The 42,468-nt window shown below is 57.4% G+C and carries 65 protein-coding genes and 2 pseudogenes; 44 read left to right on the forward strand and 23 right to left on the reverse strand.

The window, feature by feature from the left end:
* The first annotated feature begins 169 nt into the window (after positions 1-169).
* Positions 170-496 carry a hypothetical protein gene (locus M5G17_RS24650; RefSeq protein ID WP_273895472.1) on the forward strand — a complete coding sequence of 109 codons (327 nt, stop codon included), beginning with the start codon at positions 170-172 and terminating at the stop codon, positions 494-496.
* Here M5G17_RS24650 and M5G17_RS24655 read toward each other — a convergent pair.
* The gene (locus tag M5G17_RS24655; RefSeq protein WP_273895473.1) at positions 486-1,484 is read right to left on the reverse strand and encodes a DNA-methyltransferase; all 999 of its coding nucleotides are present in this window, start codon (positions 1,482-1,484) and stop codon (positions 486-488) included. The genes M5G17_RS24650 and M5G17_RS24655 overlap by 11 nt on opposite strands.
* Before the next feature lie 103 nt (positions 1,485-1,587).
* Here M5G17_RS24655 and M5G17_RS24660 point away from each other — a divergent pair, with 103 nt between their 5' ends.
* On the forward strand, positions 1,588-2,256 hold the full coding sequence (locus tag M5G17_RS24660; RefSeq protein WP_273895474.1) for a hypothetical protein: 669 nt from the start codon (positions 1,588-1,590) through the stop codon (positions 2,254-2,256).
* 30 nt (positions 2,257-2,286) lie between these two features.
* Here the strand turns inward: M5G17_RS24660 and M5G17_RS24665 are convergent, their stop codons facing one another.
* A complete protein-coding gene (locus M5G17_RS24665) occupies positions 2,287-2,880 on the reverse strand; it encodes a hypothetical protein (RefSeq protein WP_273895475.1) in 594 nt (197 codons plus the stop codon).
* 111 nt (positions 2,881-2,991) lie between these two features.
* On the opposite strand from M5G17_RS24665, the gene M5G17_RS24670 reads away from it, so the two are divergent.
* Positions 2,992-3,279 (forward strand): hypothetical protein, encoded by a 288-nt coding sequence (locus M5G17_RS24670; RefSeq protein WP_273895476.1) that lies wholly within the window; start codon positions 2,992-2,994, stop codon positions 3,277-3,279.
* Here the strand turns inward: M5G17_RS24670 and M5G17_RS24675 are convergent.
* Complete coding sequence (locus M5G17_RS24675; RefSeq protein WP_273895477.1) at positions 3,236-3,613, reverse strand: hypothetical protein; 378 nt, start codon at positions 3,611-3,613, stop codon at positions 3,236-3,238. The genes M5G17_RS24670 and M5G17_RS24675 overlap by 44 nt on opposite strands.
* A 229-nt stretch (positions 3,614-3,842) precedes the next feature.
* Here M5G17_RS24675 and M5G17_RS24680 point away from each other — a divergent pair, with 229 nt between their 5' ends.
* Entirely contained in the window at positions 3,843-4,163 is a 321-nt protein-coding gene (locus M5G17_RS24680) for a hypothetical protein (protein ID WP_273895478.1), read from the forward strand.
* On the opposite strand, the gene M5G17_RS24685 is transcribed toward M5G17_RS24680, so the two are convergent.
* The 13 genes from M5G17_RS24685 to M5G17_RS24745 form a co-directional block, all read right to left on the reverse strand.
* Positions 4,123-4,659 (reverse strand): hypothetical protein, encoded by a 537-nt coding sequence (locus M5G17_RS24685; protein ID WP_273895479.1) that lies wholly within the window; start codon positions 4,657-4,659, stop codon positions 4,123-4,125. The genes M5G17_RS24680 and M5G17_RS24685 overlap by 41 nt on opposite strands.
* 250 nt (positions 4,660-4,909) lie before the next feature.
* A complete protein-coding gene (locus M5G17_RS24690; RefSeq protein WP_273895480.1) occupies positions 4,910-5,401 on the reverse strand; it encodes a single-stranded DNA-binding protein in 492 nt (163 codons plus the stop codon).
* 13 nt (positions 5,402-5,414) lie between these two features.
* Positions 5,415-6,032, reverse strand: coding sequence for a lambda exonuclease family protein (locus M5G17_RS24695; protein ID WP_273895481.1), 618 nt, complete (start codon positions 6,030-6,032; stop codon positions 5,415-5,417).
* Entirely contained in the window at positions 6,016-6,603 is a 588-nt protein-coding gene (locus M5G17_RS24700) for an ERF family protein (RefSeq protein WP_273895532.1), read from the reverse strand. Before M5G17_RS24700 ends, M5G17_RS24695 begins: the two co-directional genes overlap by 17 nt.
* 24 nt (positions 6,604-6,627) lie before the next feature.
* Positions 6,628-6,789: a hypothetical protein gene (locus tag M5G17_RS24705; protein WP_273895482.1), complete on the reverse strand. Its 162-nt coding sequence runs from the start codon at positions 6,787-6,789 to the stop codon at positions 6,628-6,630.
* Between the two features lie 7 nt (positions 6,790-6,796).
* Positions 6,797-7,900, reverse strand: a complete 1,104-nt coding sequence (locus M5G17_RS24710; RefSeq protein ID WP_273895483.1) for a coiled-coil domain-containing protein — start codon at positions 7,898-7,900, stop codon at positions 6,797-6,799.
* 157 nt (positions 7,901-8,057) lie between these two features.
* Positions 8,058-8,261 carry a hypothetical protein gene (locus M5G17_RS24715; RefSeq protein WP_273895484.1) on the reverse strand — a complete coding sequence of 68 codons (204 nt, stop codon included), beginning with the start codon at positions 8,259-8,261 and terminating at the stop codon, positions 8,058-8,060.
* Complete coding sequence (locus M5G17_RS24720; protein WP_273895485.1) at positions 8,258-8,446, reverse strand: hypothetical protein; 189 nt, start codon at positions 8,444-8,446, stop codon at positions 8,258-8,260. The genes M5G17_RS24715 and M5G17_RS24720 overlap by 4 nt, the downstream gene beginning before the upstream one ends.
* Positions 8,443-8,862 (reverse strand): hypothetical protein, encoded by a 420-nt coding sequence (locus M5G17_RS24725; RefSeq protein ID WP_273895486.1) that lies wholly within the window; start codon positions 8,860-8,862, stop codon positions 8,443-8,445. Before M5G17_RS24725 ends, M5G17_RS24720 begins: the two co-directional genes overlap by 4 nt.
* 115 nt (positions 8,863-8,977) lie before the next feature.
* Complete coding sequence (locus M5G17_RS24730; protein WP_273895487.1) at positions 8,978-9,466, reverse strand: HNH endonuclease signature motif containing protein; 489 nt, start codon at positions 9,464-9,466, stop codon at positions 8,978-8,980.
* 305 nt (positions 9,467-9,771) lie between these two features.
* The gene (locus M5G17_RS24735) at positions 9,772-10,044 is read right to left on the reverse strand and encodes a hypothetical protein (protein WP_273895488.1); all 273 of its coding nucleotides are present in this window, start codon (positions 10,042-10,044) and stop codon (positions 9,772-9,774) included.
* A gap of 60 nt (positions 10,045-10,104) precedes the next feature.
* Positions 10,105-10,290: a hypothetical protein gene (locus tag M5G17_RS24740; protein ID WP_273895489.1), complete on the reverse strand. Its 186-nt coding sequence runs from the start codon at positions 10,288-10,290 to the stop codon at positions 10,105-10,107.
* A gap of 65 nt (positions 10,291-10,355) precedes the next feature.
* Entirely contained in the window at positions 10,356-10,607 is a 252-nt protein-coding gene (locus M5G17_RS24745) for a hypothetical protein (RefSeq protein WP_273895490.1), read from the reverse strand.
* Between the two features lie 549 nt (positions 10,608-11,156).
* Here M5G17_RS24745 and M5G17_RS24750 point away from each other — a divergent pair.
* A complete protein-coding gene (locus M5G17_RS24750) occupies positions 11,157-11,615 on the forward strand; it encodes a DUF4429 domain-containing protein (protein ID WP_273895491.1) in 459 nt (152 codons plus the stop codon).
* A 143-nt stretch (positions 11,616-11,758) separates the two neighbouring features.
* On the opposite strand, the gene M5G17_RS24755 is transcribed toward M5G17_RS24750, so the two are convergent.
* A complete protein-coding gene (locus tag M5G17_RS24755; RefSeq protein ID WP_273895492.1) occupies positions 11,759-12,196 on the reverse strand; it encodes a DUF2846 domain-containing protein in 438 nt (145 codons plus the stop codon).
* 245 nt (positions 12,197-12,441) lie between these two features.
* A complete protein-coding gene (locus M5G17_RS24760) occupies positions 12,442-13,176 on the reverse strand; it encodes an XRE family transcriptional regulator (RefSeq protein WP_273895493.1) in 735 nt (244 codons plus the stop codon).
* A gap of 87 nt (positions 13,177-13,263) precedes the next feature.
* Between M5G17_RS24760 and M5G17_RS24765 the strand changes: the two genes are divergently transcribed.
* The 21 genes and pseudogenes from M5G17_RS24765 to M5G17_RS24870 all read left to right on the forward strand — a co-directional run bounded on the left by M5G17_RS24765 (position 13,264) and on the right by M5G17_RS24870 (position 25,017).
* Positions 13,264-13,479 carry a YdaS family helix-turn-helix protein gene (locus tag M5G17_RS24765; protein ID WP_273895494.1) on the forward strand — a complete coding sequence of 72 codons (216 nt, stop codon included), beginning with the start codon at positions 13,264-13,266 and terminating at the stop codon, positions 13,477-13,479.
* Positions 13,480-13,533: 54 nt separating this feature from the next.
* Positions 13,534-14,148: a hypothetical protein gene (locus tag M5G17_RS24770; RefSeq protein WP_273895495.1), complete on the forward strand. Its 615-nt coding sequence runs from the start codon at positions 13,534-13,536 to the stop codon at positions 14,146-14,148.
* Between the two features lie 66 nt (positions 14,149-14,214).
* The gene (locus M5G17_RS24775; RefSeq protein ID WP_273895496.1) at positions 14,215-14,967 is read left to right on the forward strand and encodes a phage antirepressor KilAC domain-containing protein; all 753 of its coding nucleotides are present in this window, start codon (positions 14,215-14,217) and stop codon (positions 14,965-14,967) included.
* Position 14,968: 1 nt separating this feature from the next.
* A pseudogene (locus M5G17_RS24780) lies at positions 14,969-15,268 on the forward strand (phage replication protein); the annotation flags it as partial.
* Positions 15,242-15,565, forward strand: coding sequence for an HNH endonuclease (locus tag M5G17_RS24785; RefSeq protein WP_273895534.1), 324 nt, complete (start codon positions 15,242-15,244; stop codon positions 15,563-15,565). The pseudogene M5G17_RS24780 and the gene M5G17_RS24785, both read left to right, overlap by 27 nt.
* Positions 15,562-16,503, forward strand: a complete 942-nt coding sequence (locus M5G17_RS24790) for a phage replication protein (protein ID WP_273895497.1) — start codon at positions 15,562-15,564, stop codon at positions 16,501-16,503. Before M5G17_RS24785 ends, M5G17_RS24790 begins: the two co-directional genes overlap by 4 nt.
* Position 16,504: 1 nt before the next feature.
* Positions 16,505-17,284 (forward strand): hypothetical protein, encoded by a 780-nt coding sequence (locus tag M5G17_RS24795; protein ID WP_273895498.1) that lies wholly within the window; start codon positions 16,505-16,507, stop codon positions 17,282-17,284.
* Positions 17,284-17,502, forward strand: a complete 219-nt coding sequence (locus M5G17_RS24800; protein WP_273895499.1) for a hypothetical protein — start codon at positions 17,284-17,286, stop codon at positions 17,500-17,502. The genes M5G17_RS24795 and M5G17_RS24800 overlap by 1 nt, the downstream gene beginning before the upstream one ends.
* Entirely contained in the window at positions 17,495-17,965 is a 471-nt protein-coding gene (locus tag M5G17_RS24805) for a hypothetical protein (protein WP_273895500.1), read from the forward strand. Before M5G17_RS24800 ends, M5G17_RS24805 begins: the two co-directional genes overlap by 8 nt.
* Positions 17,962-18,192: a hypothetical protein gene (locus tag M5G17_RS24810; RefSeq protein WP_273895501.1), complete on the forward strand. Its 231-nt coding sequence runs from the start codon at positions 17,962-17,964 to the stop codon at positions 18,190-18,192. Before M5G17_RS24805 ends, M5G17_RS24810 begins: the two co-directional genes overlap by 4 nt.
* On the forward strand, positions 18,189-18,773 hold the full coding sequence (locus M5G17_RS24815) for a recombination protein NinG (protein WP_273895502.1): 585 nt from the start codon (positions 18,189-18,191) through the stop codon (positions 18,771-18,773). The genes M5G17_RS24810 and M5G17_RS24815 overlap by 4 nt, the downstream gene beginning before the upstream one ends.
* Positions 18,770-18,901: a hypothetical protein gene (locus M5G17_RS24820; RefSeq protein WP_273895503.1), complete on the forward strand. Its 132-nt coding sequence runs from the start codon at positions 18,770-18,772 to the stop codon at positions 18,899-18,901. The genes M5G17_RS24815 and M5G17_RS24820 overlap by 4 nt, the downstream gene beginning before the upstream one ends.
* Complete coding sequence (locus tag M5G17_RS24825) at positions 18,892-19,482, forward strand: hypothetical protein (protein ID WP_273895504.1); 591 nt, start codon at positions 18,892-18,894, stop codon at positions 19,480-19,482. Before M5G17_RS24820 ends, M5G17_RS24825 begins: the two co-directional genes overlap by 10 nt.
* A gap of 305 nt (positions 19,483-19,787) precedes the next feature.
* A complete protein-coding gene (locus tag M5G17_RS24830) occupies positions 19,788-19,973 on the forward strand; it encodes a Com family DNA-binding transcriptional regulator (protein ID WP_273895505.1) in 186 nt (61 codons plus the stop codon).
* A gap of 11 nt (positions 19,974-19,984) precedes the next feature.
* Complete coding sequence (locus M5G17_RS24835; protein ID WP_273895506.1) at positions 19,985-20,947, forward strand: DUF6242 domain-containing protein; 963 nt, start codon at positions 19,985-19,987, stop codon at positions 20,945-20,947.
* 614 nt (positions 20,948-21,561) lie between these two features.
* Positions 21,562-22,404 carry a putidacin L1 family lectin-like bacteriocin gene (locus M5G17_RS24840; protein ID WP_273895507.1) on the forward strand — a complete coding sequence of 281 codons (843 nt, stop codon included), beginning with the start codon at positions 21,562-21,564 and terminating at the stop codon, positions 22,402-22,404.
* A 147-nt stretch (positions 22,405-22,551) separates the two neighbouring features.
* Positions 22,552-22,881, forward strand: coding sequence for a 3-methyladenine DNA glycosylase (locus tag M5G17_RS24845; RefSeq protein ID WP_273895508.1), 330 nt, complete (start codon positions 22,552-22,554; stop codon positions 22,879-22,881).
* A gap of 422 nt (positions 22,882-23,303) precedes the next feature.
* Positions 23,304-23,945: a hypothetical protein gene (locus M5G17_RS24855; protein ID WP_273895509.1), complete on the forward strand. Its 642-nt coding sequence runs from the start codon at positions 23,304-23,306 to the stop codon at positions 23,943-23,945.
* A 179-nt stretch (positions 23,946-24,124) separates the two neighbouring features.
* Entirely contained in the window at positions 24,125-24,460 is a 336-nt protein-coding gene (locus M5G17_RS24860) for a phage holin, lambda family (protein ID WP_273895510.1), read from the forward strand.
* A gap of 61 nt (positions 24,461-24,521) precedes the next feature.
* Positions 24,522-24,752, forward strand: coding sequence for an Acb2/Tad1 domain-containing protein (locus M5G17_RS24865; RefSeq protein ID WP_273895511.1), 231 nt, complete (start codon positions 24,522-24,524; stop codon positions 24,750-24,752).
* Positions 24,753-24,762: 10 nt separating this feature from the next.
* Positions 24,763-25,017, forward strand: a complete 255-nt coding sequence (locus M5G17_RS24870; protein ID WP_273895512.1) for a hypothetical protein — start codon at positions 24,763-24,765, stop codon at positions 25,015-25,017.
* Positions 25,018-25,050: 33 nt separating this feature from the next.
* On the opposite strand, the gene M5G17_RS24875 is transcribed toward M5G17_RS24870, so the two are convergent.
* Positions 25,051-25,263: a hypothetical protein gene (locus M5G17_RS24875; RefSeq protein WP_273895513.1), complete on the reverse strand. Its 213-nt coding sequence runs from the start codon at positions 25,261-25,263 to the stop codon at positions 25,051-25,053.
* Between the two features lie 73 nt (positions 25,264-25,336).
* Between M5G17_RS24875 and M5G17_RS24880 the strand changes: the two genes are divergently transcribed.
* From M5G17_RS24880 to M5G17_RS24920, 9 genes are all read left to right on the forward strand, one after another.
* Positions 25,337-25,960 carry a putative metallopeptidase gene (locus M5G17_RS24880; RefSeq protein WP_273895514.1) on the forward strand — a complete coding sequence of 208 codons (624 nt, stop codon included), beginning with the start codon at positions 25,337-25,339 and terminating at the stop codon, positions 25,958-25,960.
* Between the two features lie 31 nt (positions 25,961-25,991).
* Positions 25,992-26,453 (forward strand): DUF2280 domain-containing protein, encoded by a 462-nt coding sequence (locus M5G17_RS24885; protein WP_273895515.1) that lies wholly within the window; start codon positions 25,992-25,994, stop codon positions 26,451-26,453.
* Positions 26,440-27,714 (forward strand): terminase large subunit domain-containing protein, encoded by a 1,275-nt coding sequence (locus M5G17_RS24890; RefSeq protein WP_273895516.1) that lies wholly within the window; start codon positions 26,440-26,442, stop codon positions 27,712-27,714. Before M5G17_RS24885 ends, M5G17_RS24890 begins: the two co-directional genes overlap by 14 nt.
* Before the next feature lie 2 nt (positions 27,715-27,716).
* Positions 27,717-29,093 carry a DUF4055 domain-containing protein gene (locus tag M5G17_RS24895; protein ID WP_273895517.1) on the forward strand — a complete coding sequence of 459 codons (1,377 nt, stop codon included), beginning with the start codon at positions 27,717-27,719 and terminating at the stop codon, positions 29,091-29,093.
* Positions 29,093-30,187, forward strand: coding sequence for a hypothetical protein (locus M5G17_RS24900; RefSeq protein WP_273895518.1), 1,095 nt, complete (start codon positions 29,093-29,095; stop codon positions 30,185-30,187). Before M5G17_RS24895 ends, M5G17_RS24900 begins: the two co-directional genes overlap by 1 nt.
* A 138-nt stretch (positions 30,188-30,325) precedes the next feature.
* Positions 30,326-30,826 (forward strand): hypothetical protein, encoded by a 501-nt coding sequence (locus tag M5G17_RS24905; protein ID WP_273895519.1) that lies wholly within the window; start codon positions 30,326-30,328, stop codon positions 30,824-30,826.
* Positions 30,827-30,953: 127 nt separating this feature from the next.
* A complete protein-coding gene (locus M5G17_RS24910) occupies positions 30,954-31,187 on the forward strand; it encodes a hypothetical protein (RefSeq protein ID WP_273895520.1) in 234 nt (77 codons plus the stop codon).
* A 365-nt stretch (positions 31,188-31,552) separates the two neighbouring features.
* Complete coding sequence (locus M5G17_RS24915) at positions 31,553-31,729, forward strand: DUF3606 domain-containing protein (RefSeq protein WP_273895521.1); 177 nt, start codon at positions 31,553-31,555, stop codon at positions 31,727-31,729.
* Positions 31,730-32,025: 296 nt separating this feature from the next.
* Complete coding sequence (locus tag M5G17_RS24920; protein WP_273895522.1) at positions 32,026-32,997, forward strand: fimbrial protein; 972 nt, start codon at positions 32,026-32,028, stop codon at positions 32,995-32,997.
* A 123-nt stretch (positions 32,998-33,120) separates the two neighbouring features.
* On the opposite strand, the gene M5G17_RS24925 is transcribed toward M5G17_RS24920, so the two are convergent.
* The 3 genes and pseudogenes from M5G17_RS24925 to M5G17_RS27755 form a co-directional block, all read right to left on the reverse strand.
* Entirely contained in the window at positions 33,121-33,309 is a 189-nt protein-coding gene (locus tag M5G17_RS24925) for a hypothetical protein (RefSeq protein WP_273895536.1), read from the reverse strand.
* 13 nt (positions 33,310-33,322) lie between these two features.
* Positions 33,323-33,457 (reverse strand): annotated as a pseudogene (locus M5G17_RS24930) (DUF2514 family protein); the annotation flags it as partial.
* Positions 33,414-33,566: a phage tail tip fiber protein gene (locus tag M5G17_RS27755; RefSeq protein ID WP_420793617.1), complete on the reverse strand. Its 153-nt coding sequence runs from the start codon at positions 33,564-33,566 to the stop codon at positions 33,414-33,416. The gene M5G17_RS27755 and the pseudogene M5G17_RS24930, both read right to left, overlap by 44 nt.
* A gap of 78 nt (positions 33,567-33,644) precedes the next feature.
* Between M5G17_RS27755 and M5G17_RS24935 the strand changes: the two genes are divergently transcribed.
* The 9 genes from M5G17_RS24935 to M5G17_RS24975 all read left to right on the forward strand — a co-directional run bounded on the left by M5G17_RS24935 (position 33,645) and on the right by M5G17_RS24975 (position 41,862).
* On the forward strand, positions 33,645-34,061 hold the full coding sequence (locus M5G17_RS24935; RefSeq protein ID WP_273895523.1) for a hypothetical protein: 417 nt from the start codon (positions 33,645-33,647) through the stop codon (positions 34,059-34,061).
* A gap of 583 nt (positions 34,062-34,644) precedes the next feature.
* Positions 34,645-35,091: an HIT family protein gene (locus M5G17_RS24940; protein WP_273895524.1), complete on the forward strand. Its 447-nt coding sequence runs from the start codon at positions 34,645-34,647 to the stop codon at positions 35,089-35,091.
* Positions 35,092-35,280: 189 nt separating this feature from the next.
* Positions 35,281-36,057 (forward strand): N-acyl amino acid synthase FeeM domain-containing protein, encoded by a 777-nt coding sequence (locus M5G17_RS24945; protein ID WP_273895525.1) that lies wholly within the window; start codon positions 35,281-35,283, stop codon positions 36,055-36,057.
* Positions 36,058-36,095: 38 nt separating this feature from the next.
* Complete coding sequence (locus M5G17_RS24950) at positions 36,096-36,494, forward strand: nuclear transport factor 2 family protein (protein ID WP_130264105.1); 399 nt, start codon at positions 36,096-36,098, stop codon at positions 36,492-36,494.
* Positions 36,495-36,530: 36 nt separating this feature from the next.
* The gene (locus M5G17_RS24955; protein ID WP_273895526.1) at positions 36,531-37,226 is read left to right on the forward strand and encodes an iron-containing redox enzyme family protein; all 696 of its coding nucleotides are present in this window, start codon (positions 36,531-36,533) and stop codon (positions 37,224-37,226) included.
* Positions 37,227-37,362: 136 nt separating this feature from the next.
* Entirely contained in the window at positions 37,363-39,195 is a 1,833-nt protein-coding gene (locus M5G17_RS24960; RefSeq protein ID WP_273895527.1) for a long-chain-acyl-CoA synthetase, read from the forward strand.
* On the forward strand, positions 39,173-39,400 hold the full coding sequence (locus M5G17_RS24965; RefSeq protein ID WP_273895528.1) for a hypothetical protein: 228 nt from the start codon (positions 39,173-39,175) through the stop codon (positions 39,398-39,400). Before M5G17_RS24960 ends, M5G17_RS24965 begins: the two co-directional genes overlap by 23 nt.
* Before the next feature lie 330 nt (positions 39,401-39,730).
* Positions 39,731-39,937 (forward strand): hypothetical protein, encoded by a 207-nt coding sequence (locus tag M5G17_RS24970; protein WP_273895529.1) that lies wholly within the window; start codon positions 39,731-39,733, stop codon positions 39,935-39,937.
* A gap of 353 nt (positions 39,938-40,290) precedes the next feature.
* Complete coding sequence (locus tag M5G17_RS24975; RefSeq protein WP_273895530.1) at positions 40,291-41,862, forward strand: SNIPE associated domain-containing protein; 1,572 nt, start codon at positions 40,291-40,293, stop codon at positions 41,860-41,862.
* A gap of 117 nt (positions 41,863-41,979) precedes the next feature.
* On the opposite strand, the gene M5G17_RS24980 is transcribed toward M5G17_RS24975, so the two are convergent.
* A partial coding sequence (locus M5G17_RS24980; RefSeq protein WP_273895531.1) for a DUF2252 family protein occupies positions 41,980-42,468 on the reverse strand: 489 nt, incomplete at its 5' end.

The following is a 42,468-nucleotide window of genomic DNA, read 5'->3' on the forward strand; positions in this document are numbered from 1 at the left end:
AGTTCGCCGGACGCTTACGCCCGAGATTTGCTTGGCGACTTTGTGCCTTACGCTCCAGAGTGAGTGACCATTACTGGATCGGTTTTCTGTGGGCATGGGGATACCTTGAAGAGGTGTCATGTGCTTCAATCTCCTGCTCAGAATTGGAACCACTAGCAAGGAGCGCGACATGAGTGAATTCGAGAGATTTGAAGCGTGGCGATCGGCGAATGAGACCGCTTTGGCGATCCACCGCAAATGGGAGGACCTAGATCCTGATGAGTTGGGTGCTATGGTCCTAAAGCTGCGGAGGGAGCTCGATCCTTTCTTCGACTGGTTTCCCGCGGGCTGGTACAGGAAAGAGCAGCTCCTCGCGCACGTTGGCGCTATGGCCAGCAATCTGTCGTCGGCGAACAAGGAAAGTTGCCATAGGGACATAAACGACCTGGTTTATGCAGACATGCCAGCGCTGTTTACGCACCTGCTCACCGAGTACAAAAAGTCGCTCAGCCGGTAAAACTAAGTGGGGCAATTGGCGACTCGTCCAACAGGAAGTCCATCTGCGCGGCCCCTTCGATCCAAGCTGTGTCCAGGCGCTGTCGGGCGAGGGCGGCGTATTCGGGGTTCAGCTCGCATATGACCGACTGCCGGCCTTCCTGCATGGCAACGAGGGCGGTGGTGCCGGCGCCGCCGAACGGGTCGAGCACCATGCCGCCGCGCGGTGAGCCTGCCAGGACGCAGGGGCGGATCAGGTCTGGCGGGAAGGTGGCAAAGTGGGCACCCTTGAAGCTGTGCGTGGCCACGGTCCAAACGCTTCGCTTGTTACGAGTGGGTCTGGCGCCGATCTTGTGCAGTGAGCCCCGGATATTGGAGTTCTCGGTTGGCCGTTCACCTGGTAGCGATTCAACCGGAGAGACATTTCCAGGTCCTCGCGGCTCAACCGCATCCTCTGCGATTGCCGCCTGGTCGAAGTAATACCGTTTCGACTTGCTCAGCAAAAACACGTACTCATGCGCCTTGGTGCAGCGATCGCGAACACTTTCCGGCATCGGGTTCGGCTTGTTCCAGACGATGTCCTGGCGCAGGTACCAGCCATCATCCTGCAGTGCGAACGCGACTCGCCACGGGATGCCGATCAGATCCTTCTCTTTCAGCCCATCCGGTACTTCCTGGATCGACTTGCAGATTTCCTCCTGCCCGCGGCGCCGGTTCGCGAAATCGCCACCACTCTGCGGACCCAGGCCGCCCTTCCGAGCGTAGCTGTCACCAAGGTTGAGCCACAGCGTGCCATCGTCGCGCAGCACGCGGCGCACTTCACGAAAGACGACGACCAGAGCCTGCACGAATTCTGCGGGTGTAGGTTCCAGGCCAATCTGTCCATCCGTGCCATAGTCGCGCAGTCCAAAGTAGGGCGGGCTGGTGACGCATGTATGCACTGATTGATTCGGAAGCGTCCGCATCATCTCGATGCAGTCGCCCACCAGGATGCGGTGCTGCTGGGTCATGTCGTTGTCCTTGCGTGCAGGCGCCGACCTCGCCGGGGTGGTGTGATTCGTTGAAGTGGGGTATTTGTGTCCGCCCTAAAAAGGACTTGAGAGAATTCTTGGAATGGCGGTCAGAGAACCAACAGATAAGGATCTACAACAGAGCTTGTGGTTATCCTGGGTGATAGTAGGGTTGGCTATTGTCATCCCAATAATGGCTTTGAGCATTCCGTTCCCGCGCTTTGACGGTCTCGACCGCGCGGGCTGGTTTAGCAGAAGCGGGTCCGTGACCACAGTTTTTGCAATCTTGGCGGAAGTCATACTGATCAGAGCGAAGCTCTCCATCACCCCGTTGGGCTTTGGGTGGGAAGGACTTCAAGAGCAGCGCGACAAGTTCATCCCAAAATTTGAGGGCCCTGAATTGCTGATTTTGATTCTGACGGTGTTTGGGACTCTGGTCTGGGGATACGGCGACCTGCTCTACAAGTGGTCAATTACTTTTGTCGCTGCCGTCGGCCCTGTTGTTGAGGGACATGAACTGGAGAAGTTGAAAATTTCCGCAACTACAGTGGTGTGGGTATGCTCAGTTGTTTCCGCTATCACTTGGGCCAAGTCAGCGGCAGCGAACGTCCCCGCCAAACTTCCCGGAAGCCAACTGATCTTTCAGAATGAGGACGGCTCCCAGACGGATTTGATCGCGACAGCGAAGCTACAGGGGAAATGGAACAAGATCGCAGCGCTTTTTGCTTCAATCGCTGCCCTCGCTCAAGCTATTTCGGTGTTTTTGAACTAAATTTCAAGCGTTTGAGGCCAGCTCCGGAGGTCAGGCGGCGTATCGCTTCTTCTCGGCGCGCTCTTCAGCCAGGCGCCGGCGCAACGCTTCTTTGTAGCTCGCCTTGGCCTCCCTCATGGTCGGAGCCCACTCGCCGGTAACTTCGCGTGTCTCGTATGGTGACCACTGGGTGAAGCTGTAGTGGCGTCGAAACTGGCGGTACACACTTCCGCGGGGGGAGCGGACCATCCGGTATTCGCGATCCTGCCACTCGCCGCGCTGCTGGTACAGCGGCATGTTGATGCCGAGGAAGTGGGCGAAGCCGTCGTAGCACTCACATTCGTCGAGATATTCATCGAACCTGGTGCGCTTGAGTGGTGGCGGAGCGGGCGGTAATTTGCCCAGAGCAAACTGCTTGCCCTCGTCTGTGGCGCGATACACAACCTCATCCTGGGAGCAGAAGGCCGGGGCCTTGCCGCAGGTCATCAGGCCGGCGGACACCAGCACGTCCAGGTTGTTCGAATCGTCGTACCCTGAGCTGGTCAGGAAGTGGTTGCGGCTTATGCTGCGGCGGTCTGAGCGCTCAGGGCAAAGGCCCAGGGTGTGCCAGAGCAGGCCGAGCTGCTTCTCGGTGGCTTCGATCATGGCTTTCTCCATGCATGCGCCGCCCTCCGTGGCCGGATGCGGCATGGTGGCAATTTGGTTTCATATCGGTTTTGATAGCGCTCCCACAATTGCTTGATAGCAGGAGTAGTAATGATCAACACGGAAATGCACGATCACTTTGGCGAGGAGCTAGAGTTCGTAGAAATTGATTTGCGTACGTCCAAGCACAAGAATCGGTTGGTTGAAATTTTGGAGAAGCGTAACCAGCTCACCGGGGAGTTCGAATACGACATTCAGGCTAAATGGACCCAGCCGAAGTTCCACCCGAACATGACGATGACTGAGGACGAGCTGCTTGAGCTCTCTGCTGTAATCAACGGCTGGGTTGAGAAAATCAAAACGGCTCGTGAGCTGCGCGATCAGTCTGAGGGCGAATGATCTCGTCACCTGGATCACGCTTGATTTCGGCCGTGCTGGCCGCTTCGAACTGGCGCGCTAGTGTTGGTGAGATATAAAAAGCTGGCGCGTCAGGTCGCTCAAGGCGACGCGATCGCTCTTCAGGGACCTGGGCAATCCACGAAAGCGCCAGGTCATGCCAGAGCTCCTGAACCTGGGCGTAACCGTGGTGCTCGATCTCTGCAGCCATGGCAGCCTTGATCCCAGCGGGCATTTTGAAGAATACCTTCTCGATGCCCAGCTTCTCGGCCACTTCCTTCTGGCGGTCTCGGTAATCCGCCGAGTGCTTGGCTGCCCCCGTCTTCTTCTCGGCCATTGCCGATACCTCTCAAGCCGCTTGGCGGCAGGTTGATCCATTGCTGGCGCCGGCCGTGCCGGACGCGGTTCATGCGCTTCAAGGTCTGTCGCTCCAGCGCGGAAAGTCGATTCCGTTCTCCTCGGCTAGGCGCGCTAGGTGCCTGCAGACGCTGAGTCATTAGATGGCCTTTTGCGCCTCAATGGGGTATTACGGGTGGCCGGCATGGGGCCGGAGAAAAGGAGAAACAATGTACGCTGGGGAAGTTTCAGTCGATGCACTGAAAGCATTCGGGATATCGATCGACACTAGGCATGGGAAGGCTGGCGAACTCGCCGAAATGCTCAATTTCTGTGTTGCGATAGAGAAGAAGAGACTTCAGAACCGGGTTATAAGCCTCTTCTACGATTCCAACAGTTACTGCTGCACATTTGAGCTTTGCCCTTCGGTAGAGGAGTTCGATGAGGTGGCTACCGAAATCCGTAATACAGCATTGGCAACTATTGGCCAATTTGAATGGTTTGGGGTCATCAACCACGGCGCGCCAATTGATGCTGACCTGGAGGAATGATCTCGTCTCCTTGGTCCTGCTGAATCATCAGCATGCTCTTGCGGCTGAACTCCAAGATCAGCCCGGGTGATAGCTTGATCTCATGCCGTGGCGGCGCCAGGAATCTCATGGCCTGCTGTCGCGGCATCGACCGAACGGCGTGAATCATGCGCTCAACCAGTAGGTCGGCGCCGTGCAGCGCCCAGTCGCATAGCGTGTCCAGCGCGCTCTTTGTTCCCGGTCGGGCCGTGAGCCGCAACACCTCGTTCCGCGCCACAAGTTCACCACCTGCCATTTCGTGGCGCAGAAGCTGGAGTAGGGCGGGCCGGCCAAGCGCGGCCAGGTGGTGAATCATTAGCGTCATCGCCTCGCCCTGTTCCTCGATCCCGGCCCACTCCATCAGTTCCAGAAGGGTCTGTTTAGTCCCTGGTCGAACCATCAAGCGCAGGTCTTCTTCCTGCAGCTTGGCGGCCCTCTCTCGGCGGCGCTCGTCGCGCTCCTGCGGCGTCATCGCCATACACCACCTCCTTCAACCCGCTAGGCGGCAAGTGAACCTGTGCCCTGCGCTGGTGACGCTGCAGGGCCATTCGTTTGGGTTTCATGGGATAGCTCCATATCGGTGTCGTGCCAGCCTGCAAGCCACCAGCCGCCATCTACGGTCATGTTGCTGTAGGACTGGGAGAGGCGGCACTTTCCGTCTTGGCGGCATGCCCGGCCCAGGTAATAAGCCGTGGGGTAGATGAGACGAAACCATCGGGCCTTCACGACTACGCCCCGGCCAGGTGATGCAGTGGCGCGAAGGGGATGTCGTCGTCAAAGCTGTCGAAGTCCGGGCCCGGGGCGCCTTGCTGGTTCTGCTGCTGCGCCTGCGGGCGGCTCTGCTGACGTTGCTGCTGAGGCCGAGCCTGTTGCTGCTGGCTTCCTTGCTGCGCCTGCTGCGGTGGGCTGCCGGCAAATTTGATGATAATCACGCGGCCAGTGAGCTTCACGCCCTGGGAGTGGTCGGCCTTGGTATAGGTTTCGACGTGGGCGTCGTCGATGGTGAAGTGCAGCTGCTGGCCCTTGAGCAGATAGGGCGCCATGGCCTCGGCCTGCTTGCCCCAGAGCGTGGCGTCGACCCACTGAATGGGGCGATTGCCACCTTGGCCTTTGCGGCCATATTCGCAGGCCAGGGCCAGGTTGCAGACGGCATTCCCTTCAGGTGTGTAGCGCAGTTCAGCATCGCGGCCCAGGCGGCCGATATCGGTAAGAGTAGGCATCGTGATTCCTTGGTTAAGCGGCCAGGCCGAGCACCTTGTTCATGCGCTCGTCGAGGATTTCGTAAAAGGTCTTCACCCGTTCGGTGAGCTTGCTGATCATGGCTTCGTCGCGGTCCACGCGCTTGACGAACAGGGGCATGCCCGGCCAGTAACTGATGAAGTCAATCCACTCGCGATCCGAGACCCACAGGCCGCCCTGGCACTGGGCGACGTGCTCCTTCGGCACTTCGCCGGCCAGGATCACGCCGACCTGAAACTTGGGCAGCTTGGTCTTGATCTCAGTGAGGCCGTCTTCGCCGACCAGGGCGTCTGGCGAGTAGCCGATTCCATGATTGAGGATGATTCCCACCGAACGAGTCTTGAGGCTTTCGCGGTCCTCGTAGAGCCCGCGCGCCACACCCTCCAACTCATGGCCACGAATGGTTGCCTTGGTCTGGAATGGAATCTCGGCAGCCTCTTCGGTGATGCGCTCGCCGATCAGCTGATCCATGTAGGTGAAGGCGGCCACACCGAAGCCAGCCTCGCCCTTGCCAGCGACGAGCAGGCAATCCAGCTCTGAGCAGGTGATGATGCCCAGGCGCAGGGCCAGCCACTCGGGCGTGCCTTGCTCAATGTCAGTGATGATCTGCATTGGAGGTCTCCTGGCCTGCGGCTGAGTTCTGGCTGGCGGACTTGGTGAGCATGCCGAGCACCTGGTCGAAGGCAGCTTTCTCAACCGCTGATGGGGTGCCATGGATGTTGGCGAACGCGGCTTTGGCTTTGTCGCTGCATCTTTCCAGTAGCGCAGCCAGCTGGGCGGCCTGTACCGAGGTCACGCGCGGCGTCACTACTGCACCGTTGCCGTCGTCGTCCTCACCGGTGGTGGTGAAGTTGAGCAGGGCGCCGGCGGTGTAACGCTTGCCGTAGCTCACACTGGAGGCCACAGCCTGAACGCTATTCTTGCTGCCGGTGGTATCGGCCGGCAGAACCAAGGCGGTGGTTTCTCGGTGCCCGGCGCGATGACTCAGCACGCCCTCGACCTCAATCCCGCGCTCGTTGCGTGGAGTTCGGAAGGAGAGGGCAAAACCGTGGCGGGCAAGTACCGGCTTGATCATCTCGTTGATGTCCTCCCAGAGCGCATAGGTGCTCTGGATGCTGCCGCTCTTGTCCTTGATGCCGCCGCGCTCGCCGATGACAGGCAGCTCTTCCTGCATCTGGGCCAGAGCCTCATCGAACTGCTGTTTGGCCTATAGCGCCTGGATGTTCTGGTGCATGACCATCAAACGCTCCATCTTGTCGATGTCGGCGCTGGGGGACATGGCGACCTGCTGGATGATCTGCAGGATGGTCACCGACTCGGCGGCGATCACTGGGGTGTTGGTCTGTTCGACCAGGGCTACTTGGCTCATGGCGACCTCAGTACTGGATGGAGATGTTGGGGATCCTGCGCAGGGCAATCAGGGTGATTGCCTGTTTTGCACATTCCTCTGTCATGCCGCCGGCGACAAAGGCCTCCAGAGCGGCGCGGTTGACTTTGGTCTTGTGCGCCTTGTCAGCCTCGCGGGTTTCCTGCTGGCGGAGAATTTCGGTTGCCGCGGCATCGGCGCGCCGGCGCTCATCTTGGCGGGCTTGCTCGGCAGCTTCTTCGGCACGGCGGGTGGCGGCCTGGCGCTCTTGCTCGGCGCGCTGCTCGGTGGCGACCCGATCGGCTTCGGCCTGGGCCCTGGCGCGTTCCGCTTGCTCGGCCTGAAGCTTCAGCTCCAATTCCCGGCGGTCGGCGGCGGCCTTGGCTTCAAGTTCGCGGCGCTGGGTGGCTTCGCGCTCGGCCTGGGCCTTCTGCTCGGCTGCGACCCGGGCGCGTTCGGCGGCTTCCCGAGCGATGCGTTCTTCGCGCTCTTTCTGCTCGCGGGCTTCAGCCTCGGCGCGCAGGCGGGCCAGTTCCGCCTGCTCGGCTTCATACTGCTGGCGCGCGGCGAGGGCGGCGCGCAGCACCTTCAACGAATCGTCCTTGGCCCGGGCAGCTTCGGTTTCGAACTCCTCCCACTGATTGCCCAGGGCTACGGCCTCAACCTTGGCGATGCGATCAGCCAGATCTTCGGCGGTTATGCCTTCCAGCGCTTCCGCGTGGAGCTTTAGGTGGGAGATGGCATTGTTGTGTCCGTCTACCCGAGCATCCTCGGCTGCCTGCCACTCGTTCAGCGGCTGGCGCACCTGGTCGCGGAGGTTGTCCATTGCCGTCACGAAATCGCGCAGCTCGGCCTCGACGACTTTCGGCATTTCCTTCAGGCGGCGCAGGTAGTCGCGGCCCGGCTTCTCGACGGCGGTCTTCGACTTGCTGACCTTGGCGGCCAGGCTGGCGATGCGCTCACGGCCCTTGCGGGAGGTCAGGTCAGGCACTTCGCCTTCGACCTCGGCCTTTGCAATCTCGATGAACTGCTTCAGGCCGCCGGCGACGTAGATGGCCGGGGTGTTCTCTTCGCTGATGTCATCGACGGCGATCAGTTGCTGTTGTGCGGACATACGAATCTCCCGCGCCATCCATGCGGTGGGCGCTGATGTAGTGGTTACTGAGTGATTGCGCCGGCCAACGAACTGGCGAGCATGAAGGCGGTGCAGGCGAGAAGGGTGAGGGCAGAGCCGCGCCAGAATGCGATGCGCTTGGCGCGCTGGTAGCAGGTCACGCCTTCACCTCGTAGGCGACCGTCCATTCACCACACAGGCAGGCTCGGCCGCTCCATGCGTGCACATTTGGGATTCCCGCGTCATGGGCCAGGGACAGGGCGCCTAGCCACTTCGGATGGGTGAAGGCCAGGATCATGCGGTCGTTCGGCAGTTCTTCGAGCTGCTCATCGATGAGCGATTTAACCGGTGCAGTGCTCATATAGCCTCCTTGCGCCGCTCGGCAACCCGGCGAACGCGCTCGCAGTAGTGTTTGAACTCGTCGGCATCGAGCGTGCCGGCAGTGAAGTGACTGACGATCAGGGCTTCCAATCGTTTGTCGGCGCGGAGCGAGTAGCGCTCATCCAAGCTGATGATGGCCTCGCCGATGAGGACGTGCGGGCTCATAGCTCGGCATCCTCGGCTTGGGCGATCAACGCATCAGCCGCTAGGGGCTGGAGCAAGTTGCGGGCAATTCCCCGGAGTGCTTCTTCGGGATCAAGACTGTCCAGGACCTCGTCAGCCACGCTGCAGGCCTCCGACGAATCCTTGCGCCTGGCAGCCAGCACCAGACGCCCAAGAGCCGAAGGACTCACAACAGAGACGCTAAGCTGGCCCATCACGAACTCATCAACAGCGACTGCGAACTGTTCGAGGGTCACGCCCTGCTGAGCGCGCAGGCGGCGCTGGAACGTCACGTCGCGGCCTTCCAACAGGTCGCCAGCAGCATTGTCGACCCATACCCGGGCGGCCTCGTTGTTTCGGTTGGCTGGCTCAGGCTCGGCGTGGTCGTAGAGCCACTGTGCATTGCGAAGTGCGTGCATGGTTGTCTCCAGGGCGTGTAACCGCATTGGCCAGATGCCAGGCGCAGTGACCAAACTGGGCGTGAAAAGCCAGCCTGGCACCTGCCTAATGCGGTCGATTGTTTTTGGATGGGGGTTATCCGTGACAGGTGAACTCGCCGTGCAGGCGTTCACGCAGGGCCCGCACTGCAATGGCTGCTGGCTCTAAATGGTCAAAATCGCCGGCGTAGTGCGAAACGCCTTCAAGTTTTACTTGGGCGCGCCATTTACCAAGAGAGGGAATCCAGACAACGCCCTTAACGCCGCTCGTATTTGTGTGGGCGCGTTTTGTGTTGTGGCTGTTCTGCGATGCGGTGGCCTCGCGCAGATTCGCCCAGACATTGTTATTTGGGTTTCTGTCGATGTGACCAACCTGATCGGTAGGCCACACCCCAGTCATGTAGAACCATGCGAGGCGATGGGCGCGATAGCCCTTCTTGTCGATGGTCACGTACATACCTTTGTCCAGGCAAATGTAACCGGCAGGCTTTCCAGCTACGCGTGTTCCTTTCGATTGGAGCCAGGTGAAGACCCCGCTTTCAGGGTCGTAAACCAATAGCTCGCTCAGGCGCTCATGCGTCAGCATTTGCGTCTCCTTGAGATAATTTTCAGGGAAGGGGATGCAGGCGCCCGGCGCTGCCCGGGGTGCGTCGAGTCTGGCTAGCTTTGCCCTCGGACTCGCCTGCGGTGGTGTTGATGGCCGGTACCAATCCCGGCATAGGCCCCGTTCATTCCTCGGAACCTCGCTGGATAGAAGCTCGCTGCTTGGCGGCAGGATTCATCCACACCGCAGAACCCTCGATGACTGTCCCCTGAACACCAATATGGGCAAGGAGGGCTCTGCGCTATGGATTCCCGCATGGGCGGGCACTGGTCGGTGGCGCTGGTTGTTCAGTCGTCCTCGCCTTGGGCCAGCATCTTTTCGATGTCGGCGGCGTCCGGCTTCTTCCAGTTTTTGATCTGGCCTGTCTCCAGGTCGATGTTCAGGATCAGGTAATCGCCGTAGTGCTCACCGGGAAAGAAGCCCGGCACGTAGCCTTCGTAGCTGCCCACCTCGTCGCCTTGCGCGTCCTGCAGGCCTGCGGCAAAGCCGTCGCGCACCTTGATGTGAAGCCGAAGCTCGGTCACGTCGACCTGAACCGTTTTCTGCTGGTTGATCTGCATGCTGCGTTCCTCGGTTGATTTCCCGTCTGGCCCTGTCGCCAAGGCCAGCCAGTGAAATCGTCATGCTGCGAATAGCTCTTGCTGCTCAGGCACCGGCATCAGGTAGGTAACCAGTTGCTCGGTTGGCCATTCCGTTACGTCGGTCCAGTCGGGATGCAGCACGTTGAACACGGTCGGGTGCAGCCATTGGCCCTGCTTCTTGTCCGGGCTGATGCAGAACTTGAAACCTTGGTCTTTCAGGTGCATGTCGTTTTCTCCCAGTAGATTCCCCTCTGATGCGCCCCGCTTGAGGCGCACCGGGGAATCGTCTGTCATGCGTGCTGGGCGTCGAGCCAGGCTGATACTTTTTCCGCAGCCTCGTGCTGCTCTGCATTTTTCAGCTCTTGCACATATGTGCGAGCTTCATGGGTGAATTGGTCTTTGTCCTTGATGACGTCCATCGAATGCTTTAGCGAGTGCAGAACACCGCCGACCAGCCAATCGACTTGGCTCATGGTTACGTAACGCTCGCGGCAGATGCGGGCCGTCCGGATGTGGTTTTCAACAACCATTTTCACGCTCATGGTCTTTCTCCAGTGGATTCCCAGTGCCGCCTCATAGAAGCGGCATCAGTGAATCTCTTGGTGCGCCGCGACCCGCTACTGGCGTCGGTCGCTGGCTTGAATCTTTTTGTTCCTCCAGCCGCGGGCCTCTCGGCTTGTTCTCCCGCTGGATAACTGAACTCGGCGCTTTACGCTGCACGCCCGGGGCAGTTGCCACCCCTCTGGACTGTTGAGGCCTGTCCATCGCTGCCTTTGAATCTGGGCCGGTGTCGATCCGGCAAGGTGTATCGCTAAAGAGCGGCGCGGCTTTCGCTACTGGATCGGTGTTGCTTGACTTGAAACAAATATAGGCAAACCCATATTTTAAGTCAATGGGAATGCCCATAATTTTCCGTTTGCATGCTGCGACCGGAAAAAGCACTCAGTGGCGGGCCTCACTGTCGAGCAGGAAGAGGGCACCAACAGGAACTGCTTACTGGCATACTGCTACGGCAAGGACGCGAGACGATGCTCGCATCCAAGTACGCAAATAGCATTTGACCGGACGGCACACAGAGGGATGACTGGGCGATGATTGACGGCGTTGAGATTTTCAAAGGGCATGGCGGAAGCATCGAGCTGAGTGGTGCCTCAATCACCATCAAGCGGAAGGGGGTGTTGGCTTTCATGACGCAGGGTTTGAAGGGTGATAAAGAGATCCCCATCTCGCTACTCACCGCTATTCAATTTAAGGCGGCTGGCATTTTTACCAACGGTTATATCCAGTTTTCCTTTCAGGGAGGAAGCGAGGCAAAAGGAGGGGCTATTCAAGCTGCCTCCGATGAGAACACTGTACTGTTTACAAAAGATCAGCAGCCGGCCTTTGATATTCTTCGCGAGAAACTTCAGTCGCGAATCGGCAAGCCAGTCCCTTCGAATGGGCAAGGATCCTATCTCGATGACCTTGAACGGCTAGCAGCGTTGCGATCCAGTGGAGCCCTCACCGAAGATGAGTTTCAAATCAAGAAGCGCCAGATTCTAGGGCTTTAATGGTGTTGAATATAAGCCCGGCGTTTGGCCGGGCTCTCTGCAGGCGGGGCCAAATTCCTTTGGCTCAGCCATAGTGTTGGATAGGTGTGACGGGATCGTGAGCGCCATGAAAAGCCTGCCAAAGCTGGCATGATCACCGCGGGCTAGAATTGCGAGGACACCATAGTGCACTCCAATACGCCTGATTGACCTTCTTGAGAGTCCACTACTCGCATACTGCTGCCTGCTGCAGCGAAACCAGCCTTAATCGCTTGGTGGACAAATATATTCTGTCCCGGCACCGCATTCACCTTGATCTGATCAGTGTTCCCACCGTCCGCCGTAATGACATGCCTGCCTGGGGGTAGCTCGGTGTAAAGGAAGCTGTTGGCCACAGTCTTTCCGAGAATCCTCCCGTCGACGGTAACCTGCATCTTGATCGCTCCACCGCGATACTCATTGCGGTAGATGTAGAGGCCAGTCATACCCGTAGAAGGGGTGAAGGCTTTCGCTTGGCTCTCTTCTTTCGGTGTTGCCATAGGCACGAAGGCACAACCGGAGAGAAACAGACTCAGCAGAGACGCCAGGACCAGGGTTCGCATGTGGTGACTCCGTTCGGGTGGGGGACAATGGTACCGCCTTGCCTTCAACCCAGACAGTAAAAATCCCGCAGAAGCGGGCTGATATATGTGGCATGCGAAAAATAGGCTGGCAAATGTCGCCTTGCTAGCACCAGCCCAAGGTGGCTATGTGCGGAGTCAATTTAATGCAATTGTTTGCTTCCGGCCGGGCTCTTGATCGGGCCGTAAATGGAGGGTGTCAATATATGACAAATAACCGCCTGTGATTACCTAGCAAACATACCCCACCAGAATACGTGGCCAAGGATCGCAATCTGCTCCTCCTGAACTTGGTTGAAGGTGTAGTCCTCATCCGGATGCTCGTCCCGATTGAAGCTGCGCAGCCTAATCCCGTTAGGGAGCCTGTAAACCTGCTTCACCCGTAGTTGACCGTTGTGATTGATCGCATAGAGGTCGCCATCAACGATGTCCCCGAATGAATTCTTGCCGGTGTTCACGCCGACCGTTGCGCCGTCGCGTAAGACAGGAATCATGCTGTTGCCGCGGACGACTACGCACTTGGCGTTGCTGAATTGAACGCTGTTGTGCCGCAGATCCTTTTTGAAGAATCGCAGGCGTGCCTGGTCGCTTTCCTGGATCACAAACCGGCCAGAGCCAGCCGCTAACTCGACCTCACGAAGAAATGGGACGTAAACCTCGTCATCGTCCAGCGGGGTGGCGTCATCCCATGGCTGAATGTCCGACATCGAAACACTCGGCTCAATGCGCTGAAGTGGTGAGGTTTCACTCCTGCCTGGGATCATGTCGCCTTTACCTTCAGCAAGCCACATGGGAGAAACCCCGCACGCTGAAGCAATCTGGGCGGCAAAGGCTGTAGCCTTGGATTTCCCACGCTCGAGGTCGGAAATCGAGGTCTGCGTAAGGCCAGCGCGCTCCGCAAGCTCGGTTTGGTTGAGCTTGGCATGTCGCCGGGCAGCTTTGAGTCTGTCTTTGAATTCCATTCGCGAAGTATTACGGGTGCTCCCATACTCTTGCAAATCGGTATTCCCGTAATCTACCATATGGGTATTCCCGTATGGAGGGGTGTCATGACCGAAATTTATAAGGGCCTCGTCGATTACTTCGGAACCCAAGAGGCCACAGCCGAAAAACTTAACGTTGACCAAAGCACTGTTTCCGGATGGGTTCGGGGGAAGCACGGCATGTCTCCAGTGGTTGCCAAACGAGCGGAGGCGTTGACCGAAGGTACTTTCAAAAAAGAATCCCTGTGCCCGTCGTTTCCTTGGGCCGAGATGGCCGCCTGAGCGACATCGCTGTCCGCCGATCCACTGAAGCCAGATTAGAAGAGAGCAGTCCTCATGGAAACGTCCAGTCCAAGACAGGCATCCCAGACCCGCGACCAGGTCCTCATTGCACACGCACAGAACCAAGTCGCCCGCACCAGCATGAGCCAGGACGATTTTGCCCAAGCGCTTAGTCGCGAACTGCACGCCTCATGCCCAGGCAAGGCTGCAGCCAAAGACGTTCCCGATTTCGAGGCGCTTACTCAGGCAAATGACGTCAGCGAGTTCGTGAAGGCTACGGGCCGGTGGCTGAAGCGTGTCCAGCGCTGGCTCTCGGGCGAGAACGATATCCCTTCTTGGCTTGAAGAGTCATGGGTCGACGCGCTCATGCCGGAGTTCCGCGACCACTGCATCAATGAACTGGCGAGCCGCCACGGCCTGATCGGCGCTCGCCATCTGGAAAGCGATCAGTGTGCAAACAAGAGCTTCGGCGCGCTGATCCGCGCCCTCGGCGACGTGATCGACACCGGGAGCGAAGTATTTGACGACCAAGTGATGTGTGCAGAGGACCTGCCACACCTGCCGGCTTTTGCGAAGCAGTGCCGTCAAGTTGAAGCAAGGGCAGGGGAGCTAGGCCGCAAGGCTGAGCAGTTCATGAAAAGCGGTTCAAACCTGAAGGCTGTTTCTTAAATCTCGGGCACAAAAAAACCGGGTTCACGGCCCGGTTCATTGCTACATCAAGTTGAGGTGATCGTAATGCATCAGGCAATCCAAGGCAATACCGGGCGCCTCGCGCCACGAAACGAAAGCTACGAAAACGTGGCGCGCACCATGTCGAGCATCGAGCTTCGCGACCTCATCAATGAGGGTCGCGCTGCCGCTGGCGAGCCAAAAGTGCGGAATGATCAGTTCCTCGCTCGCGTCGAGGATGAGTTGGGGGATGAGCTGAAGGGGGTGCAAAAATATTACACCCCTGTCTACGGCAACCAGGTAGCAACGTACGACCTGACTCTCGATCAGTGCATGCTAGTTGGGATGCGCGAGTCCAAGGCCGTCCGGCGTTCAGTGCTGCAAAAGCTCAAGTCGATGGAGGCGCCACGCGTCATCGCCACGCTCCCCGATTTCTCCAACCCTGCCGCCGCAGCGCGCGCCTGGGCCGAGCAGTTCGAATTGCAGCAGGCTGCCAACCAGGCGCTGGCCATCGCCGCCCCCAAAGTCGAGTTCGTCGACCGCTATGTCGAGGCTACAGGCCTGAAGGGTTTCCGCCAGACTTCCAAGCTCCTTCGGGCCAATGAGGCCCGCTTCCGTGAGTTCCTACTCGACAAGAAGATCATGTACCGCATGGGTGGCGAGTGGCAGGCCTACCAGCAGCACATCGACGCCGGTCGCTTTGAGGTTAAGACCGACACGGCCGAAAACGGCCACGCATTCAATCAAACCAAATTCACCCCGAAGGGCGTCACCTGGGTGGCCGGCCTCTGGGCTCAGTACAACCTGGGCGAGATCTGATATGCAATTCACCGTGACGATCAACCAGACGAAGGCGCTCGAATGGGGACTCAACTCCCAGCAAGCGCTGTTGTTCGCGTTCGTCTTTGAATGTCCGAGCCTGGCCAGGCTGATAGAGACGGAAAGTGGCGACTTCTACGCGCTGAGCAAGGCAAATATTGTCGAACAACTACCGATGCTGACTGACAAGCCAGACACCGCCTATCGTCTGCTGAAGGCCTTGGAAGGTGCCGAGTTAATCGAGTTGCTGGAAGGCCCGGAAGAGGCTTTTCGCTTGACCGAAAAGGCTAAGGCATGGAACCCGGCCTATCAACCCGATTGCTTAGTTCGGCCACTCAGAACTACCTGTAGCCGCCGACGCTCAAACAAGAAGCCTATCCCCCAAGGTGTTAGAACACTCGTTTTCGAGCGCGATGGCTGGGCTTGCCTTCGCTGCGGATGCTCCAAGCAGCACCGGCTGCGCGCTGATCATGTCGTTCCTGAAAGCAAGGGTGGCCTCGCGACTTTGGAGAACCTCCAAACGCTTTGCATGTCCTGCAACAGCTGGAAGGGAGTGAAGACTGTCGATTTCCGTTCGAGCGCGAAGGTGATGGCATGACCTTCCAGGAGCTACTGGATCGGCCCATCGCTTTTCAGCGAGCCTTTGTAACTATCGGTGTGGGCATTACCGGTGCGCTGATGCTGTCCCAGGCGATCTACTGGTCCAATCGCACGGAGAACGCCGAAGGGTGGTTCTACAAGACTATGGAGGAGTGGGAAGCCGAGACTGGCATGACACGCTCCGAGCAGGAGAGTGCCCGTAAAAAGCTGATTAAGGTTGGCGCGCTTGAAGAGATGAAAAAAGGCGTGCCTTGCCGCCTTTTCTATCGGGTGAACATCAATGCAATTCACGCAAACTTGTCTGCTGATTTCCCGCAAACCAGTTTGCAGGATTCCCGCAAACAAGGACGCAAGAAGGTCGCAAGCAAGGCTGCTGAAATCCCGCAAGCTATTACAGAGACTACAGCAGAGATTACACCAGAGACTACGGCAGATACCTTGCAGGACGCCCCGGCTTCGCCAGGCCAGCCTGCCGCCAAGGTTATCGCGCTGGTCACCGTCCACGGCGAAGAGCCACGCTGTGAAATCCCGGCCGACATGCCAGGCCCGAAAGATCACACCTGCAAAACTTTCAAGGTCTGGGCGAACTACGCCATGGCCTACCGCAAGCGCTACAGCACCTGGCCGGTGTGGAACGCCAAAGTCGGCGGTCAGCTAGGCCAGCTTGTCGACCGCCTCGGTGCTGATGTTGCACACCACGTCGCGGCTCACTTCCTGAAAACCAGCGATGCCGCCGTGCTGCGCAAGTGCCACAGCCTCAACGAACTACTGGTGAACGCCGAGAGCTACCACACCCAATGGGTGACTGGTCAGCGCATCAACGGGACCACCGCGCGTCAGATGGAGCGCACTGAGGCAAACCTGTCCGCAGCGGAGCAGGCGGCTCAACTGGTTCTGGCCAAACGCCAGGCGGGAGAGCGCAATGAGTACCTGTGAGATGAACGATGCCCAGGTGGCGGGACTGGCCGCTGCCATTTGTGCGACGGCTGAAGCCATGGGACAGGAAATGAACCCAGGCACTGCCGCGATGATGGCTGAGGACCTCTGCGCTTACCCGGTGGCTACCGTTCGCGCCGCCCTAAAGGCCTGCCGGCTGGAAGTGAAGGGGAGGCTCGCCATGGCCGAAATTCTGCAGCGAGTGCAGGCCGCTGACGGTCGCCCTGGCAAGGATGAGGCGTGGTCCATTGCCCTGACCGCCAGTGACGAAAGCGAGACCGTGGTGATGACTGCTGAGATTCAGCAGGCCATGGCCGCAGCGCAACCGGTTCTTGGGCTGGGCGACAAGGTAGGCGCCCGGATGGCGTTCATGAGCGCCTATGAACGGCTGGTTGCCGGGGCGCGGGCCGAGGCGAAACCAGCTGCCTGGAGTGTGTCCCTCGGTTTCGATCCGGTTCGCCGAGTGACGGCCATCGAATCGGCCGTGCGTATGCAGTTGATCACCCATGAGTCGGGCGCCAAGTACCTGGCCGATCTGCGCATCGGGCCCATCACCGATGACGGCCAGGCCATCGCCGGACTGCTCACCGGTACCACTGTCCAAGCATCCCCGAAGCTTCGCGCCAAGCTCGCTGAAGTTCGCTCAAGTGTTGAGGCGGCTAAGGCCAGACAGGAGCGCGAGAAGCGCAAAAAGGCCCAGGCCGATCGGGTCAACACATATCTGCGCAAGCGCAAGGCTCGCGAGGCCATCGCCGCGGCGCAACGAAAGGAAGGAATCTGATGAACATCGACAAATCGAAATTGCAGCCCCTGCTGTGGGCAGCGGTAGGTGCCTGGAGGGCCGGCGACCAGGACCTAGAGGAGCACACCGACGCGCTGGACGAGTTTCTCGGCGAGCTGACAGTGGAAGAGGTTGCCCTGGGCCTGCTCGAAGACCAGCAGTTGACTCGCCAAGCGAACGCGGCAGAGCAACCGCTTCTGGAGGTGGCCCATGGCTGACCGTATCAGCGTCAACTGCCAGGCCAAGCTCTCCGAGGCCATCACCTGCCTGACCACCATGTACCGCGACAAGAAGTTTGTGGTGGTGAGCCTGCGTCCGGGTAAGGACCGCACGCTTGATCAGAACGCATTGTGGTTCGCGTTCTACAAGCGCATTGCCGAGATGACCCAGATCGGTGACCCAGCCGATGCCAGGCGCTACTGCAAGCTGCACTTCGGCGTGCAGATCCTGCTGAACGACGACCAGGAGTTCCGGGAGTCCTGGTACCGGGTAATGCGCCATCTGCCCTACGAAGAGAAGTTGGCGATGATGGGCGGCTGCAAGCTGTTCGGGCCGGATGGTTTCCCTGTCACCAGTCTGTTCAACCGCGCCCAGGGCATCGCGTACACCGACCGCATCGTGGCTGAATTCTCGGCCAAGGGTGTGTTCTTCGGGGATCTTCTCGGGGAGGAGGCGGCATGAGCAGGCGTGATTGGTATGACCGTCGGCTCGACAAGCGCGTCGCTCTGCAGATCGCAGAAGAGCAGGGCCTCGTCGCTGACTGCACTGAGCTCAGGCAGACCCTCGTTGCCAAGCTCAAATCGGGCGAGATGACGATCGAGCAAGTCCAGGCCGAGCTGCGCAAAGTGAAGCACGATGCCAAGAAAAACGGCAAGAAGACCCGCTCGCAGATTTGGAGGTCCGCATGACGCGAACTGCCCTCAAGGAAGTGAAACAGAAGACCTGCAAGGCCTGCAGTGGGAAGTTCCGGCCGAGCCTGTCGACGCAGAAGGCCTGCAGCGTGAAATGTGCCCTGGACCTGGCCAAGCAGCCGGATAGCCAGAAGGTTGCCCGCAAGGCCATAGCCACCCGCGAGCGCCGCGAGATTCAGGTGCGCAAGGAGAAGCTCAAGAGCAGAGCGGACCACATGCGGGAATGCCAGATCGTCTTCAACGAGTGGGTGCGCCTGCGCGACGTCGCGCTGCCATGCGTGAGCTGCGGCCGGCACCACGACGGGCAATTCCATGCTGGCCACTATCGGACGGTAGGCGCCCACCCTGAGCTCCGCTTCGAGCCACTCAACGTCTGGAAGCAGTGCGCCCCCTGCAACAACCACAAGTCGGGCGACATCGTGAATTACCGGATTGAGCAGGTGCGCCGCATCGGCGCCGATCGGGTGGCTTGGCTGGAAGGGCCCCATCAGGCCCGCAAGTACACCGTCGAAGACCTGAAGGCCATAAAGGCCGAGTACCGGGCAAAGATCAAACGGCTGAAGGAGGCCGCAGCATGACTTGGACCATCATCGATACGGCCGGCATGTTGCTGCTGGTTATGGCAGTTGTATCCACCTGGTGCCTCGTTCGCGGGCAGATGATCGCAATGAAGCGCAAGCGTGAGGAGGGCGGCTCATGCAGCTGAACAGCGCACGGCAAGCCTGGCACGACTGCCTCTACACCGCCTGGGATAGCCAGGGCGCCTTTATCGAACAGCTTGGCCTCCTGGGCGCCATGGTGCAGACCACCGACAAACAGCGCAGCGCGAGTCATGCAGTACACCAGGCGTTGGCAGGGCAGGTGCAGGCCGCCATCTGTCGACTTCATGACCAGGTGCGAGTCTTTGGCAATTTCATGTACGCGCCGCGCTGCAGTGATGATGATCGTGAGCTAGCCGAGGAAACGGTTTTCAATTTGGCAGTGAGCCGATCGCCACGCATGACATCTGCGAAGCGCGAGCGATGCGAATTCGTGGCCAAGGGCGTGATGTTCCGGTACCGCCGTATGCACCAGGGTGGACAGTCTTCCTGTGAAGATCCCTTCGCAAGCCCGGAGTGGTTCAAGAAGTGGATCGATGATGTCTACGGCGTGAGCCTTCCATCGTGCGCCTGGACCAGGGACTGGGAGCCTTTTGTGGAAATCTGCTTCCAGGTGTGTGAGGACATCGACAAGAAGGCTCTTTCACCAATTGGGGCTGTTTTGTACGAAATGAAGGAGGCCGCTTGAGGGCCTATTGCTTTCCCGCACGCGTAGTGGCAAGATTTCCCCATCGTTACAGTTTTGCCTCAGGCAAACATACTCCAAAAACCGGCCAATGAGCCGGTTTTTTCATGCCTGCCAGAAGCACAAAAGCCCCGATCAGTTCGGGGCTTTTTCGTTTGCGCGGAATGGAAAAGAGAGGGCGACTCCAGAAGGTGTTAAGGCCACTTCCTGTAGCCGCCAGATCGCAGACTGTACCTGCAAGCCAGCCAAGGCCCTCACTGCTCGCGCGAGCGGGACGGAGCCTAACAGAAAATCAAACGGACTTGCAGATGCTTAAAGACTTTCGTTGTGGAAATTGCAACAGACTCCTCGCCCGCATGGGTGAGCATACAGAGCTCCAGATCAAGTGCTCCCGATGCGGGACGCTGAATCATGTGAAGGCCGCGAGCCTCGAGCAATCGCCCATGAGCGCCATACGCCCAATACAGAGGCCTGAACTTAAATCAGCTCAGTAACGGAGTTTAAAATGGAAAACGCAAACTCAGCGTCTCAAACCTTGCAAGATCTTTGGACTCAATTGGAACCGGTGGATAACACCGGCATGCTTAGGCGCGTGGTTTTTGCGGACGGCAAGTTCTATGCGGCTGGTGGCAACGGTCTTCCCACAACCACTCAGCTTGTCAGCGGCGACGCAACTGGTACAGCGTGGACCAAGCTTAAGGGCGTCGTCACCTCTGATAGCGGAAAGGTCCTCAACGACCTGTACTGGAACGGTCTTGGGACACAGCTTCAAGCCCTTTCTCAATCCGGCAGTGTGGTCTACGGCAGCACAGCACGACCTGAAAGGGCTTGGACGGACATTACGGCAACTGTTCGCGCGCCCGGAGACTTGCAAGGCATTGTGTATTATGAGCCAGTTCACGGCAGCAACACGACCTGGATACTGGTTGGGTCTAACGGTAAAGTCTATTCCCGTTATGGCGATTGGTCAGGCCAGGTGGAGCGCACTACGACCTTCACTTCTAGCGAGACTGTGTACTGCGTCAACGTCATTGGCGTTTTTGTGTTGGTTGCGGGATCGAATGGGAAGCTGCTTAGCGCTGTGAAGATGGCGACGAATGATTCGCAGTCATTCGCGACCAGAACCAGCACCTTCGGCACTAGCACCATCCTTTCCATGAAGCTATGCAACGGGAAAATGTTTATCGTTGGTGCGGATGGCAAGATGGCATATTCATCCGATGGGATTAGCTGGACTGCTGTTGGAGATACCAGTTTCGGTGGAACCATCATCCGCGACATTGCTTACGGTAATGGCAAGTATGTAGCTGTCGGCGACGGCGGCAAGACAGCCGTTTCCGAGGATGGGATCGGCTGGGTTCAGCAAGCCAACACTTTCGCAGGATCCGATATCCGGAGCGTCGCCTACGGCAACGGCAATTTTGTAGCTGTTGGTGCAGGCGGCAAGATTGCTTACTGGACTCCATGATCTTCTATCTCCTTGCGTAATAGAGCCCAGCCGTCGCGCTGGGCTTTTTCATTTCTGATTCAGGCTCGCCACAGCCAGGGTCGTCCTTCGGGGGATGCCTGGACGCGGATAAGCCGGTAGTGCCGCGATGTGAAAAACACCGGCAGCCCAGGCGATCGCGCCGCTTGCATGCGGATCGGCCTGAGACAGGGAGAGCGAGACCAATGCATATGGGCGTTGGCGCTGGACCTGTCTATGGCGGACGGCGGGAGAGACCGCGCGCCTATTTAGGCCCTCGACATTGATCGGGGCCTTTCTGTTTTCGGCCCCGCCACACCCATCGCTCCAAGCTGGGCGTGCTGCTGGGGCTGTTCTAATTCCAGTCGTACTCAATGGTGTCGAGAATATATAGCTATGCTGCCGGCTTGAAAGACTCGCTTGAACCACAACGGACATCTTTTGGCCGTTGTCGCAGAATAACTCTCGCCTGTGGGGAGGGTGCGCAGGGTTCCAGACCACTTCCCGATGTGCGATCTTGAATTATGTAAAGACCTCGAGTCTCGATTTATCGCCTGTGAGCGACATGAATGCGGCAGAGGCCGCGCAAATCATTCGACTTTAATAGGTGACAAATTATGGGTGCTCGTACACGTGTTCCTTTCACTGGCAGCGGTTCTTCGGTTCTTCCTGCCTATCAAAACATGACTCCAGGTCAGTTTCTGCTTTCTCCAAACGGCCGCTTCAAGCTGCTGCTGCAGGTGGATGGCAATCTGGTCATTCAAGACAACGGCGCCACCATCTGGGTGGCTAACGAAAATCAGCCCTATACCATGACTACTCGTCTGCGCAGAAAGGACCCTACGGCGTTTTACGTTCAGTATGGTGCTTTCTTGGAAGACCGGGTGCGTATGCGTGTGTGGCTGACTCAGAACAGTACCTTCACCAACAATGATCAGTGGAACCGTACCCACTTGATCCTTCAGGACGATGGCAACATCGTCTTAGTCGATTCGCTTGCAGTTTGGAATGGCACTGGCGGTATTCCGCTCGTTCCAGGCTCAATCAATTCGGTAGTCTTCCCGGTTGGTACTGAGCTTGTGAAGGGCCAGGTCTATCAAGCCGGCGCAAGCAAGATTGCATTTCAAGCGGATGGCAACGTTGCTGCATACGGCCCAGGCGGCAACGCTGTGTGGTCGACAAATACCCAAAACCGCGGCGCCACACGTGCAGTTTTCCAAGCTGACGGGAACTTCGTCGTCTATGGAGCGAACAACGTTCCGCTTTGGCAGTCTCACACTGCAGGCTTTCCAGGAGCCATCCTGCGACTACAACCTAACGGCGGCGTAGCGATCGTAAACGACAATCCGGTCTGGGCGCGTTTCGGGTTCAAGCCAACCTATCGACACATCCGGATTATCAACGTCGACAATGGAGTTTGGGTGACCAAGGACATCTTCACCTGGCCCAAACAACAGTAATCACTAAAGCAATATTTTTAGCTGTCTTAGTGATACAAGGTGATATTTCAACCTAACTGAGAGAGCCACAAGCTCCAATGCATCGCCTTTGAGCGACAAGAAAGCGGAATCCTCTGCGACAACTCATTCGACTCAATAGGTGAAAAAATGGACATCCAGACAATCGGCAAGAAATTTGTAAGCGTGAGCGTTAACGGTGCTTTTGGCCCGCATAAGCTTGTAGGCCCCGAACAAAATGTACATGGGTTGATTCTGCGTACCGTGAATTTTAATGCCACTTACACTGTGGTGGTGAGTGCGACACCGCCAGCGGATACCTTCGATAACAGCAAAACCATTGCATTCACTGCGAGGAGTCGGACCGAGCCTTTTATGGTTCCGGCAGGGTTGGGGGTTTATCTTCTGTTGGGCAATGACTACAACCGCAACATCAATGTCACTTGGGACTATCTCAACGCTGACGGCACAGTTGCCTAAGTCACGCTGAAGAGATCGGGCTCTGCGTAAACGCAGAGTTTCAAACAATACCGCGTGGCTTAGGCCGCGCACCTATTCAGGGCCTCGCCATCTTGCGGGGCTTTTTCTTTTTCGGCCCCACCACACCCTTCGCTCCGAGCTGGGAGTGCTGCTGGGGCTATTCTTATTCCAGTCGTGCTCAAGGGTGTCGAGCATACATAGCTATGCTGCCGGCTTGAAAGACTCGTTGGAACCACAACGGACCTCCTTTGGCCGTTGTTGCAGAATAACTCTCGCCTGCGGGGGATATCCCGAACTCCAGATCGCTTCCGATGCGGGATGTTGAATCATGTGAAGGCCACGAGCCTCGAGCGATCGCCTCTGAGCGACATCGGTGCAGCTAAATCTGCACTTACGATTACTCGACTCAATAGGTAAACCAAATGAACAAAATTCTCAGTGCATCACTTCTAGGTATGTTGGCGCTCTTTGGTGCCAGCACAAACGCCTTTGCGGACACCGCCATGTCCTGGAACCTGGCAAAGGACACGATTATGGCGAAGGAGAGTTCCCCAGCAGGTTTTGCTTGGGCTTTCATGCAGAACTCATCTGGGGTGAACAAGGCAGAAAACTACATTGCGCTGCCGAATTTCAAGGCAGACACGTGCAGTGATCTGCCGGTGACATGTTGGCAGGATCTCGCATCCCAAGCCCACGTATCGGTGCATCTCAAGCAGTACACCTATCCCTTGAACGGCGGCTTTTCCATCCCGGCAGGCAACGTGGCTTTTCACCCCGGGAAAAATAGCCAGACAATCATTCGCTGGTCGAGCCCAGTTTCTGGCGCGGTCAATATTCTCGGTCGCGTGAACAGCATCCACAGCAGTTGTGGCGATGGTGTGGCCTGGTCTCTGAACTCGGGTGACACAGTTCTTCAGTCGGGCAGCTTGGACAAAGGTAATGGCGCTGTATTCTCGGTCAGCAAGGTGCCCGTCACCAAATCGTCCGCTATTTATCTGGTTCTGGACAAGAAGGCCAACTACTCCTGCGACACCAGCACCATCGATATGCTCATTACCAATTAACCACGGTGCTGTTCAGTCGCTTCAGGAGATTGTGCGCGCCAGGTGAAAGAGGATGCGCAAGACCGAACGACTGATGCCAATGCCCAATAGCCCCGACATCCTCGGGGCATTGTGTTTTGAGCTGCTCCGGGCCAATGCAGGCCTTTTTTATCAAAGCTCCCTAAAGGGGAGGAACCGAGATGGCACATATGCCCGACAAACCAGACACCTGGCTCATAGCGCTTGCGTGGCTCAGTCAGCATGCACCCGCTTTCTATGCGGCCGGCCTGGCCGTGACGATTTCAGCGCTGCGGATCATTTACGGCGGAGGCACCAAGAAGGCGGCCTTCCTCGAAAGCCTGCTGTGCGGTTGCATTACCCTGGCGATGCTTTCCGGGCTTGAGCTGGTGGGCATCCCCCAGTCGGCCGCCGGGATCGTTGGCGGGATGATCGGCTTGCTTGGCGTAGACAAGATCCGCGCCTACGCCGACCGCTTCACTGGGTTCAAGTTGCCGGGGCGTAATCCCGAGCCGTAATCCGCTCCACAAATTCAAGGTGTGCCGTTTCGTGGCGCGAACATCACCAGAGGAATGAGCCATGGACAACCAACACAAGAAGATTACCGGCTACCGCGACCTGAGCCAACGCGAGATCGACGGTATGAACTCGATCAAGGCCTTGGAAGCGGACGCCGGCGAGCTGTTCAAGCAGATCGGCCGGATCGAGGGGGTTGATCCGCGCCTTCTGGCCCTGGCCAAGACCAACCTGCAGCAGGGCTTCATGTGGTTTGTGCGCTCGATCGCCAAGCCCGCTGACCCGTTCGCCTGAGGATGCGCAGATGGCCGTCAAGGTTCTTGAATTCAAGCGGGAAGACTGGCGTGACGCCGCCAAGACCCTGCGCAAGATCGCCGATGACCTTGATGCTGGCGAGCATCCTGAATGCACCGTGGGCGCGCTGACTATCATCGCTCCAAAGGGAGAGGTGACCGTATTCGGTCTTGGTCCGAAGTGCGACGACCTGCAATGCCTGGGTGCCATGCGGCTGGGTGAGCAGAAGCTGATTGATGTGTTGCTTGATGGCGGGGAAGGGTAGGTGTGCCGCAGGTGAGTGCGGCACTACTACTTATCAGACTTTCAATGCGTCTTGTATTAGTTTTACGTATCCGGATAGCCTTTCCATCTCCCAGGGGAGCTGTTCGTTATTGTTTGGGGAATTTGAAACCTTTTCTGCAATCAGTTCTAAGGCAGCAGAAACAGCAAATGCCCTTTGTGCGTCTGGCGGGAGGCTGTGGTAGGTACCCTTACTAAGGGTGGTAATTGCTTTGATTGCTTCTGACATGTCGCGCTCCTTGCGTTGAATTGAAACTCACCAATACCGGCAAACATCCACCATTTCAAGCTCCAGGTGACCTATGGACAGGCCGTACCCGCCATCGTCACTGCTTGAGCTGTCGGAGCTATCCGACTTCGGTGTTCGCCTGATACCGGCTCCCGAAGTGTGGGAATGGCTCCAAGCCGAGATCCTTGCCGATGCCGGTAGCATCCATAACCCTGAGCATGCCCACTTGATCGACGCCAACATCGGCGTGCTGTGGGCATCGACGGGGTTCGCCAAGCAGGGGCGGGTTGTTCTCGGCCAGGCCGAGCAGATGATGTTTCGCGCAGGTGGATGGCAGAAGGCTCGCCAAGAGCAACAGATGTTGGACTGGTTTGGCGAAGTGCCGGACTACCTGATCACCCTGGCCGCTGACTATTGCGCCCAATGCACCGACGCGGAGTTCTGCGCCCTGGTCGAGCACGAGCTCTACCACATCGCCCAGGCGACCGATCAGTACGGCGCGCCCAAGTTCACCCAAGAAGGTCTTCCCAAGCTACAGATGCGCGGACACGACGTTGAAGAGTTCGTCGGTGTGGTTCGCCGCTATGGGGCAGGGGAAGACGTTCAGCAGCTGATTGATGCTGCAAGCAGGTCGCCTGAGGTGGCCAAGATCAACATTTCGAGGGCCTGCGGAACCTGTCTACTGAGGTCGGCCTGATTCTAGACAGGCCCTAGACGGATGAAACCATATGGCAGCCCTGACAAACGAGGTGAAGGGCTTCATTGTGCAGGCCCTGGCATGCTTCGACACACCTACCCAGGTGGTGGAGGCCGTCAAGAGTGAATTCGGCCAGGTGGTGACCCGCCAGCAGGTGGAGAGTCACGACCCAACCAAGGCATGCAGTCGCGGCCTGGCCAAGCGCTGGGTGACCCTGTTCGAAGACACCCGCAAGCGCTTCCGCGAAGAGACAGCAGAGATCCCGATCGCCAACCGTGCCTATCGACTTCGCGCCCTGGGCCGGATTGCGGAGCGCGCTGAGACCATGAAGAACTTGCCACTTGCCATCCAGGTGCTGGAGCAGGCGGCCAAGGAGGTTGGCGATATCTACGTCAACCGGGCCGCCAAGGTTGACGACTCACTGAATTCAGTACCACCAACTTCCGTCCGGGTAGAGGTGGTCGACGCGAGGAAGCGGGATGCCGACGCTTAATGTGCCCCAGGCGCAGTTCCTCGCCATGCCTCACAAGTTCCGCGGCTTCGTTGCTGGGTTTGGCTCAGGGAAGACCTGGGTAGGTTGCTCCGGGCTTTGCCAGCACGTCTGGGAGTGGCCACGCATCAACGCCGGCTACTTTGCCCCGACGTATCCGCAGATTCGGGACATCTTCTTCCCAACGATCGAAGAGGTGGCCTTCGACTGGGGGCTGCGTATCAAGATTAAGGAGTCGGACAAAGAGGTCGACTTCTACAGCGGCGGGCAATACCGCAGCACGGTGATCTGCCGGTCGATGGAGAAGCCCGCGACCATCGTCGGCTTCAAGATTGGTCACGCCCTGGTCGACGAGCTCGACGTAATGGCCAAGCTGAAGGCTGAACAGGCCTGGCGGAAGATCATCGCGCGGATGCGCTACAAGGTGCACGGCCTGAAGAATGGCGTGGATGTTGCCACGACACCTGAAGGGTTCAAATTCACCTACCAGCAATTCGTAAAGCAGATCAGCGAGAGACCAGAGCTGAAGACGCTGTACGGTCTGGTCCAGGCCAGCACCTACGACAATGAGGCGAATCTGCCGGATGACTACATCTCGTCCTTGGAGGACTCCTATCCGCCACAGCTGATCAGAGCTTACCTGCGTGGCCAGTTCGTCAACCTCACCTCCGGCGCTGTCTATCCCGACTTTGACCGTAGGCTGAATCACAGCAACGAGGTGGAACGTGAGCGTGAGCCGCTGCTGATTGGCATGGACTTTAACCGGCTGAAGATGAGCGCCGTGGTGTATGTGCTCCGGGGCGGCTGGCCAATTGCGGTGGCTGAAGTCACCGATGGGCGCGATACGCCGTACATGGCTGACCTGCTCAAACGCCAATACGCGAGTAAGGGTCACCCGATCCAGATATTCCCGGATGCCTCGGGTGCCAACTCCAGCAGCAAGAATGCCAGCGAGTCGGACTTGAGCATCCTGCGGCAGGCAGGCTTCTCCATTCGCGTGAACAGCACGAACCCCGCCATTGCCGACCGAGTGAACGCCGTGAATGCCCTGATCCTAAATGGGCAGGGCGAACGACGACTGAAGATCAACACGAACAGGTGCCCGCACCTCACCGACGGCCTGGAACAGCAGGCATACGACAAGAACGGCATGCCGGATAAATCCAGCGGCGTGGACCACCTGAACGACGCAGGCGGCTACCCATTGGCGTTCCTGTTCCAGATTTCCAAACCGATGACGACGACCCAATCCCTGAGAATGTGACCATGAGCGATAACCCGAGCATCACGCTGCCCGCTGTCGACGCGATGCGCGCCTACTGGGCCGTGATCTCGCCGCTGATGGGAGGGACGATGGCGATGCGCGCGGCGGGCAAGACCCTGTTACCGCAATACCCCGCCGAGGATGACTCCTACAAGGAGCGTCTGCGCCTCTCGACGCTGCTGCCGGCGTATTCCGAGACGGTCGGCAACATGACCTCCCGGGTGTTCGCCGAGCCGCTGCAGGTCGGTGACGATGTGCCTGAGGCCATCCAGGTGATGGCCAAGGATATCGACTTCGCTGGCAATGACCTCAATTCCTGGTCGGTGGAGTTCTTCCGCGAAGGCCTGAACCATGGTCTGTGCCATGCGTTCGTTGATCACCCGCCTGCTGAGGGTGTTCGCACCCAGGCAGATGAGCAGGCTGCCGGTGTGCGTCCCTACGTTGTCCTGGTGAAGCCTGAGCAGGTTCTGGGCTGGCGCTCCAAGGGCGGGGTGCTCACGATGATCCGCTATATCGAAGTGGTCGAGGAGGAGGACGGCGACTTCGGCGCCAAGTGCGTCGAGCAGGTCCGAGTGTTGGAGCCAGGCAAGTGGCGGACCTACCGCCGTGCCGAGAAGGGCGGTGCATGGGCGCTGCATGACGAGGGCACCAACAGCCTGACCAGCATCCCTTGGGTGACGTTCTACACCGGGCGAACTGGCTTCATGACTGCCAAGCCGCCGCTGCTGGAGCTGGCTCACCTCAACGTTAAGCACTGGCAGAGCCAAAGCGACCAGGACAACATCCTGCATGTGATTCGGGTACCGATTCTGGTCCGGATTGGCGTGCAGCCGACTTTCAACGATCAAGGCCTTCCGGTGCCGCCAGAGTTCAAGGTAGGCACTGGTGCGCTGACCGACCTGCCGGCCACCGGCGACCTCAAGTATGTCGAGCACACCGGTCAGGCGGTTGATGCTGGCCGTACAGCGCTGCAAGACCTGATCGGCGAGATGCGCATGGCCGGGGCCAAGCTGCTGACCCCCGAAAAGGCCGCCACCAAGACCGCCACGCAGGCGGAGGAAGAGGCAGCACAAGAGCTTTCGCCGCTGGCGCGCATGGCGAGTCACTTCGGCGACTGCTTAGCGCAGCTGCTGCAGTACATGGCCGACTATCGTGGCCTCGGCGAGGGTGGCGCGGTGGAGATGCGCGGTAACTTCGACGTGGACTATATGCCGGAAGTGTCACTTCCGACCCTGGTGGCCATGGCGAACGCCGGCATGATCTCCAAGGAGACGCTATTCACCGAGATGCAGCGCCGCGGCGTGATCAGTGACGAATACGACTGGGACGAAGAGCTTGAGAAGATCGAGTCCCAAGGCCCTGCGCTTGGTGCGCTGTGATGAAGACGGCCAACGAAAGGCTGTTGAATGAGCTGATCGGGCACGAGGTGGACCTTTCCCGGCTGAGCAATGGCCAGGTCAGGGCGATCATCAAGATCCTGAACAGCAAGGATGCCGAGCTGCGGGCTGCGCTCATTGAGGCTATCGATAATCTCGGTGCTGATCTATCGGCGCCGGCAGTAGATAGGGCGCTGGCTGACGTACTGCGCCTTAACCAAGCCACGCTCGTCGAGATCCGGCAGGCGCTGGACCAGGCCACCGATAGCTTGATCAGCTACGAGCTCGCTTTCCAGCAGGGTGCGCTGCGAGCAGTTCTGCCTGCGGTGGTGCAGGACGCTTTCCCGGTCGCTGCGCCAGTGTTCAGCCAGGTCAGAGCGATTGCCCAGGCCAGGCAATTCCAGGGGCGCTTGCTCAGGGAGTGGGTGGCCGGCATCGAGGCGAACCGCGCTGCTGCAGTTCGCGATGCGGTCCGCGCCGGCGTGGTCGAGGGGCGCACGACTGCCGATATCGTCCGCACCGTCATGGGTACTCGGGCACAGAACTATGCCGACGGCATCCTGCAGAAGCCCAGACGCGAGGTTGAGGCGGTCGTCAGGTCCGCCATATCGCACACCGCTGAAACGGCCAGTGACGCCGCCTACGAGGCCAACAGAGACATCATCAGCCATGTTGAATGGCTCAGCACCCTGGACACGCGCACGTCGTCCGATTGCCGCATCAGGGACCGCCTGCCGTACACCTTGGGCACCTACAAGCCGATCGGGCACAAGATCCCGTGGCTGGCCGGACCGGGGCGCATTCACTTCTGTTGTCGTTCGACCAAGCTGCCGATCCTCAAGAGCGCCGCGAAGCTCGGCTTCAGCGACAGCGCGACGCGGGCCAGCATGGATGGGCAGGTTCCGCAGTCGACCACATACGCGGACTGGTTGCGTCGGCAGCCAGCAGCGCGCCAGGACGAGATTCTCGGGCCGACGCGAGGGCAGTTAATGCGCGAGGGTGGCCTGAAGCTGGAAGCCTTCTACAACGACAAGGGCAAACTCCTTACGTTGGAGGAGCTGCATGAGCGGGTGCTGATCACGTCGGAAAACGCGTAATACAGCAACCATCTAGAGAGGTTGATCACCCACAAGTTTTGCGGCTTAATGCGAGCGCTCATGTCGAAAGGCCACTACATATGTGGATAGATCGGCTGGGCATGACCAGAAAACGAAAGTTTGTTTAGAGGTTCGCATATGATCGGTAGCACAGGTAAGTTCAAAGTGAAAACCATCTTATTCAATGATGGTGAATTTGCGATTGCTCAGGGGCACTGGGAAGGGCAAGACAATCTGTCTACAGCGTGTAGGTGGCATGAGCCGGAGGGGATAGGTTATCCGCAGACATTTGGGAAACCCCAATGGATGATTTTGCCTACAAGTGATGTAGAAATTGACGCGTCTGGGAAGACTAGCGCGCCATTGATAAAGCTGGGTTTCGGAAAGAAACGTAAGCCTTTCTATTCGTTGGAGCTTATCGACGAGGAGTCTGGTTGTTCCGTTCATACGATGAGCTCGGAATCGCCATTTAGCCCAATCGCAGTCGGCGATTTTTTTAGCGCGCCGCAAGCTAGATTTCCCGGCGAGACGCCATCTAAAGGCGGGCGCCTGGTCAAGCGTATACAGCACATCATTAACGAAGTAGACGGGGCAATTTGGCATTCGACCATGGTTACTCTCGGTTCCTCAGCTACCTGACAGTTTGCTACAAGCAATCCAAACAAAGACCTCGGCATTGCCGGGGTTTTTTTATGCCTGCGGTTCGGATGGACGGGGCGCAACTGGGGCCGGATGGCCTGCGATGGGCGGATGCCCGGAGACCGATATGAAACTGAAGCTCGACGACCAAGGCCATGTTGTTGTTCAGGATGGCAAGCCCGTCTATGTGCACGATGACGGTAAAGACACCATCGCCCTTAATGCTGGAGTTCGGAAGGTGAGTTCGCCGGACGCTTACCGATGTACCAAAGGCGAAGGGCGACTAGCCACGTCTCTGATTGTCATCCCTTCAACTTTCAATACGGCGTTTGCTTTTTTGGCTGACGCCTCGAAGGCCTGAAGCTCCTTTGCGGAAACGATGAAAAGGATGCGGAAGCAATCAGGCCTCAAACGCAAAAAGCCCTGACTAATCAGGGCTTTGAAGGTGGCGGAAGCGTAGAGATTCCAACTCTAGGATAGTTGCCCATCGACGGTTTTCAAGACCGATACGAAGAACCCCGCCCGCTGCACCTTTACGTCACATTTTAGTTCCAAAACTTTCGAGCTACCGCCCGCCTACAGGCCGCATTCTGCCACGGTACGTGCTTTGAGTTTTGGAACTGATTTCCGTGCCTTGAAACCCCATGTCGCGTGGTGGCGACAACGCTGACGTCAACTATATTGATATCGCCTGGATTGGCCAGGAGCCACAAAAAGGATGTTGATATGGCTGATGATTTGAGCAAGCGCGGCCCTCAGGACCGCAACCGCGTGAATACCTCTGAGGCATGGGAGCTAACATACTGGTCTACCACATTTGGGGTGACTAAGGACCAGCTGATTGCAGCTGTCAAAGCTGTTGGCCCAATGGTAGTGGACGTGCGGAAAAAGCTCGGCAAGTAATACTCGGGGCCTTGGCGAATAGCCACAGATCCCACCACTCTTCCGGCGTTCTGCCGACTGAACACACCCCCTCCCCCTACAGCTCGTCACCCTAAGCTAGTCAAGGTGTGCGCTCGATCATAGCGCTCGGCGCATTCCAGCCAGGTTGGACGCACGCTTCCTGAAAGCCAGTATCTACGTGGTCTTAAAGGGTTGCTGCGATAGCATGTACCATTTGAGCTTTCAGAATCGCCTGATGTCCATTGATACTTTGATTGATTAAGCTGCAACGCTCTTTCCGCCCTGTAGCCCTCTTCATGAAGCATTTGACTCTACAGAATCCCCTGCTCGGCATTGTCGTGACAACATTGCTGGCCTGCGTGTCGGACGCGATGGGGGCGAATTGCACATTCAACACTTCCACCACCACTCAAACCCTCAACTTCGGCTCGGGCCTGGCCAGTGGTGGCCTGACAATCCCCGCCGACACGCCGGATGGTACAGTGGTCTACCAGGACACCGTGCAGCAATCGACATGGTACTATTGGTCGTGCAAGTATAACTCGCTGTATGGTGTAGCAGTAAATCCAGCGCTGGGCACCCCGCCCAGTAACGTAACGACCTTCCCCTTAGGTAAAACGGGGCTCTCGTTCCGTATCTGGATGGACATATTAAGTCGATATGAGCCTTCTTTATTTTCGATCGCCCCCAAAAGCTATGCTGTTCCATCCGGTACGGTCCGCCTGGAAATCATCAAGTCAGGCCCATTGGCATCGCAAGTCAATATTGCTGCCGGTAATCTGGGCAACCTGCAATCAGGCGAGCTGATTCTGAATAAGTTCAACCTGGCCAATGCTCTGATAGTGAATGCTGCCTCCTGCCAGACGCCTGCCGTCCCCGTAGCCATGGGTGACGACTATCAACTCCAGGAATTTCGCGAAGCGGGCGCCACGCCGCGCACGGTGCGTTTCGACATTGCCTTGAATCAATGCCAGACCGGCATCAAAAAAGTGACCTATTCGCTCAAGGCCAACACCCCTGTCATCGACGGTCCGAATGGCATTGTTGCGCTCAACGCACGGTCCACCGCCAAAGGTATCGGCCTGCAATTGATGAATGCTCTCGGCCAGCCAATCGCACTCGATACCACCTACCCGTTCGACGCGTTCACCACGACCGGCCTCAACTTCAAGATCCCGCTATCTGCAGCCTACTACCGTCTAGGCACTGAAGAACTCCGGGCGGGCAGCGCTAACACCGAGGTGACCTTTATCGTGAATTACCTGTGAGGCATTGTAGGGACGTCTGATTTTCCCCCACTGCATCTGATGTATTCGAATGATTTTGGGAGAGCACTGCAGTGGGAAATGTGCGCAACCGGGGGGGGGGGGGGGCGAACTGATCAGGCCTGATTAGTGGCGTGTTGCGCTTTCGCCGCCCAGCGCACGTAACTGATACTCGGTGACAGCCTGATAAAGCGACTCGGCCTGCAGCCTCAGACGCTCAACCTCCTCTGCTGGCTGGCCGGCGTCCCGGGCCACCTGGTAGCACGGTTGCGCATCGATGGCCTGCTGGATCATTCCCGCAATGGTCTTCCTCACGCCACTGCTCCGGCTATTTGATCAGAGCAGTATAGGGCGCCTCACACGCCAGCCCAGCTAGTCGGGCTCGGTCATACGCTTTCGCCAGCTCTCCCGCTCGAGCGTCAGCCCGTGTGAGCAGGTCGGAAAGCACCATGGCGGTGCGGGTGGTTGATGAACACTTGCCCGCCCTGGATAACGAACGGCGAGGACAACGTGCCGTTAATCCCGTTCACCGAGAGGTGTCGGGTCTGGTAAGCAACTGGCTTCCCACCCACACTGGATGGGCTACCAGGTCCGCGCTACAGTTCCTGGAAGGGCAGGTAACGCCTAAATCACGAGCAAGGAGGTTGCTGATGTTTGCGAAGCTGTTGGTGACGGTTGGAATCGTCTTTTATGCGGTGGTCGTACCGATTTTAGAAGTCAACGAGACTCATGTCTTCAACCAGGCGTGGGAGCCACACGCACGGCTTCATGAGGTCTGGCAGCTGTTTACCAACACCGCGCTTGGAGCATTTAGTACCTGGCTTGTCTGGGGCAAGAATAATCTCCGGCTTGCGAGCCTTCTCACCATTTTTGTGACCGGCGGATTCTTGATGGCTTACTGGTTGCGGGATGGTTACGGCGGGTCGATGGTTCTTTCTGACGGCTCTGAAAAGATGATCCTGGGTATGAATTTGGGGCTGTTTGCTTACGCCCTTGCCATTGTATTGGCAGGTGTTGCCATTGCGATTGACCAGCGAAAACGGATCGTGTCCCAGGAAGTGCTGTAACTGAACCAGCCGAAGGCGCCCTGTGGGCGAAAGAGGATGGTCATCGTGGTTCTTGGCTAACGTTGAGTTTGCGAAGACCTAACACTCACCAAGGACACCACGATGACCAAGCCCACTATCGCATTGACCGAGCTGGTGTTCCCTCGGTGCTGTCCGATGTGTAACTGAAGCTGGCGAGCGATCGAAAATACCCGGCACAGGCCGCAATGCTGTTCACTCAAGCGCAGCAACCTTGCGATCCACCGGAAGCCGGGTCTTTGATCGCTTCACCGTCCTCGGCCTTGAGGGCTTTGGACGGTAATCCTTAAATATCCCTCCTACAAGCCAACAACACCGGCCACACAGCCTGACAAAGCACAGATACAAAAATTAACATTAGGAAAACTCATTTAAATCAATCTATTAGCTACTTTCTAGAGTTAAGATACAAAAAATTTCAAAACTCCCGTGTACAGGTGTGAAATGCCAAGGGTAACTTCACCCTCAAGCTATGCGGTCAACTGCTAATGGAATGCAGGCTGTAGCAAACCGGATCTTCATGCCTCCACCGGGTTTGCACCTACTACAATAAAGGGAGCTAATCGTGAACTGCATTTTCTGTTCAATCGCCAAGAAAGAATCACCGGCTGCCGTTGTCTACGAAGACGAGCAATGCCTGGCCTTTCTCTCTATCCAGCCGATTACTCCTGGCCATGTCCTGGTCATTCCCAAGGCCCACGCAAGCGGCCTGGGTGATATCCCTCCTCAAACCTGTGGCCACATGATGCGTGTGGGTCAACGGGTGGCGGCCGCCCTGCGTGAAAGCGGCTTGAGCCTCAATGAACACCCCTGCGAAGGTATCAACCTGTTGCTGTGCGATGGCGCGGTGGCCGGGCAGACCGTGGGCCACGCCCACCTGCATGTACTGGCCCGCTTTGTCGGTGACGGTTTCAACCTGGGTCATGCGGACCTTCCACTCGCTACGCCCCAAGTGCTGGGCGAGCGCGCAGAGCAGATCCGTCGCGCCTTGACCTCGCTGCCACCGGTTTAACTGCAAGTCGCTTTGGTTTAAAGGCACGCCCGCGATAAGCGGGGTGCGTGCCTTGCTGTGCGCAGTCAGCTAATGATCAACTTGTAGGTATCTACGCAAGGAGGCGAAGCCATGTATTGTACTGTGGAAACTTAGGTTGTGCGCTGGGCTGAGTTGAACACTACAAATCACAATAAGAAGGGAATTCTCATGCCGTCACTCGCAAGTAATAAGGCTGCCTTGCCTTCGGCGAATATGCAGTTGGTAAAGGATGATTCAGCCGGTTCGGCAATCTACAGTTTCTATGATTCAGTACTTCAAGAGTTGTGCCAGTCTGACAAGGTTAACGTCAGGCAGGTGGTGACGCCCGCGCAGTTTCTCGAACTGTCTCGTGCCCGCAGCCGGTTGTACGGGCAGCGAAAGGTTTACTACAAGACGTTGTTTGGTAACGCGGTCGACGACACCGTATGCCTGGATGACTACGACCCGCGTTCCTACGTGTTTGCCTTTTATTATGATGGAGAAATAATCGGCACCCAGCGTATTACGCCTTTCCCTCACGAGTCGGGCGAGTTCATCAGCCATGAACAACTGGTACGGTTCTCCGGGCCCAATTACGAGAATGAGTGCGTCGAGCTCTCGCGGCTTATTGTCGACAAGCATTCCCCGGTCAAGAACGTGGTCAATGGATTGGCGATGACCGGCGCCTCGCTGGTTGCCCTGGAAGGCGGCTACAAAACCTTCATCACTTACGTAAAACCACGGCTTGCGCCGAAGTTCGACAGCTTCGTCTTTGATCAGGACGGTATCTTCTTCCAGATCAAAGCCCGCGGTGATCACTACTACGCCCTGTACAAAGGCGATCTGATGCCGTCGGTCACGCCCTTCTTCGGCCTGCAAAGCTGCCCTGCCGACTTGAAGAACATTGATGACTTGATTCGCTACACCTTGGCCGCCCGTACTGCGAGGCAGTCACTGGCGGGATGAACATCCAAAAACAACGACAACATTGAGGTTGATCCAAGATGGAAGCCAGGAACAAAGAAGTGGTCATCGAGTTTTACGAACGCATGTTTGTTCAGCGGGAACTGGCGGTCGCCGATACGTTGATTGCCAAAGATTATGTGCAGCACAACAACGTATTTATTCCACCGCGCCGTGAAGGCTTCAAGACCTATTTTACGCAGTTCTTCAAAACATTCCCCGAGTCGGGTGCCAGCATTGAACGGGTATGCGCCGAAGGCGATTATGTGTTCCTGTATGCCAAGCACTGGGCCAAGCACAGGTTCTTCACCGTGAATTACAAAGTGATCGATATCTACCGTGTGGAAAACGGTGTGCTGATGGAGCACTGGGACACTATCGAAGGCCTGGGGTTCTTCTCCAAGTTCATCTATATCATTAAGTCTGTACTGCGCCTGTAAGTCCGTGTTTGCCTGAAATTATAAAAAGTGTCATGAATGATTTATCAATCCGCCAAGGAAGAGAGTGAAATGACTGAAGTGACCGCGTTTCGCAAAGAGCTGAAAGCCGTCTGTGATGCCGAATGGGAAAAGATCAAGGCCGGCCGCTTTTTCCAGATGATGAAACGCCCAGAGTTGCAGCGTGACCTCTACATCAAGTCGATTGTTCAGGTGTATCACTACACCAAAAACAACGCGATCAACCAGGCGGTGGCGTGCTGGAACCAGGACCATAAAAAGGTCGGCCTGCTGCGTTTTGCGATGAAGCATGCGCTGGAAGAACTGGGTCATGAAAACATGGCGTACAACGACCTGATCGCCATTGGCGTCGACAAGTCCGAGTTCGATAAACCGATGTTGCCGGCCACAGAGGCGTTCTACGGCTACCTGGATTTCGTCTCTGTGTGCCGCGGCATCATTCCACGGCTGGGCTACAGCTTCTGGGCCGAGGACTGCTACGAGCACCTCGAGCCATTGATGGATGTCTGCAAGAACCATCTCAAGCTGACCGACCAACAACTTACCTTCTTTGTCGCCCACGCGATCATCGACGAGAAACACTCCGAGCAAGTCAACGCAGCGATCGACCGCTGGGTCGTGACCGATGAAGAAAAAGAGGCGGTCAAGCAAGTCGCACGCACCACGGTTTACTTGATGGGCAAGATCCTCGAGTCGGTCGCCGACGAGTTCTGAGGCTTGGCAACAGGCGTCCTCGCGCACCCCGCTGCGCGAGGACTTTTTTACATGGCGTGCACATCAATAAAACGATCGGTCGGTCTGGCGCTTGTCCAACCGCCTGGCTGCCACGGTCAATTCACGAGGAGGTGACATGAGTAGCAATAGCGACATGATTACCTGGGGCATGATGCTGCGCAAAATCCCCTTGATCGCCCGGGCCATTCCTCGGCTCGTCAGGGGAATCAAAACTTCCAAGCTCAAGGTCGATCAGCCCTGCGGCCTAGGGTGGGCCTTCGAACAGGCGGTTGCGCGCAACCCCCACGGGCCGGCGTTGCTCTACAAGGACAATCGTTTCAGTTATGAACAGGTCAACCAGTGGGCCAACCGTTTCGCCCACTACCTGCTTGCCCGTGGCCTGAAAAAAGGCGATGTGGTCGGCATATTTATTGAAAATCGCCCGGAATTGCTGGTCAGCGTGCTGGCGGTCAGCAAGATCGGCGGTATCTGCGCCATGCTCAACACCTCGCAGACCAACAACGTCCTGATCCACAGCTTGAGCCTGGTCAATCCCTCGGCGATTATCGTCGGCGAAGAGTTGGTGCCATCCTTTGACGCGGTGCGTAACGAGGTTGCCATCGATGAGCTGAGCACGTTCTTCCTGGCCGACACCGACACCACTCTCGATGCCGGCGTCGCCCCCGAGGGTTACATCAACCTGACCCGCGCCAGCGAAGCGCATTCTGCTGTCAATCCGGCGACCACCCAGCAGGTCTACCTGGACGACGCCTGCTTCTACATTTACACCTCCGGCACCACCGGTTTGCCCAAGGCCGGGGTGTTCAAGCACGGGCGCTGGATGAAAGTCTACGGTAGCTTTGGCATGATCGCCCTGGATATGCGCCCCGATGACATCGTCTATTGCACCTTGCCGCTCTATCACGGCACCGGGCTGTGCGTGACTTGGGGCTCGGCATTGGCCGGCGCCTCGGGTTTCGCCATCCGCCGCAAATTCAGTGCCAGTCAGTTCTGGAATGACACTCGCAAATTCAAGGCCACCACCATTTGCTACGTCGGTGAATTGTGTCGCTACCTGATCGACCAGCCGCCCGCCGGCAACGATGGCGACAACCCGGTGGTGAAAATGATTGGCAACGGCCTGCGCCCGGGCGTGTGGAACGACTTCAAGAGACGCTTCAACATCGAACGGGTCTGCGAGTTTTATGCCGCCAGTGACGGCAACATCGGCTTTACCAACATCCTCAACTTCGAAAACACCATTGGCTTTGCCATCAATGCCTGGTCGCTGGTGGAGTACGAACACGACACCGGCGAGCCGCGGCGCAACGCGAACGGTTTCATGCAGAAAGTCGGCAAGGGTGGCCAAGGCTTGTTGCTGGCCAAGATCGACGACGATTCCCCATTCGACGGTTACACCGATCCGGAGAAGAGCAAAAAGGTGGTGCTGTACGACGTTTTTGAAAAGGGCGATCGTTACTTCAACAGCGGTGACCTGATTCGCGATATCGGCTTTGGCCACGCCCAATTCGTCGACCGCCTAGGGGACACCTTCCGCTGGAAAGGCGAAAACGTCTCCACCACCGAAGTCGAAAACATCATGGTGCAACATCCCCACATCGCCGAAGCCGTGGCCTACGGTGTGGAAATCAAGAACACCAACGGTCGCGCCGGGATGGCGGCCATCACCCCATCGGCTCCGCTGGAACAACTGGATTTTTGCGACCTGCTGCGCTTCGTCAAACGCCAGATGCCCCACTACGCGGTGCCGATGTTCCTGCGCATCAGGACCTGCATGGAAACCACCGGCACGTTCAAATACCAGAAAACCAAACTAAGGACCGAAGCCTTCGACCCCAGCCAAACCGGCGAAGACCCGGTCTACGCTTGGCTACCGGGTACCGAAACCTATGTGCGCGTGACTGAGCAGGTGCTGCAGGACATTCATGGCGGCAAGTTCCGCTACTGAAGGGCAACTGCGCGAGCGTCAAACCACAACGCCGAAAAAATGCGTAATGCTGCTCACTCAAGGGGAGCAGCCTTACGCTTCCTGGTATCCCCGTTATAGCGCTTCGCGCCTGGCAGTGTTCTTTGAGGCATTGCGTCGCTACGAAGAGGCGAAAGGTTTGCTTGCTGTTGATGAAGTGGAACAGCTTCGCATCTATGCAGAGTGATTTTTCGAAGCTGTTTAGGCATATCAACGTCGCGCTGCGCGGCTGAGAGGGCCCCATTCGAGAATCTTGGGTTGTTGATCGCGAGCGCCAAGCTTTCGATTCGACTCTTGCGACGCTTGGAACTCGGCTCGAATTCACTGCATCGTTCGGGCTGAACCATGGAAACGTCCTTGCAAAATGCATCCTCCTCCTGGGGGGAAGGATGCACCATGACTTTCCGCGACTGAACACATAAAGAAAATCTAGCGCATCGATCTCGAAAAATATCTGTTCTGGATGGTGGCATGTTGCTACATTTTGCGCCGAAATTTGACAAGGATCGGGGTCTATATGAAACATCTACTTTTTCTGACACTCATCGCAACCAGCTCTGTCATGAGCGGCTGCGTTGTTCAAAGCACTTACAGCAAGACGATTGCCGTCACCAAGGATGCAGAGGGGAAAGTGGTGCAGACCGTTGAAACTGAAACTGTCATACAGCCAGCCCAAGGCTACCCGATGCGTCTTCAGCTCATAAAAGGCATTCAGACAAACTGACGAGCGCTTGCATGCATAGAGCCCACTTTCGAGTGGGCTTTTTGTTTTCAGGAGTAAATCACAAGCCCATTACCGGGTAGTTGCTGGAGATCCCAAGGTCTGAATCGCCCCGGATTCTCTAATCTAATCAGCAAGGCGCTCTCATCGAGTCCAGGCTATCGTCGAGCGCGAACGGCGCAACGCAATGCTCTGGGCGCTGAATGCTGTCGACATACATAAAAGACGGCGGAGTACTAATGTACTCCCATGCTTGAGTCGCGAACTGTCCGAAGATGAATGAGCCAAAAATCATGGCTGATGGCTATTACGGCAATGTACGATCCACGTTTTGTCATAGGCATGGATAGCTGCTCATGGAGTTTCTGGCATTAATCGCAGGCATAACCGCCTGTGTGTTTCTGGTGCAAAGCCTCAAGGCAAAGGGACTGATCAGTCAGCTGAGAATGGAGCTGGGGTCCAGGCAGAACGAGTTGAAGAGTAGTGAAGAGGAGGTGGTCTCCCTTCGGCAACAATTAGATCGAGAACTGAAAGAGCTGGAGCGCTTCAAGGACATCTTGGATGCGGAGACTGAAGCTGCGCGTATCCTGGGTGAAGCCAGATCTGAACGGAACCGCCTTTTGCAGCAGGCCCAGGCGAAAGTTAACCAGGCCGAAGACCGCCTGCAGCAGGCCGTTGCAGATGCCGCCAAGATTATTGCCGATGCCCAGACGCGTGCTGAGCAGGTCGCCGGAGATGCTTTGGCGGCAATGGGCAAAGCCAAACATTACGCCGATGCCGCCCAGGCCATGAAGAACGTTGTGGAAGGGTACGGCGACGCGTACATCGTTCCGACCTACAACCTCTTGGATGACCTCGCAGAGGAGTTTGGCTTCACTGAGGCCGGCCAGAAACTCAAAGCGGCTCGAGACTTCACGCGTTTCATGGTCAAGGCGGGAAGGGCGGCAGCGTGTGATTACGTTGAAACGAATCGACGTGACACCGCCGTGCGGTTCGTGGTGGACGCTTTCAATGGCAAGGTCGACTCAATCCTTTCCCGCTCCAAGTCCGACAATCACGGCAAGCTTGAGCAAGAGATTCGTGATGCCGCCGCTCTGGTCAACCTGAACGGGGCTCCTTTCCGTAACGCTCGAATCAATGAAGAGTATCTGGTTTCCCGACTGGAAGAGTTGCGCTGGGCCGTGACCGCAAAACTGCTCAAAGACCAGGAGCGTGAAGAACAGCGTCAACTGCGCGAGCAAATCCGTGAGGAAGAGAAAGCTCGCCGGGAGTATGAGCGGGCGATCAAAGAGGCTGCCAAAGAAGAAGCCACCTTGCGTAAGGCGCTTGAGAAAGCCCAGGAGCAAGTGGCGGCTGCCAGTGCCGCCGAGCGAGCCGAGTTCGAGGCCCGGCTGGCATTACTTCAGGAGCAGCTGCAGGCCGCTGAAGACAAGAACCAACGTGCGCTGTCCATGGCTCAGCAGACTCGCGCTGGACATGTCTATGTCATTTCCAACATCGGTTCATTCGGTGAGCAGGTGTTCAAAATCGGCATGACGCGACGCCTGGAACCACTGGATCGGGTGCGTGAGCTAGGGGATGCAAGCGTTCCGTTCGAGTTTGATGTACACGCAATGATCTTTAGTGACGACGCACCTGGGCTTGAGAAACAGCTTCACCGTCACTTCCTGCGAGAGCAGGTCAATAAGGTCAACCCACGCAAGGAGTTCTTTCGCATTGGCTTGCCTGCCATCCGGGCCGAGCTCGAAGAGCTGGGTGTCGAAACGCAATGGACAATGAGTGCCAAGGCGCTTGAATTCAAAGAGACGCAGCGCATCGAGCAGCAGATCATCGAAAACCCTGCCATTGCCGCAGAGTGGACGCGCCATCAGCTTGAAGTGGAAGAAGCCATCGAGCTGTCCGAAGAGGAGGCTTTGGCTTCGGCTTAGGTTCTCTTGGGGCAGGTTGGACACTGTTGCAACACAGACAGGTCAGGTTCGAGGGCGCGGTGGTTGAGCGTCCACACATCGTCCCAGGCCTCTTCCCCATAAACGATGAGTAGCCACTCACTCCTCTTCTGTAAGCACTTTCACCTGACCTGAGTTCACCGCCTTGAGCAGTTGCTCGTGGTCGTGCTCCGTCTGGTCGGCATAGCGCAGGGCAAAATCGCCCAGTGCTTCGTCGAAGGCGTCGCCCTTTCCCAGGTAGCCTGCGATCGTTGCCGCGTCGCCAGACTTGGCGTGAGCGCGTGCCAGGGTCAGGCCGCAAAAGTCCGCATAGCGCTCCAGCTGCACGGCATTGATATGTTCAAGCGGTACTGACATTTTCATGTCGCGTAACTGTCTCACGAAAAAGTCATATCCGGCCCGGCCCCGCGTCCAGCCCAGGAAGATGTCGCTGGACGATTGCATCAGGCGCTGTCCCATGACTACCCGTTGGCCTTGATTCTTGAATTGACTCTTGCCTGCGTAAGGTTCGAGTACGGAACGACAGGACTCTTTAAACTGTAAAATCAGTGGGTGGTTTTCCTCGGAAACGGTGCGTGTCAATGTACC

The organism is Pseudomonas rubra, from assembly GCF_028656935.1.
GTDB lineage: Bacteria > Pseudomonadota > Gammaproteobacteria > Pseudomonadales > Pseudomonadaceae > Aquipseudomonas > Aquipseudomonas rubra.

Coding starts and splice junctions, on each gene's coding strand:
- M5G17_RS24865 (WP_273895511.1), top strand. CDS start 24,522: ATGGACAACCAACACAAGAAGATTACCGGCTACCGCGACCTGAGCCAA.
- M5G17_RS24900 (WP_273895518.1), top strand. CDS start 29,093: ATGAAGACGGCCAACGAAAGGCTGTTGAATGAGCTGATCGGGCACGAG.
- M5G17_RS24720 (WP_273895485.1), bottom strand. CDS start 8,446: ATGAGCCCGCACGTCCTCATCGGCGAGGCCATCATCAGCTTGGATGAG.
- M5G17_RS24790 (WP_273895497.1), top strand. CDS start 15,562: ATGACCTTCCAGGAGCTACTGGATCGGCCCATCGCTTTTCAGCGAGCC.
- M5G17_RS24840 (WP_273895507.1), top strand. CDS start 21,562: ATGGGTGCTCGTACACGTGTTCCTTTCACTGGCAGCGGTTCTTCGGTT.
- M5G17_RS24745 (WP_273895490.1), bottom strand. CDS start 10,607: ATGAGCGTGAAAATGGTTGTTGAAAACCACATCCGGACGGCCCGCATC.
- M5G17_RS24825 (WP_273895504.1), top strand. CDS start 18,892: ATGCAGCTGAACAGCGCACGGCAAGCCTGGCACGACTGCCTCTACACC.
- M5G17_RS24895 (WP_273895517.1), top strand. CDS start 27,717: ATGAGCGATAACCCGAGCATCACGCTGCCCGCTGTCGACGCGATGCGC.
- M5G17_RS24845 (WP_273895508.1), top strand. CDS start 22,552: ATGGACATCCAGACAATCGGCAAGAAATTTGTAAGCGTGAGCGTTAAC.
- M5G17_RS24765 (WP_273895494.1), top strand. CDS start 13,264: ATGACCGAAATTTATAAGGGCCTCGTCGATTACTTCGGAACCCAAGAG.
- M5G17_RS24945 (WP_273895525.1), top strand. CDS start 35,281: ATGCCGTCACTCGCAAGTAATAAGGCTGCCTTGCCTTCGGCGAATATG.
- M5G17_RS24695 (WP_273895481.1), bottom strand. CDS start 6,032: ATGCAGATCATCACTGACATTGAGCAAGGCACGCCCGAGTGGCTGGCC.
- M5G17_RS24860 (WP_273895510.1), top strand. CDS start 24,125: ATGGCACATATGCCCGACAAACCAGACACCTGGCTCATAGCGCTTGCG.
- M5G17_RS24710 (WP_273895483.1), bottom strand. CDS start 7,900: ATGTCCGCACAACAGCAACTGATCGCCGTCGATGACATCAGCGAAGAG.
- M5G17_RS24735 (WP_273895488.1), bottom strand. CDS start 10,044: ATGCAGATCAACCAGCAGAAAACGGTTCAGGTCGACGTGACCGAGCTT.
- M5G17_RS24650 (WP_273895472.1), top strand. CDS start 170: ATGAGTGAATTCGAGAGATTTGAAGCGTGGCGATCGGCGAATGAGACC.
- M5G17_RS24675 (WP_273895477.1), bottom strand. CDS start 3,613: ATGGCCGAGAAGAAGACGGGGGCAGCCAAGCACTCGGCGGATTACCGA.
- M5G17_RS24950 (WP_130264105.1), top strand. CDS start 36,096: ATGGAAGCCAGGAACAAAGAAGTGGTCATCGAGTTTTACGAACGCATG.
- M5G17_RS24960 (WP_273895527.1), top strand. CDS start 37,363: ATGAGTAGCAATAGCGACATGATTACCTGGGGCATGATGCTGCGCAAA.
- M5G17_RS24830 (WP_273895505.1), top strand. CDS start 19,788: ATGCTTAAAGACTTTCGTTGTGGAAATTGCAACAGACTCCTCGCCCGC.
- M5G17_RS24885 (WP_273895515.1), top strand. CDS start 25,992: ATGGCAGCCCTGACAAACGAGGTGAAGGGCTTCATTGTGCAGGCCCTG.
- M5G17_RS24805 (WP_273895500.1), top strand. CDS start 17,495: ATGGCTGACCGTATCAGCGTCAACTGCCAGGCCAAGCTCTCCGAGGCC.
- M5G17_RS24875 (WP_273895513.1), bottom strand. CDS start 25,263: ATGTCAGAAGCAATCAAAGCAATTACCACCCTTAGTAAGGGTACCTAC.
- M5G17_RS24835 (WP_273895506.1), top strand. CDS start 19,985: ATGGAAAACGCAAACTCAGCGTCTCAAACCTTGCAAGATCTTTGGACT.
- M5G17_RS24965 (WP_273895528.1), top strand. CDS start 39,173: ATGGCGGCAAGTTCCGCTACTGAAGGGCAACTGCGCGAGCGTCAAACC.
- M5G17_RS24690 (WP_273895480.1), bottom strand. CDS start 5,401: ATGCCTACTCTTACCGATATCGGCCGCCTGGGCCGCGATGCTGAACTG.
- M5G17_RS24855 (WP_273895509.1), top strand. CDS start 23,304: ATGAACAAAATTCTCAGTGCATCACTTCTAGGTATGTTGGCGCTCTTT.
- M5G17_RS24750 (WP_273895491.1), top strand. CDS start 11,157: ATGATTGACGGCGTTGAGATTTTCAAAGGGCATGGCGGAAGCATCGAG.
- M5G17_RS24670 (WP_273895476.1), top strand. CDS start 2,992: ATGATCAACACGGAAATGCACGATCACTTTGGCGAGGAGCTAGAGTTC.
- M5G17_RS24880 (WP_273895514.1), top strand. CDS start 25,337: ATGGACAGGCCGTACCCGCCATCGTCACTGCTTGAGCTGTCGGAGCTA.
- M5G17_RS24770 (WP_273895495.1), top strand. CDS start 13,534: ATGGAAACGTCCAGTCCAAGACAGGCATCCCAGACCCGCGACCAGGTC.
- M5G17_RS24725 (WP_273895486.1), bottom strand. CDS start 8,862: ATGCACGCACTTCGCAATGCACAGTGGCTCTACGACCACGCCGAGCCT.
- M5G17_RS24680 (WP_273895478.1), top strand. CDS start 3,843: ATGTACGCTGGGGAAGTTTCAGTCGATGCACTGAAAGCATTCGGGATA.
- M5G17_RS24655 (WP_273895473.1), bottom strand. CDS start 1,484: ATGACCCAGCAGCACCGCATCCTGGTGGGCGACTGCATCGAGATGATG.
- M5G17_RS24800 (WP_273895499.1), top strand. CDS start 17,284: ATGAACATCGACAAATCGAAATTGCAGCCCCTGCTGTGGGCAGCGGTA.
- M5G17_RS24975 (WP_273895530.1), top strand. CDS start 40,291: ATGGAGTTTCTGGCATTAATCGCAGGCATAACCGCCTGTGTGTTTCTG.
- M5G17_RS24740 (WP_273895489.1), bottom strand. CDS start 10,290: ATGCACCTGAAAGACCAAGGTTTCAAGTTCTGCATCAGCCCGGACAAG.
- M5G17_RS24890 (WP_273895516.1), top strand. CDS start 26,440: ATGCCGACGCTTAATGTGCCCCAGGCGCAGTTCCTCGCCATGCCTCAC.
- M5G17_RS24755 (WP_273895492.1), bottom strand. CDS start 12,196: ATGCGAACCCTGGTCCTGGCGTCTCTGCTGAGTCTGTTTCTCTCCGGT.
- M5G17_RS24935 (WP_273895523.1), top strand. CDS start 33,645: ATGTTTGCGAAGCTGTTGGTGACGGTTGGAATCGTCTTTTATGCGGTG.
- M5G17_RS24870 (WP_273895512.1), top strand. CDS start 24,763: ATGGCCGTCAAGGTTCTTGAATTCAAGCGGGAAGACTGGCGTGACGCC.
- M5G17_RS24970 (WP_273895529.1), top strand. CDS start 39,731: ATGAAACATCTACTTTTTCTGACACTCATCGCAACCAGCTCTGTCATG.
- M5G17_RS24760 (WP_273895493.1), bottom strand. CDS start 13,176: ATGGAATTCAAAGACAGACTCAAAGCTGCCCGGCGACATGCCAAGCTC.
- M5G17_RS24705 (WP_273895482.1), bottom strand. CDS start 6,789: ATGAGCCAAGTAGCCCTGGTCGAACAGACCAACACCCCAGTGATCGCC.
- M5G17_RS24920 (WP_273895522.1), top strand. CDS start 32,026: ATGAAGCATTTGACTCTACAGAATCCCCTGCTCGGCATTGTCGTGACA.
- M5G17_RS24660 (WP_273895474.1), top strand. CDS start 1,588: ATGGCGGTCAGAGAACCAACAGATAAGGATCTACAACAGAGCTTGTGG.
- M5G17_RS24915 (WP_273895521.1), top strand. CDS start 31,553: ATGGCTGATGATTTGAGCAAGCGCGGCCCTCAGGACCGCAACCGCGTG.
- M5G17_RS24955 (WP_273895526.1), top strand. CDS start 36,531: ATGATTTATCAATCCGCCAAGGAAGAGAGTGAAATGACTGAAGTGACC.
- M5G17_RS24775 (WP_273895496.1), top strand. CDS start 14,215: ATGCATCAGGCAATCCAAGGCAATACCGGGCGCCTCGCGCCACGAAAC.
- M5G17_RS24810 (WP_273895501.1), top strand. CDS start 17,962: ATGAGCAGGCGTGATTGGTATGACCGTCGGCTCGACAAGCGCGTCGCT.
- M5G17_RS24820 (WP_273895503.1), top strand. CDS start 18,770: ATGACTTGGACCATCATCGATACGGCCGGCATGTTGCTGCTGGTTATG.
- M5G17_RS24910 (WP_273895520.1), top strand. CDS start 30,954: ATGAAACTGAAGCTCGACGACCAAGGCCATGTTGTTGTTCAGGATGGC.
- M5G17_RS24795 (WP_273895498.1), top strand. CDS start 16,505: ATGAACGATGCCCAGGTGGCGGGACTGGCCGCTGCCATTTGTGCGACG.
- M5G17_RS24685 (WP_273895479.1), bottom strand. CDS start 4,659: ATGGCGATGACGCCGCAGGAGCGCGACGAGCGCCGCCGAGAGAGGGCC.
- M5G17_RS24730 (WP_273895487.1), bottom strand. CDS start 9,466: ATGCTGACGCATGAGCGCCTGAGCGAGCTATTGGTTTACGACCCTGAA.
- M5G17_RS24665 (WP_273895475.1), bottom strand. CDS start 2,880: ATGATCGAAGCCACCGAGAAGCAGCTCGGCCTGCTCTGGCACACCCTG.
- M5G17_RS24815 (WP_273895502.1), top strand. CDS start 18,189: ATGACGCGAACTGCCCTCAAGGAAGTGAAACAGAAGACCTGCAAGGCC.
- M5G17_RS24905 (WP_273895519.1), top strand. CDS start 30,326: ATGATCGGTAGCACAGGTAAGTTCAAAGTGAAAACCATCTTATTCAAT.
- M5G17_RS24715 (WP_273895484.1), bottom strand. CDS start 8,261: ATGAGCACTGCACCGGTTAAATCGCTCATCGATGAGCAGCTCGAAGAA.